At 57.8% G+C, this 57671-nt stretch carries 53 protein-coding genes and 3 pseudogenes (1 of these 56 running past the window's edge); 37 read left to right on the top strand and 19 right to left on the bottom strand.

Annotated features, from left to right (window positions below):
- Positions 1-166, bottom strand: the start of a protein-coding gene (locus BB029_RS13850) for a LysR substrate-binding domain-containing protein (protein ID WP_065939606.1). 752 nt of this gene lie to the left of the window's left edge; 166 of the gene's 918 nt are visible here — the first part of the coding sequence; its start codon is at positions 164-166; the stop codon falls past the left edge of the window.
- 187 nt (positions 167-353) lie between these two features.
- Between BB029_RS13850 and BB029_RS13845 the strand changes: the two genes are divergently transcribed.
- The 7 genes from BB029_RS13845 (at position 354) to BB029_RS13815 (ending at position 8392) form a co-directional block, all read left to right on the top strand.
- Positions 354-1874 carry an ABC transporter substrate-binding protein gene (locus tag BB029_RS13845; protein WP_065939605.1) on the top strand — a complete coding sequence of 507 codons (1521 nt, stop codon included), beginning with the start codon at positions 354-356 and terminating at the stop codon, positions 1872-1874.
- An 81-nt stretch (positions 1875-1955) separates the two neighbouring features.
- A complete protein-coding gene (locus tag BB029_RS13840; RefSeq protein ID WP_065939604.1) occupies positions 1956-2873 on the top strand; it encodes an ABC transporter permease in 918 nt (305 codons plus the stop codon).
- 9 nt (positions 2874-2882) lie between these two features.
- The gene (locus tag BB029_RS13835) at positions 2883-3785 is read left to right on the top strand and encodes an ABC transporter permease (protein ID WP_065926124.1); all 903 of its coding nucleotides are present in this window, start codon (positions 2883-2885) and stop codon (positions 3783-3785) included.
- A 32-nt stretch (positions 3786-3817) separates the two neighbouring features.
- Positions 3818-4834, top strand: a complete 1017-nt coding sequence (locus BB029_RS13830) for an ABC transporter ATP-binding protein (RefSeq protein ID WP_065939603.1) — start codon at positions 3818-3820, stop codon at positions 4832-4834.
- A complete protein-coding gene (locus BB029_RS13825) occupies positions 4831-5820 on the top strand; it encodes an ABC transporter ATP-binding protein (RefSeq protein WP_065939602.1) in 990 nt (329 codons plus the stop codon). Before BB029_RS13830 ends, BB029_RS13825 begins: the two co-directional genes overlap by 4 nt.
- A complete protein-coding gene (locus BB029_RS13820; protein WP_065939601.1) occupies positions 5817-7241 on the top strand; it encodes a M20 family metallopeptidase in 1425 nt (474 codons plus the stop codon). Before BB029_RS13825 ends, BB029_RS13820 begins: the two co-directional genes overlap by 4 nt.
- Positions 7238-8392 carry a M20 family metallopeptidase gene (locus tag BB029_RS13815; RefSeq protein WP_065939600.1) on the top strand — a complete coding sequence of 385 codons (1155 nt, stop codon included), beginning with the start codon at positions 7238-7240 and terminating at the stop codon, positions 8390-8392. The genes BB029_RS13820 and BB029_RS13815 overlap by 4 nt, the downstream gene beginning before the upstream one ends.
- Positions 8393-8426: 34 nt before the next feature.
- On the opposite strand, the gene BB029_RS32190 is transcribed toward BB029_RS13815, so the two are convergent.
- The 3 genes from BB029_RS32190 to BB029_RS13800 form a co-directional block, all read right to left on the bottom strand.
- Positions 8427-8849, bottom strand: a complete 423-nt coding sequence (locus BB029_RS32190; protein WP_083236414.1) for a hypothetical protein — start codon at positions 8847-8849, stop codon at positions 8427-8429.
- A gap of 47 nt (positions 8850-8896) precedes the next feature.
- Entirely contained in the window at positions 8897-9361 is a 465-nt protein-coding gene (locus tag BB029_RS13805) for a transketolase (RefSeq protein ID WP_065939598.1), read from the bottom strand.
- Between the two features lie 127 nt (positions 9362-9488).
- Positions 9489-10505: a 1-aminocyclopropane-1-carboxylate deaminase gene (locus tag BB029_RS13800; protein ID WP_065939597.1), complete on the bottom strand. Its 1017-nt coding sequence runs from the start codon at positions 10503-10505 to the stop codon at positions 9489-9491.
- Between the two features lie 198 nt (positions 10506-10703).
- Between BB029_RS13800 and BB029_RS13795 the strand changes: the two genes are divergently transcribed.
- The gene (locus tag BB029_RS13795; RefSeq protein ID WP_065939596.1) at positions 10704-11213 is read left to right on the top strand and encodes an Lrp/AsnC family transcriptional regulator; all 510 of its coding nucleotides are present in this window, start codon (positions 10704-10706) and stop codon (positions 11211-11213) included.
- 7 nt (positions 11214-11220) lie between these two features.
- Here BB029_RS13795 and BB029_RS13790 read toward each other — a convergent pair whose 3' ends face one another.
- Positions 11221-12201: an AraC family transcriptional regulator gene (locus BB029_RS13790; RefSeq protein ID WP_065939595.1), complete on the bottom strand. Its 981-nt coding sequence runs from the start codon at positions 12199-12201 to the stop codon at positions 11221-11223.
- Positions 12202-12389: 188 nt separating this feature from the next.
- Here BB029_RS13790 and BB029_RS13785 point away from each other — a divergent pair, with 188 nt between their 5' ends.
- Together BB029_RS13785 and BB029_RS13780 are read left to right on the top strand one after the other, a co-directional pair.
- The gene (locus BB029_RS13785) at positions 12390-13568 is read left to right on the top strand and encodes an aldo/keto reductase (protein WP_065939594.1); all 1179 of its coding nucleotides are present in this window, start codon (positions 12390-12392) and stop codon (positions 13566-13568) included.
- 178 nt (positions 13569-13746) lie between these two features.
- On the top strand, positions 13747-14457 hold the full coding sequence (locus tag BB029_RS13780; RefSeq protein WP_169899619.1) for a hypothetical protein: 711 nt from the start codon (positions 13747-13749) through the stop codon (positions 14455-14457).
- Between the two features lie 42 nt (positions 14458-14499).
- Here the strand turns inward: BB029_RS13780 and BB029_RS13775 are convergent, their stop codons facing one another.
- The gene (locus BB029_RS13775) at positions 14500-15393 is read right to left on the bottom strand and encodes a LysR family transcriptional regulator (protein WP_065939593.1); all 894 of its coding nucleotides are present in this window, start codon (positions 15391-15393) and stop codon (positions 14500-14502) included.
- A gap of 100 nt (positions 15394-15493) precedes the next feature.
- Between BB029_RS13775 and BB029_RS13770 the strand changes: the two genes are divergently transcribed.
- The 3 genes from BB029_RS13770 to BB029_RS13760 all read left to right on the top strand — a co-directional run bounded on the left by BB029_RS13770 (position 15494) and on the right by BB029_RS13760 (position 19076).
- Entirely contained in the window at positions 15494-16663 is a 1170-nt protein-coding gene (locus BB029_RS13770; RefSeq protein ID WP_065939592.1) for a mandelate racemase/muconate lactonizing enzyme family protein, read from the top strand.
- Positions 16664-16765: 102 nt separating this feature from the next.
- Entirely contained in the window at positions 16766-18073 is a 1308-nt protein-coding gene (gene dctA, locus BB029_RS13765; RefSeq protein WP_027603415.1) for a C4-dicarboxylate transporter DctA, read from the top strand.
- Positions 18074-18197: 124 nt separating this feature from the next.
- Positions 18198-19076: an oxaloacetate decarboxylase gene (locus tag BB029_RS13760; protein ID WP_027603414.1), complete on the top strand. Its 879-nt coding sequence runs from the start codon at positions 18198-18200 to the stop codon at positions 19074-19076.
- 53 nt (positions 19077-19129) lie between these two features.
- On the opposite strand, the gene BB029_RS13755 is transcribed toward BB029_RS13760, so the two are convergent.
- A complete protein-coding gene (locus tag BB029_RS13755; RefSeq protein ID WP_027603413.1) occupies positions 19130-19717 on the bottom strand; it encodes a TetR/AcrR family transcriptional regulator in 588 nt (195 codons plus the stop codon).
- Between the two features lie 100 nt (positions 19718-19817).
- On the opposite strand from BB029_RS13755, the gene BB029_RS13750 reads away from it, so the two are divergent.
- Together BB029_RS13750 and BB029_RS13745 are read left to right on the top strand one after the other, a co-directional pair.
- Positions 19818-20576 (top strand): SDR family oxidoreductase, encoded by a 759-nt coding sequence (locus tag BB029_RS13750; RefSeq protein WP_065939591.1) that lies wholly within the window; start codon positions 19818-19820, stop codon positions 20574-20576.
- A gap of 211 nt (positions 20577-20787) precedes the next feature.
- The gene (locus BB029_RS13745) at positions 20788-21528 is read left to right on the top strand and encodes an NADPH-dependent F420 reductase (protein ID WP_256558287.1); all 741 of its coding nucleotides are present in this window, start codon (positions 20788-20790) and stop codon (positions 21526-21528) included.
- 66 nt (positions 21529-21594) lie between these two features.
- Here the strand turns inward: BB029_RS13745 and BB029_RS32185 are convergent, their stop codons facing one another.
- Complete coding sequence (locus BB029_RS32185) at positions 21595-22005, bottom strand: helix-turn-helix domain-containing protein (RefSeq protein ID WP_083236413.1); 411 nt, start codon at positions 22003-22005, stop codon at positions 21595-21597.
- A gap of 88 nt (positions 22006-22093) precedes the next feature.
- Here BB029_RS32185 and BB029_RS13735 point away from each other — a divergent pair, with 88 nt between their 5' ends.
- Positions 22094-22942, top strand: a complete 849-nt coding sequence (locus BB029_RS13735; RefSeq protein ID WP_065939588.1) for an SDR family oxidoreductase — start codon at positions 22094-22096, stop codon at positions 22940-22942.
- Between the two features lie 134 nt (positions 22943-23076).
- On the opposite strand, the gene BB029_RS13730 is transcribed toward BB029_RS13735, so the two are convergent.
- From BB029_RS13730 to BB029_RS13720, 3 genes are all read right to left on the bottom strand, one after another.
- Positions 23077-23697, bottom strand: coding sequence for an NADPH-dependent F420 reductase (locus tag BB029_RS13730; protein WP_065939587.1), 621 nt, complete (start codon positions 23695-23697; stop codon positions 23077-23079).
- Positions 23698-23762: 65 nt separating this feature from the next.
- Positions 23763-24704, bottom strand: coding sequence for an SDR family oxidoreductase (locus BB029_RS13725; RefSeq protein ID WP_065939586.1), 942 nt, complete (start codon positions 24702-24704; stop codon positions 23763-23765).
- A gap of 83 nt (positions 24705-24787) precedes the next feature.
- A complete protein-coding gene (locus tag BB029_RS13720) occupies positions 24788-25756 on the bottom strand; it encodes an SDR family oxidoreductase (RefSeq protein ID WP_065939585.1) in 969 nt (322 codons plus the stop codon).
- A 154-nt stretch (positions 25757-25910) separates the two neighbouring features.
- Between BB029_RS13720 and BB029_RS13715 the strand changes: the two genes are divergently transcribed.
- Positions 25911-26363, top strand: coding sequence for a helix-turn-helix domain-containing protein (locus BB029_RS13715; protein WP_065939584.1), 453 nt, complete (start codon positions 25911-25913; stop codon positions 26361-26363).
- Positions 26364-26425: 62 nt separating this feature from the next.
- On the opposite strand, the gene BB029_RS13710 is transcribed toward BB029_RS13715, so the two are convergent.
- Positions 26426-27025 carry an NADPH-dependent F420 reductase gene (locus BB029_RS13710; RefSeq protein WP_065939583.1) on the bottom strand — a complete coding sequence of 200 codons (600 nt, stop codon included), beginning with the start codon at positions 27023-27025 and terminating at the stop codon, positions 26426-26428.
- A gap of 73 nt (positions 27026-27098) precedes the next feature.
- A complete protein-coding gene (locus tag BB029_RS13705; RefSeq protein ID WP_065939582.1) occupies positions 27099-27833 on the bottom strand; it encodes an SDR family NAD(P)-dependent oxidoreductase in 735 nt (244 codons plus the stop codon).
- A 112-nt stretch (positions 27834-27945) separates the two neighbouring features.
- Between BB029_RS13705 and BB029_RS13700 the strand changes: the two genes are divergently transcribed.
- Positions 27946-28308 carry a helix-turn-helix domain-containing protein gene (locus tag BB029_RS13700; RefSeq protein WP_065939581.1) on the top strand — a complete coding sequence of 121 codons (363 nt, stop codon included), beginning with the start codon at positions 27946-27948 and terminating at the stop codon, positions 28306-28308.
- Positions 28309-28380: 72 nt separating this feature from the next.
- Here the strand turns inward: BB029_RS13700 and BB029_RS13695 are convergent, their stop codons facing one another.
- The 3 genes from BB029_RS13695 to BB029_RS13685 form a co-directional block, all read right to left on the bottom strand.
- Complete coding sequence (locus BB029_RS13695; protein WP_065939580.1) at positions 28381-30579, bottom strand: TonB-dependent siderophore receptor; 2199 nt, start codon at positions 30577-30579, stop codon at positions 28381-28383.
- Positions 30580-30678: 99 nt separating this feature from the next.
- Positions 30679-31104, bottom strand: coding sequence for a ParB N-terminal domain-containing protein (locus BB029_RS13690; RefSeq protein ID WP_065939579.1), 426 nt, complete (start codon positions 31102-31104; stop codon positions 30679-30681).
- A gap of 2 nt (positions 31105-31106) precedes the next feature.
- Positions 31107-31997, bottom strand: coding sequence for a CoA ester lyase (locus BB029_RS13685; protein ID WP_065939578.1), 891 nt, complete (start codon positions 31995-31997; stop codon positions 31107-31109).
- A gap of 611 nt (positions 31998-32608) precedes the next feature.
- Here BB029_RS13685 and BB029_RS13680 point away from each other — a divergent pair.
- The 12 genes from BB029_RS13680 to BB029_RS13625 all read left to right on the top strand — a co-directional run bounded on the left by BB029_RS13680 (position 32609) and on the right by BB029_RS13625 (position 47695).
- On the top strand, positions 32609-34003 hold the full coding sequence (locus tag BB029_RS13680; protein ID WP_065939577.1) for a Y4yA family PLP-dependent enzyme: 1395 nt from the start codon (positions 32609-32611) through the stop codon (positions 34001-34003).
- 14 nt (positions 34004-34017) lie between these two features.
- Complete coding sequence (locus tag BB029_RS13675; protein ID WP_065939576.1) at positions 34018-35061, top strand: PLP-dependent cysteine synthase family protein; 1044 nt, start codon at positions 34018-34020, stop codon at positions 35059-35061.
- A 28-nt stretch (positions 35062-35089) separates the two neighbouring features.
- On the top strand, positions 35090-36238 hold the full coding sequence (locus BB029_RS13670) for an NAD/NADP-dependent octopine/nopaline dehydrogenase family protein (RefSeq protein ID WP_065939575.1): 1149 nt from the start codon (positions 35090-35092) through the stop codon (positions 36236-36238).
- Between the two features lie 37 nt (positions 36239-36275).
- Complete coding sequence (locus tag BB029_RS13665; RefSeq protein WP_065939574.1) at positions 36276-38126, top strand: IucA/IucC family siderophore biosynthesis protein; 1851 nt, start codon at positions 36276-36278, stop codon at positions 38124-38126.
- Positions 38127-38142: 16 nt separating this feature from the next.
- Complete coding sequence (locus BB029_RS13660) at positions 38143-39387, top strand: MFS transporter (RefSeq protein ID WP_065939573.1); 1245 nt, start codon at positions 38143-38145, stop codon at positions 39385-39387.
- Between the two features lie 15 nt (positions 39388-39402).
- On the top strand, positions 39403-40587 hold the full coding sequence (locus BB029_RS13655) for an aminotransferase class V-fold PLP-dependent enzyme (protein WP_065939572.1): 1185 nt from the start codon (positions 39403-39405) through the stop codon (positions 40585-40587).
- An 85-nt stretch (positions 40588-40672) separates the two neighbouring features.
- Entirely contained in the window at positions 40673-41188 is a 516-nt protein-coding gene (locus tag BB029_RS13650) for a sigma-70 family RNA polymerase sigma factor (RefSeq protein ID WP_027603406.1), read from the top strand.
- The gene (locus tag BB029_RS13645) at positions 41189-42166 is read left to right on the top strand and encodes a FecR domain-containing protein (protein WP_065939571.1); all 978 of its coding nucleotides are present in this window, start codon (positions 41189-41191) and stop codon (positions 42164-42166) included. It begins immediately after the preceding gene.
- A gap of 100 nt (positions 42167-42266) precedes the next feature.
- Entirely contained in the window at positions 42267-44681 is a 2415-nt protein-coding gene (locus BB029_RS13640) for a TonB-dependent receptor (protein WP_065939570.1), read from the top strand.
- Positions 44682-44745: 64 nt separating this feature from the next.
- Positions 44746-45900, top strand: coding sequence for an ABC transporter substrate-binding protein (locus BB029_RS13635; protein WP_065939569.1), 1155 nt, complete (start codon positions 44746-44748; stop codon positions 45898-45900).
- Positions 45897-46943, top strand: a complete 1047-nt coding sequence (locus BB029_RS13630; protein ID WP_065939568.1) for an iron ABC transporter permease — start codon at positions 45897-45899, stop codon at positions 46941-46943. Before BB029_RS13635 ends, BB029_RS13630 begins: the two co-directional genes overlap by 4 nt.
- Positions 46937-47695, top strand: coding sequence for an ABC transporter ATP-binding protein (locus BB029_RS13625; RefSeq protein ID WP_065939567.1), 759 nt, complete (start codon positions 46937-46939; stop codon positions 47693-47695). The genes BB029_RS13630 and BB029_RS13625 overlap by 7 nt, the downstream gene beginning before the upstream one ends.
- Before the next feature lie 118 nt (positions 47696-47813).
- On the opposite strand, the pseudogene BB029_RS32180 reads toward BB029_RS13625, so the two are convergent.
- Positions 47814-48154 (bottom strand): annotated as a pseudogene (locus BB029_RS32180) (IS3 family transposase); the annotation flags it as partial.
- Between BB029_RS32180 and BB029_RS13620 the strand changes: the two are divergent.
- The 7 genes and pseudogenes from BB029_RS13620 to BB029_RS13590 form a co-directional block, all read left to right on the top strand.
- Positions 48152-48433: pseudogene (locus BB029_RS13620) on the top strand (integrase core domain-containing protein); the annotation flags it as partial. The pseudogenes BB029_RS32180 and BB029_RS13620 sit on opposite strands and share 3 nt — an antisense overlap.
- A gap of 945 nt (positions 48434-49378) precedes the next feature.
- Positions 49379-49774: a ParB N-terminal domain-containing protein gene (locus BB029_RS13615; RefSeq protein ID WP_065939566.1), complete on the top strand. Its 396-nt coding sequence runs from the start codon at positions 49379-49381 to the stop codon at positions 49772-49774.
- Positions 49775-49933: 159 nt separating this feature from the next.
- Positions 49934-51052: a cysteine synthase family protein gene (locus BB029_RS13610; protein WP_065939751.1), complete on the top strand. Its 1119-nt coding sequence runs from the start codon at positions 49934-49936 to the stop codon at positions 51050-51052.
- A 4-nt stretch (positions 51053-51056) separates the two neighbouring features.
- On the top strand, positions 51057-52232 hold the full coding sequence (locus BB029_RS13605) for an MFS transporter (protein WP_065939565.1): 1176 nt from the start codon (positions 51057-51059) through the stop codon (positions 52230-52232).
- Entirely contained in the window at positions 52229-53131 is a 903-nt protein-coding gene (locus tag BB029_RS13600) for a RimK family alpha-L-glutamate ligase (protein WP_065939564.1), read from the top strand. The genes BB029_RS13605 and BB029_RS13600 overlap by 4 nt, the downstream gene beginning before the upstream one ends.
- Positions 53121-53855: a GNAT family N-acetyltransferase gene (locus tag BB029_RS32875; RefSeq protein ID WP_141696543.1), complete on the top strand. Its 735-nt coding sequence runs from the start codon at positions 53121-53123 to the stop codon at positions 53853-53855. The genes BB029_RS13600 and BB029_RS32875 overlap by 11 nt, the downstream gene beginning before the upstream one ends.
- Before the next feature lie 15 nt (positions 53856-53870).
- Positions 53871-55085: an ATP-grasp domain-containing protein gene (locus tag BB029_RS13590; RefSeq protein ID WP_065939562.1), complete on the top strand. Its 1215-nt coding sequence runs from the start codon at positions 53871-53873 to the stop codon at positions 55083-55085.
- Between the two features lie 160 nt (positions 55086-55245).
- Here BB029_RS13590 and BB029_RS32870 read toward each other — a convergent pair.
- Both BB029_RS32870 and BB029_RS13585 read right to left on the bottom strand, forming a co-directional pair.
- Positions 55246-55356: pseudogene (locus BB029_RS32870) on the bottom strand (sugar phosphate isomerase/epimerase); the annotation flags it as partial.
- Positions 55357-55571: 215 nt separating this feature from the next.
- The coding region (locus tag BB029_RS13585; protein ID WP_141696542.1) for an amino acid adenylation domain-containing protein at positions 55572-57671 on the bottom strand (2100 nt) is incomplete at its 5' end.

Genomic DNA, 57671 nt, shown 5'->3' with positions numbered 1-57671 from the left:
GACGCTCAAACAGGCTGGCATCCAGGGCCAACTCAAGCTTGGAAATTTGCCGGCTCACCGCTGATGCCGCCACATTCAGCCGCATTGAGGCCTCGCTGATCGATCCGCATCGGGCGACTTCAAGAAAATAGCGCAGTGCCGTGGACTGCACGCCATACAGCTGCATCGGAGCCCCCAAGGATTGCCTTTTCGGCAAAGGAAGTATCGAAATATTGTGCTTGCGGCATTGATAGCCCTTCCCTACATTCGTGTCCAGACCAAAAAAAACAGCGCCCGACCTTTTCCTCCTCCTTCTACGCATTTGCGATTCGCTGCCCTTTGATTCAACCACTCTCGCCAACGGAGACGACGGCATGGGCATCAAAGGTTTCGCCTGCAGTATCGCGCTGATGGGCCTTATCAGCAGCTTTCCGGCACATGCCGGCAAAGCCAACGACACCCTGGTTTACGCTTCCGACAGCGAGCCTGAAAACATCAGCCCCTATCACAACGATTTACGCGAAGGCGTGATTCTCGGCCGGCTGATCTGGGACAACCTGATCTACCGCGATCCCAAAAGCGGCGAATACAAACCCATGCTGGCCACCAGCTGGACGCAGGTCGACGACACCACCCTCGACTTTGAGCTGCGCAAGGGCGTCAAATTTCACAACGGCGACGCCTTCACCGCCGACGACGTGGTGTTCACCCTCAACTACGTGGTGTCGCCCGAAGCGAAAGTCGTTACCGTGCAAAACGTAGACTGGATCAAGGGCGCCGAAAAAACCGGTGACTACAGCGTCCGCCTGTATTTGAAGAAGCCTTTCCCGCCGGCATTGGAATACCTGTCCAACGCCGTTCCGATATTTCCCAAGCAGTACTTCGAGAAGGTCGGCCTGGCCGAATTCAGTCGCAAGCCCATTGGCACCGGGCCGTATAAAGCCGTGTCGGTGGTGGCCGGCGAAGGCGTGACCATGGAGATCAACAAGGACTACTTCCCGGACAGCCCACAAGGCAAGCCCCACATCAGCCACCTCAAGTTCCGCGTGATCCCGGATGCAGAAACCCGCCTGGCCGAGTTGATGACCGACGGTGTCGACTGGACCTGGCGTGTGACCTCGGATCAGGCGGTCGACCTCAAAGGTATGCCAAACCTGACCGTCACCAGTGGCGAAACCATGCGCATCGGTTTCCTGATTCTTGATGCACGGGGCACCTCCACTGAAAACTCACCGATGAAGAACCTCAAGGTGCGCCAGGCCATCAACCATGCGATCAACCGCAATGCGCTGGCCACGCAATTGGTGGGGGGCGAAGCCAAGCCCTTGCAGGTTGCCTGTTATCCCGGCCAGTTCGGTTGCGATACCTCCGCAGCCACGGTCTACGACTATGACCCCGCCAAGGCCAAGGCGCTGCTCGCCGAAGCCGGTTACCCAAATGGCTTCGAGACAGAAATCTTCGCTTATCGCGACCGTGATTACGTCGAAGCCATCATCGGCAACCTGCGCGCGGTGGGCATCAACGCCAAGCTGCGCTACTTGAAGTACGCCGCCCTGCGCGATCAGCAACGTGGCGGCAAGGTGCCCATGTCGTTTCAGGCCTGGGGCTCGTTCTCGATCCTCGACACCTCGGCGTCGGCCGGTACCTGGTTCAAGGGCAATCCGGACGACAATATCAAGGACCCACAAGTCCAGGGCTGGTTGCAGACCGCCGACAATGCCCTCGACCCGCAAGTGCGCAAGGACAACTACCGCAAGGCCTTGCAGCGCATCAGCGAGCAGGCCTACTGGGCGCCGCTGTTCAACTACTCGATGAACTACGCCTACACATCGGAACTCGCGTTCACACCGTACCCGGATGAGCTGCCGCGTTTCGTCGAGTCCACGTGGAAGTAATACGTAACCGGGCGCACGGACTCTCGTGCGCCACGGACACGTCCTCACACTTGTCATCCATTGGATATGAGGAAACTTGCCATGCTTGGATTCCTTCTGCGCCGCCTGGGCATCGCTGTTTGCGTTGCCATTACCGTGTCGGTGATCAGCTTTTCTCTTTTGCACCTGTCCGGCGACCTCGCCACTGCCATTGGCGGACCGGAAGCCACCAGCGAACAGATCGAACAGATTCGCGTGCAGTACGGCTTGAACAAACCGCTGCCGACCCAGTACTTCAACTGGCTGGGCGATTTGCTGCGGCTGGACCTGGGCAACTCGTTTTTCTTTCAGGAATCGGTCTACAACCTCGTCGCCAGCCGCTTGCCGATTACCCTGGGGCTAGGTGCCATGGCGCTGGGGATCGCCTTGCTGGTGGCCATTCCACTGGGCGTGCTGGCCGCAGTCAAACGCGACACCTGGGTTGACCGGCTGGCCTTGAGCATCGCGGTGCTGGGTCAGGCAATGCCAAGTTTCTGGTTTGCGCTGATGCTGATCGTGGTGTTCGCGGTGACGCTCAAGTGGCTGCCGGTGTCCGGCAACGCGACCCTGCTGCACTTCGTCATGCCGGCCATTGCCCTGGGCTACTACGCGACGCCGGCAATCATGCGCCTGACCCGCGCCGGCATGCTTGATGTGCTCAGTTCCGATTACATCCGCACCGCTCGCGCCAAGGGCCTGCGCCCTGCCCGCGTGCTGTTCAAGCATGCACTGCGCAACGCGCTGATTCCGGTCGTCGCGCTGGCGGCGGTGGAATTCGGCTTCATGCTCGGCGGCTCGGTGGTGATCGAAACCGTGTTCTCCCTGCAGGGCATCGGGCAACTTGCCTGGGACGCCATCGCCCGTGATGACTTTCCGGTGGTACAGGCCGTGGTCCTGTTGATTGCAGTGATCTACATCATCCTCACGTTGCTGGCCGATGTGCTCAACGCACTGCTCGACCCGCGTATTCGCGTGCGCTAGGAGGCCTACATGAGCACCCCCACTACTCTTGCGATCAATGACTACCTGCCACCACCGAGCAGCCTGAGCCGAGTGCTTGGCAAGAGCTTGCGGCATCGGGGTTTCGCCATCGGCGCGGTGTTGTTGCTGATCATCTTCGCGGGTGCACTGTTCGCGCCGTGGCTGGCACCTTACGACCCTTATGCGCAAGACGTGATGCTGCGCATGAAACCACCGGTATGGATGGCCAACGGCACCTGGGAATACGTGCTCGGCACCGACAAGCTGGGCCGTGACTACCTGTCGAGGCTGCTCTACGGCGCACGTATTTCGCTGTTCATCGGCATTGCAGCGGCGCTGATTTCCGGCTTTATCGGCACGCTCATGGGGCTGTTGGCGGGCTACTACGGCGGCAAGGTCGATGGGTTTATCAGCTACCTGATCACCACCCGGCTGGCGATGCCGGTGGTGATGGTCGCGCTGGCCTCGGCCTCGCTGATGGGCGGCTCACTGAAAGTGGTGATCGTGCTGCTCGGCTGCCTGTTATGGGATCGCTTCGCGGTGGTGGTCAGGGCCTCGGTGCAACAGATTCGCGATGCTGAATATGTGGCGTCGGCCCAGGCGCTCGGCTGCTCGACCCTGCGCATTCTGGTCAGTGAAATCCTGCCCAATCTGGTAGGCGCACTGATCGTCGTCGCGACGCTGGAAATGGCCCACGCGATCCTGCTGGAGTCGGCCCTCTCGTTCCTCGGGGTTGGCGTGCAGCCACCGACGCCGTCCTGGGGCCTGATGATCGCGGAAGGCAAGCCCTACATGTTCTTTTCCCCGTGGGTCATCGCCATTCCCGGCGTCGCCCTGATGATTCTGGTGCTGGGCATCAACCTCGTCGGCGATGGCCTGCGCGATCTGATCCTGCCCGACGGCCGTAACTGATAGACCGCCGTAACTGATAGAGGGAACCGAACATGGCACTACTCCATGTAGAAAACCTGCGCGTGGACATCCCCATGGGCAACAGCCCGACGCCGGATGACATGCTGCATGCCGTACGCGGCCTGAGTTTTGAAGTCGAGCGCGGTGAAATGCTGTGCATCGTCGGGGAATCCGGCTGCGGCAAATCCCTGACCTCGCTGGCGTTGATGGACCTATTGCCACGCAAGGCCAAACGCACCGCGTCCCGGCTGACGCTGGACGGCATCGACATGCTCGGCCAGAGCGAGCGGCGCATGTGCGACCTGCGCGGCAACCGCCTGGCGATGATCTTCCAGGAGCCGATGACCTCGCTGAACCCGGCCTACAGCATTGGCGATCAACTCAGCGAGGTACTGACCCAGCATCGCAAGGTCTCACGCAAGGAGGCCCTGGCGCGCGCCGCGCAGATGCTGGAGAAGGTCGGGATCAGCAATGCCACCGAGCGCTTGCGCCAGTATCCGCATCAACTTTCCGGCGGGCTGCGCCAGCGAGTGATCATCGCCATGGCGTTGATGTGCGAACCGGACCTGATCATCGCTGATGAGCCCACCACGGCCCTGGACGTGACCATTCAAGCGCAGATCCTGCGCTTGATCCGCGACATCCAGAAAGAACTCGGCCTGGCGGTGATCTTCATCACCCACGACCTTGGGCTGGTGGCACGGATCGCCGACCGGGTCGCCGTGATGTATGCCGGGGAAATCGTCGAAACCGCCCCTGCCCTGCAACTGTTCGAGAATCCGCAGCATCCGTACACCCGGGGTCTGCTGGCGAGTATTCCAATCCCTGGCCGGACCAAACCGGGTGAGGCGCTGGGTTCGATTCCAGGCCTGGTGCCGAGCCTGGTCGGCGAACAGCAAGGGTGTGCGTTCCGCAATCGTTGCGGTCAGGCGATCCCGGCCTGCGCGCAACACATCCCCGAAGTCGAACAGGACGGGCACATGGCGCGCTGCCTGTTCGCTGCCCCGGCACCGGCACCGATTCGCCTTCAGGAGCGTGCAAGGTCATGAAAAAAAACATCGCTTTGGAGCTGTGTGACATCCGCCGTGAGTTTCGGATCAACCAGGGCTTTTTCAAACCCGCCGCCACCCTGAAGGCCGTGGATGGCGTTTCCCTGCGCCTGATGCGTGGCGAGACCCTCGGTCTGGTGGGCGAGTCCGGTTGCGGCAAAAGTACCCTGGCCAAGATGTTGCTCGGTCTATTGCCGCCCACCAGCGGCGACGTGTTGGTCAATGGCAAACACCTGGCGGCGACTGATCGCAAGGAAATGTCCCGGCATATCCAGCCGATTTTCCAGGACCCGTATTCCTCGCTGAATCCACGCAAGACCCTGCGCGAAATCGTTACCCTGCCGCTGATCGTGCATGACATCGGCAGCACCGCAGAACGACGCAGGAAGACCGAAGCGATGCTTGATGTGGTCGGCCTGCCCAAGCGGGTGATCGACAGCTACCCGAGCCAGCTGTCCGGCGGGCAACGCCAGCGGGTGGCGATTGCCCGGGCGCTGATCATGCGCCCTGACGTGTTGATCTGCGACGAGCCCACCTCAGCGCTGGACGTGTCGGTGCAGGCGCAGATTCTCAACCTGCTGCAGGACCTCAAGCGTGAATTCGGCCTGACCTATCTGCTGATCAGCCATAACCTGGCGGTCATCGAACACCTCGCCGACCGGGTCGCCGTGATGTACCTGGGGCGCATCGTCGAAGAACGCACGCGCGAATCGTTGTTCGCTCAACCCGGTCACCCATATACCCGCGCCTTGCTGGATTCGGTGCTCACGCCCGATCCGCGCCTGGGCATTCCCGAGATCGGGCTGCACGGCACCTTCCCCAACCCCATGTCACCGCCGTCCGGCTGCGCCTTCCACCCGCGCTGCCCGAGCTGCTTCGCCCCCTGCAAAACGGCCTACCCGGCCAATGGTCCGCTTATCGGCGGCAACGTGCGTTGCCACCTTCACGACACTTCTGCCCAAACACTGGAGCTTGTCCACTCATGAGTCGTTCACTGGCTATCAGCAACACCACAGCGCAATTCGACAACGGCGAATTCTTCAATCTGCTCCAACGCAGCGTCGCCCTGCACACCGAAAGCCAGGCAGCGGACAGCCAGCCCGAGCTGTATCGCTACCTCAATGAGTTCATCACCCCACATGTCGAGGCAATGGGTTTCAGCGTCAAGATCTATGACAACCCGGTGGCCGAGCGCGGCCCCTTCATGATCGCCACGCGCATTGAACACCCGGACCTGCCGACCGTGCTCAGCTACGGCCACGGTGATGTGGTGCGCGGCTATGAGGCGCAATGGCGCGAAGGCCTGTCGCCGTGGCACGTCATTGCCGAAGGCGATCGCTGGTACGGCCGCGGCACGGCGGATAACAAAGGCCAGCACCTGATCAACCTGACCGCCCTGGAACAAACGCTCAAGGCGCGCGATGGCCAGCTGGGTTTCAACGTCAAGCTGCTGCTGGAAATGGGCGAAGAAGAAGGCTCGCCGGGCTTGAACGCATTCTGTGCCGCCCACAGTAAAGAGCTTGCGGCGGATATCTTCATCGCCTCGGACGGCCCGCGCCTGGCGGCATCACGCCCGACGATTTTTCTCGGCTCGCGCGGGGTCTTCAACTTCGAGCTGGTGGTCAATTTACGTGAAGGCGCCCACCACTCCGGCAACTGGGGCGGGTTGCTGGCCAATCCCGGCATCATCCTGGCCAATGCCATCGCGAGCATGGTCGATGAACACGGTCGGGTGAAAGTGGCGGGCCTGATGCCCGAGACACTGCCGGAGCCGGTTCGGCAGGCGCTGGCCGATATTGCCGTGGGTGGCGGACCGGGCGATCCGGACATCGACGCCAACTGGGGTAACCCGGCGCTTTCGCTGAGCGAAAAGGTGTTCGGCTGGAACACCCTCGACGTCATCGCCTTCAAGACCGGCAACCCAGACGCCCCGGTGCATGCGATTCCCGGCAAGGCTAACGCCCACTGCCATATCCGCTTCGTGGTCGACAGCGACTACACGACCTTTATCCCGGCGGTACGTACCCACCTGGATGCGCATGGCTTCAGCAATGTCGAGGTCAAGCAAAGCCGCATCGATGTGATGCATGCCACTCGGCTGGACCCGCAGAGCCCTTGGGTCGATTGGGCGCTCGGCTCCCTGGCACAGACCACCGGCAAAAAACCTGCGCTGCTGCCAAACCTCGGTGGTTCGCTGCCCAACGACGTGTTCGCGGACGTGCTCGGCCTGCCGACATTGTGGGTGCCGCACTCGTACCCGGCCTGTTCACAACATGCGCCGAACGAGCACTTGCTGGCGCCGGTGGTCAAGGAAAGCCTGCAAATCATGGCCGGGCTGTTCTGGGACCTGGGCAACGACGCGGCACGCCTGACCCGGGAACATCAGTTACGGGAGCAGGCGCAATGAGCGCCACGCCACAACAGGCCCTGGACTGGCTTGCCGACCAGCGCCAAGCCATGGAAGCGTTGCTGCGGCGCATCGTCGACACCGACTCCAACAGCTATGACAAGGCGGGTGTCGACGCCGTGGGCGCCCTGCTCGCGGCTGAACTGGAGGCCGACGGCATCCTGCTCAAGCGCATACCGGTCGAGGGTTTTGGTGACGTGCTGCTCGCCGAAGTGCCAGGCGATCCTGGAAAACCGGTGCTGTTGCTGGGCCATCGCGACACGGTCTTCCCCAGGGGCACCACCACGACTCGCGGCTACAGCCGTGACGCCAACCTCGCCTATGGCCCCGGCGTCGCCGACATGAAAGGCGGCCTGGTGCTCAATTGCTTCGCGCTCAAAGCACTCAAGCGCGCCGGCCGGTTGCCCTATCCGGTGCAGGTCCTGTACACCGGCGACGAAGAAATCGGCTCCGGCAGCGCCAGGCCCCATATCGAAAACGCCGCCCGTGCCGCCCGCGCCGTGCTCAATACCGAACCCGGCCGGGCCAGCGGCAACGTGGTCAGCGCACGCAAAGGCGGGGCCACGCTGATCATCGAAGTCAGCGGCCGCGCGGCGCATGCCGGGGTCAACCATGCCGACGGGGCCAGCGCCATCGAGGCCCTGGCACGCAAGATCGTCAAGCTGCATGCCTTGACCGATTACCCGGCCGGCATCACCACTAACGTTGGGCTGATATCCGGTGGTACGTCGAGCAACACCGTCGCGCCCAGCGCCTGCGCGCGGCTGGACGTGCGCTTCATCGAACTCAAGCACTGGGATCGGATCTTCAGCGCAATCCAGGCCATCGTCGCCGAAGAAGAACTGATCGGCACCCACGCCGTCCTCAAGGAAGCGACGACCTTTCTACCGATGGAAGCACGCCACAGCGAACGACTGCTGCGCCTCTACCAACAAAAAGCACTGGCATTGGGTTTCAGCGTCGAAGGCGAATTCACCGGCGGTTGCGCCGACTCCGGCTTCACCGCCAGCCTGGGCGCTCCAACCCTGTGCGGGCTCGGCCCGGTGGGCGGCAAGGTCCACACCGATCGTGAATACCTGGAGCTGGACACCCTGGTGCCTCGCGCCCTGGCCCTGGTGGCGACCATTCTGGCGGTCGGCGACAGCGTTTGAGGTCATGGTTTTCTACGTGAGGTCTCCGACAGGTTCACAGGCAGCGCCTGGCGCTGTCGGGTATCGTTTCAAGGTGACGGGAATGGCTCACTCGGGCGAAGTTTTTGACCTGCTCTACTGCTGCAATCACCGAACATTCGGCCGACACGTCTGGCGCTATGGAGTAGAGGCATCGCTTACCCATGGAAAGGCTATGCAATACACGTTCATCCAGTTCACCGAGCACGACAAAAGAACAGTCACTCCTGGCCACTTGCACATCAACGTGCTTGCCAGGCACGGTATCCACCGCATCGACATGGAGCAGCGCAACATTGTCAAAACAGCTGAACCCTTGATGAATCAAGTCAATATGAGCGCTATCAAGTCCGCACACGATGACCACGATGCGCGTGCAACTTGATGGCTCGCGCATCCACCTCATTGCGTTGGGACGACAATCGACAGTTTGGCTCATAAGCGATGCCTTTATGGTTCCAACAGGCGAATGGACCAGGTCATTGGTTAAATGACGCCGCGTGCCTGCAACACGCTTTTCGCCAGGCTTCGGGTCGCCGCTAACACCGCCTCCACCTGTTGATCCATCTGTGCAGTGGTGGAGGCTGCTTTTCCAAGCTCGACCACGCGCAGCGGATGACCAAAGACGGACCCCAGCCACGTCATGCCGGAATCCGTGCCAGTTTCGACATCCAGTAAAAAGCTGCCGTGGGAGACGCCGCGCAACAGTTGACTGGCATGGCACGCGTAGGCCCCGTCGGACGGCTCCGGGCTGGACCCGACCTGCAACCAATCGAGCCTCAACGCCTCGGATTGTTTGATGGCTAGATAAGCCACCTGGTCCCACTCATCTATCGCCACATGCAGCTTGTCGATCATGTACGGGGGCAACGCGGCGCTGGTAACGATCACCACTCCGGCATCTGCCGAAGGCTCCTTGATCCAGACTGCGGATTGCGTTATCGCATGCATGGCGGTACTCCCGGCGGTTGAATAGGAGCAACGTGCTCCGGGTGGCGATTCGACGATGGGGTCGTGACATTCAATATTGATGCCGACTCACCCATCGCTCGTGAGCTCCCTGGTTTTTTGGTGTTAATCAGCCGTTGCGAAACAGGAAGCTGTAGGCATTCAGCGCAGGCGCCCCACCCAAGTGCGCATACAGCACTTTGGAGCCTTCGGGGAACTCACCACGGCGGACCATTTCAATCATCCCGTGCATGGATTTGCCCTCGTACACCGGATCGGTCAGCACACCTTCCAGGCTCCCGCACAAACGAATGGCTTCCAGCGTGCCTTCGTTGGGCAAACCGTATTCCGGGTAGGCAAAACGTGTATCGAGCACCACATCGTCTTCGGTGATCTCACGGCCCAGTTCCACCAACTCTGCGGTGTGCCGGGCGATACGCAGGATCTGCGCCTTGGTCTGCTCCGGCTTGGCCGAGGCATCAATGCCGATAACGTTCTTCGAACGGCCGTCCGCGGCGAAACCGACGACCATGCCGGCCTGGGTACTGCCGGTCACAGAGCAGACCACGATGTAGTCGAACGTGAACCCCAGTTGTTTTTCCTGCGCTCGCACTTCCTCGGCAAAGCCGACGAACCCAAGGCCGCCGTAGGGGTGTTCGGAACAACCCGCCGGTATCGGGAACGGCTTGCCACCCCGCGCCACCACATCGTCCATGGCCTTCTCCCAGCTGGGCCGAATGCCGATATCGAACCCGGCGGCGTCCAGTCGTACCTCGGCGCCCATGATGCGAGACATTTCGATATTGCCAACGCGGTCATATACCGCATCGGAGTAGTTCACCCAGTTTTCCTGCACCAGCACGCACTTCATGCCCAGGTGAGCGGCAACGGCGGCCACCTGGCGGGTCTGGTTCGACTGGATGCCGCCGATGGAAACCAAGGTATCGCAGCCTTGCTCGAGCGCTTCGGGAATCAAATATTCGAGCTTGCGCGTTTTGTTCCCGCCGAAGGCCAGGCCACTGTTGCAGTCTTCACGCTTGGCATACAGCTCGACCTTGCCACCCAAGTGTTCACTGAGGCGCTTCAAGGGCGTGATGGGAGAAGGACCGAAGGTCAACGGATAACGTTTAAAACGATTCAGGTTCATGACGCGGCTCCTTGATTACTGGACATCAAAGCGCCAGACCGAAAGGCAAAGGTTGCCTTCCAGGTTCTTTCAGACGGGCTTCGATGAGTTCAATATTAAGAAGATTTCCAAAAAGATGTGTTGCAAACTTCTAGCACTTAAAGAACTATAATTTCTCGCTATAAATAGCAAACATACTTTAATTGCGAATAAACAGTCATGAACGCAATAAACACTCGCAAGAAGCCAAGCGTATCAGCCCCGGTGCCGCAACCGCTGGATCGAACCGACCGCGCCATTCTCAAGGCCCTGCAGCGAGATGCCTCCATCTCCAATGTGGCGCTGGCAGAGAAGGTGAAATTGAGTGCACCGGCGTGCCTCAGGCGCGTCGAGCGGCTCAAGCAAGTCGGCCTGATCAAAGGCATAGTCGCGCTGCTCGACAATGTCGTGCTGGATGCGGGGATGGTGGTGTTGATCGGCGTGGTGCTGGACCGCTCCACACCGGAATCCTTCGCCGCATTCGAGGCAGCCGCACAAAAAGTGTCCGGCTGTATGGAGTGCCATGTGGTGACGGGGGAGTTCGACTACTTCATGTTGATACGAACCAAGGACAGCAACAGCTTCAACCGGCTCCACGCGGAACAGTTGCTTTACCTGCCTGGGGTTCGCCAGATTCGATCGTTCATGGGCTTGCGTCAGGTCTTGTCGACCACCCACATTCCCCTTTGAAGCGTCGCTAGTCGAGCAGTCCGCCCTGCTCCCGTACGTGCTTGATGTCTCTCGAGGGTGGGGCTCCGAAACGCCGGGCATATTCACGGCTGAATTGAGCGACACTTTCATAGCCGACGCGCAACGCGGCGGTGTTCACGTCAACACGATCGGTCAACATCAGGCTGCGTGCGGCTTGCAGCCGTAACGCCTTTTGATACTGGACAGGGCTGGTGCCTGTCAGCTTGCGAAAACTGTGATGCAGCGTAGAGCTGGCCATTCCTGATCGTTCGGCGAGATCGGCCACGTGCAGCGGTTTGTCGTAGTGATGTTTCAGCCATTCAATGGCTCTCACGATGCCCTTGTCTCGGTAACCGTCGCGGGTGACGCTGCGCAACCACTGCCCTGCACCACTTAACAACAGCCGAACGCATATTTCCCGCTTGATCAGATCCGACATCAAGCCTGCTTCAAGCGGCCGTTCGATCAGCGTAGCGAGTCGAGCGAATGCATCGAGCATCTCACTCGACGCCGCACCGGATACGAAGCCCCGCGCTTGAGTAGCCATTTCCTGCGTGGGGGGGGCCAAGGTCTGGATCACCTCGTTGAGCATGGAAAGGTTGAGCTTCAACACCACGGATAAATAGGGGGTTGCCTCGCTGGCGGCGGTAACGCGGGCCAGTGTGGGGATGTCGACCGACGTGACGAAGAACGCCCCCTGCCCGAACTCACAGGCCTCCTCGCCGAACGTGATCTCCTTCGCCCCCTGCAGAATGATGGCCACGCAAGGCTCATAAATGCAGTAAGTGGGCGTACCCAGCTCAGCCATTCGATAAAAGGCCAGGCCTGGAATGGATGTTTTGCAGACCTCGTTCAAGCCAATCTGCCGGGTGACTTTTTCGATCAGCCGTCTCAGTGCCTGGAGACGCTCGTTGGGCTGTATAGGATCGCGCAACGTCAGAGAATGCAGGTGGCCGGAACCGAACTGCGAGAAGGAACCGCTCGTCATCACATGCGCCCCTGTTTACGGAATGTTCGAGTCTGCTGAGAGTGCGTGACCAACACAAGCGCATCGGCAGGATTGTGCAAAAAATATGGCGTATTAGGGTCACCCGGCCAACCCTCGTTGTTCTAACTTCCAGTACGAATACCGGCTTCGATGATCCCGTGAAACCTCGGTCGCGAAAGGAACGTTGGATGGACAGACGAGATTTTCTTACTTACTCGGCAGTGGGTACTGTTGCAGCCACTTTGCTGCCAGCCACGAGTGTCGCCAGTCCGGCAGCCCCAGCGCCCTCTTTACTGACAGAGCGCGGGAGCGTGATGCGTACGGAAGGCCGGCCAGTGCGCACAGGCCTGCCCCTTAATTCACCTTCGCCTACCCTGCGATACATGACGCCTCAACGCTTTGGCATGGGCGGGACACAGATTGGCAATATCTTTGCGCCGCTCAGCGACGAGCAGGCGGGCCTGGTTCTACAGGCCGCCTGGGACGCGGGTGTAAGGCTTTACGACACGTCGCCGTTCTACGGGTTTGGTTTGAGTGAATATCGGGTAGGCCGCTTTCTGCACGGCAAAAATCCGAACGACTATGTGGTCTCCACCAAGGTAGGACGGGTTTTGACTGCCGCGGGTGGCCCGCGCGCGGACCATGCCATCTGGAAGTCACCCGCGCCCTTCAACTACCGGTATGACTACACCGCGGCAGGCGCACGGCGTTCCGTGGAAGACAGCCTGCAGCGGCTGGGGCTGCCGCGTATCGATATCGTGTTTATCCATGACATCTCGCCCGATAACAGCGAACTGGAAGGCGGTTGGGAAGCGGCGTATCGCATTGCGCGCACAGGGGCGATGGTCGAACTTGAAAAGATGCGTGACGAGGGGCTCATCAAGGCTTGGGGCTTCGGCGTCAATACGCCGAATGCTGTGGTCCAGGCGATGGCCGGTGATGACCCGACTCCCGATATCGTGTTGCTTGCCTGCCAGTATTCCCTGCTCGAGCACGGCGATGCGTTGCGCAACACCTTTCCGGCGTTGAGCAGGAAGGGCACCAGCGTTGTGGTTGGAACACCACTGAACGATGGATTCCTGGGAGGACGCAGCCGATACAACTTCAGTTTGGATCTGCCTGCCGGAGCGGTGGAAAAGCGCGCGCGAATCATGGCGGTTGCCAAACGACATGGCATCGACATTCATACTGCCGCCCTGCAGTTCGCGGCAGCACATCCGCAAGTGTCAGCGATCATTCCGGGTGCCCGCACGCCGGGGCAGATCGTTTCCAATGTGCAGGCGATGAAGGTCGGTATCCCGGCAGCCTTTTGGGAGGAACTGAAGAGCCGGAGCCTGATCGATGCCCAAGCACCGGTCCCTTCCTGAGCAGGGTCTACGCCGGTGCAACCTGCTGATGTGGCGCTATCGTCGCTGGCCTCATTTAACCCGAAACCTATCTTCCTGGTTGCAGCAACGCTGCTGATAGCAGCCGCTTGATCTGCCTGTTCCGGTAAACAAACTGCGCACGCGTCCAACTAAAAACACTCGCCCAAGGCCGTAATAAATGAAGATACGCACGTCTTTCATGATTTTAGGCGGCCTGCTTGCGCTGTCCGGCAGTGGCTACTTACTCGCCGACACACTCGCGCTGAGCGTTCCATTGCCGGCTCCACTCCCACAGCTAAAGGTGCTGACACTCCTTATAGGTATACACCTGCTCGGCATGTGCTTCGGTCTCGGTGGGGCGACGATGCTGGACCTCTGGATCTTGCGTTGGATGCGCCGGGGCAGCCTCCCGGTTGAAATCGGACGCACCTTTCACTTCATCAGCGACGCAGTCACTATTGGACTCTGCCTCCTGTGGCTTTCAGGCCTTGGTTTCCTTGCCCTTTACGCGATGGAGTCGCCGGAAAAGTTTGAAAACCCCAAACTCTGGGCGAAAGTCATTGTGGTGATCGTCCTGACCATCAATGGAATAATCATCCACGCGCTTGTGCTGCCAGAAGCCCTACGCGACCTGAGTCGCCCCCTGCTCTTTGGCGTGTCCCGCAAAAGAGCGGCCTTGTTTCTCGCATCCGGTGCAGTTTCGGGGGTGTCTTGGTACACGGCTTTTGCCTTCGGCATTTTTCGTGAGTTAAACAACAGTGTCACCTTCACCCTGCTGGTCATCATGTGGCTTACGCTGATAGTCGCCGCCTCTCTCGCCGCAATGCTGCTCTGGTTAAACTCTGCCGCGGGAACCAGAAAACCTCCGTCGCTCAGTCATCCGACGTGAAGATAAAGACCCGCTTGGGCATTGCGTGTAACTGGGCGCTCGTCATGTGGGAGCTTGCGGGTCACTACCCGCCCGGCTCCAAAACTCTTCAGCAGATTGACTGAGGATTGCTTTCGGGCGGGTCAGATGAATTTCCAGAGGTATGTCCCAGCTTTCGTCGAGCGCTCTGACTAAGCGCCCATCAAGAACTTCCTGCTCGGTAAGGCTCTTGGGCAGCCACGCCACACCTTTGCTTTCCAGGGCCATGGACATGAGTACCGCTGCAAGGTGGCTGCTGAAAAGCGGCTTGAGGTGAAGGTAATCTTCCTTGCCACGCAACCTGTGGGCGACGATACGTCCCAATCCAGACTCATGGGTGTATGCGAGGTATGGCAATGCCGCGGGCGAGGTGCCGAAGTGAGTGGAAGCACTCGCAAGCGGAACGAGGACGTCCTCCCCCACCTTCTTGCCGGTGAACTGATCAGGCGCCAGTAAAGGCGGAACGTCGGGATGGCGGTGGCAGAGCAGGAATTGAACCTGACCATGTATCAGCATCTGCTCACAAACGGCCATGCTGTCCGAGTGCAGTTTCACTGCCTCAATGGGGGCACCGTTTTCTGAGCTTCGAAACCACTTGGGAAAAAACGTAAACGACAGCGAATGAGTTGCCGCGAATTGCAACGACTTGGCGGCGATTCCTGCTACCTCTTGAGCCTCGTTGCGCATCCTGTACAAGTGTCGGGCCGCTTCCTGAGCACTGGGCAAAATTTGCCTTCCGGCCTCGGTAAGGGTTGCGCCTTGTGGTGTGCGCACAAACAACTCGACGCCCATCCAATTCTCCAGTGAGCGTACTCTTCGACTGAAGGCTGGCTGAGTAACATGGCGTGCCTCAGCGGCACGGACAAAGCTGCCGTACTCCGCAAGCGCTGAAAGATCTTCAAGCCAAACGAGTTCCAAGGGGCCATGCCTCCTGTGCATAGGGTCCGGCATTAATAGCATTGGGCGGGTGACATCGCAAAGCATAACGTGGGGCCACAAACAACAAGAGGAGCCCGTCATGCGTATCGTAGACATCCGTGAAAAAACAGTTTCCATTGCCTCCCCGATTGCCAATGCCTATATCGATTTTTCCAAGATGACCTGCTCGGTCGTCGCGGTCATCACCGATGTGATTCGCGATGGCAAACCCGTCATCGGCTACGGTTTCAACTCCAATGGCCGCTATGGCCAAGGCGCTCTGATGCGGGATCGTTTCCTGGCGCGTATCACGGAAGCTGATCCTGACACGCTCGTCGACCATGAAAACAACAACCTGGATCCGTTCGCCATCTGGAAAACCCTGATGACCAACGAAAAGCCAGGCGGCCACGGCGAGCGCTCGGTCGCGGTTGGCACCATCGACATGGCTGTATGGGATGCCGTCGCCAAGATTGAGGGCAAACCTCTGTATCGCCTGCTGGCTGACCGCTACCGTAACGGCGTGGCAGATGACAAGGTCTGGGTCTACGCAGCCGGTGGGTATTACTACCCAGGTAAAGACCAGACCAAGCTCAAAGCAGAAATGCAGAGCTATCTGGATCGTGGCTACGACGTCGTCAAAATGAAGATTGGGGCAGTACCGCTGGATGAGGATATTCGTCGCATCGAAGCGGTGCTTGAAGTGGTGGGTGACGGTCGTCGACTGGCGGTCGATGCCAACGGTCGTTTCGATCTACAGACCGGTATTGCTTACGCGGAAGCCATCAAGCAGTACAACCTCTTCTGGTACGAGGAGATCGGCGACCCGCTGGACTACGCACTTCAGGCTGAGCTCGCCAATCACTATGAGCTGCCCATGGCCACCGGGGAAAACCTGTTCTCCCACCAGGATGCCCGTAACCTTCTGCGTCACGGTGGAATGCGCCCTGATCGCGACTTCCTCCAGTTCGACTGCGCCCTGTCCTACGGGCTGGTGGAGTACATGCGCACCCTGAAAGTGATGGAAGACATGGGTTGGTCTTCCCGCCGCGTGGTTCCCCATGGTGGCCACCAGATGTCCCTGAACATCGCAGCCGGCCTGCACCTGGGCGGCAACGAATCCTACCCCGACGTGTTCCAGCCTTTCGGCGGCTTCGCCGACGGAATCAAGGTGGAAAATAGTTATGTCGGCCTGCCGGATATTCCAGGTGTTGGTTTCGAAGCCAAGTCCGCCTTGTACGCAGTCATGCGCGAGCTAGGCGAAGGCTGATCAACCTCGGCCTGCGGTTTCTTTTAAAGGGGCCGCAGACTCAGGCGTCATCCACTGACGCCAAACCACATGCCCATCACAAAAATAAAATGAGGTGCTTCCGTGGAAATGTCCAAGTCCCGCTGGTACAGCCAGCTGTATGTGCAGGTGCTGATCGGTATCGTCATCGGCGCTGCAATCGGTCACTTTGAACCGCAATTCGGAGCCAAGCTTCAACCTTTTGCGGATGGTTTTATCAAACTCATCAAAATGCTGTTGGCGCCGATTATTTTCGGTACTGTCGTGGTGGGTATCGCCAAGATGGGCAGCATCAAGGAGGTTGGGCGGATCGGCGTGAAGGCGCTGCTCTACTTTGAAATCCTTTCAACCATTGCGCTGGTCATCGGCCTTATTGTGGTCAATGTCGTAAAGCCAGGCGCCGGGATGAATATCAACGCTACCACGCTTGATGCCAGCGCTATCGCCAAGTACAGCCAAGCCGCCAGTGAGCAGGGCGGGACTATCGATTTCTTTCTCAACATCATCCCGAGCACCTTCATTGGCGCATTCTCGAATGGCGTCATGCTTCAGGTCATCTTGATTTCGGTATTGATGGGCATCGCCCTCGTTCAAATGGGTGAAACCAGCAAACCGCTGATCAATACCATCGACTTGTTTCTGCAAGGGCTGTTCAAGATCGTAGCAATGGTTATGCGCCTGGCGCCGATTGGCGCCGGCGCCGGGATGGCGTTCACGATAGGCAAGTACGGAATTGGTACCTTGCTGTCACTCGGCCAGTTGCTGGTCGCGCTGTACATCACCACCTTGATTTTCATCGTGGTCGTACTGGGGACGGTCGCTAGATGGTCGGGCATGCCGCTTATGCAATTTCTGCGTTATTTCAAAGATGAAATTCTCATCACACTTGGCACCTGCTCAACCGAGGCCGTGCTTCCGCGAATGATGGTGAAACTTGAAAAGCTGGGCTGCAAGAAGTCAGTGGTGGGCATGGTGCTACCCACTGGATATGCGTTCAATGCAGATGGCACCTGCATTTACCTCACCATGGCGGCGATTTTTATCGCACAGGCAACCAATACGCCCCTGACGTTTATGGATCAGATGATTCTGCTGGGTGTCTTCCTGCTGACCTCAAAAGGCTCCGCTGGCGTCGCGGGTGCCGGGTTCATAACCCTTGCGGCAACGCTCACGACCATCCACTCCATTCCGCTGGTAGGCCTTGTCCTGTTGTTGGGCATCGACCGCTTCCTCAACGAAGCGCGTGCCGTGACCAACCTGATCGGCAACGGTATCGGCACCATCGCCATTGCCAAATGGGACAACTCCTTTGACGTCGAAGCCTGCGAGCATGAAATTGCCGCAATGAAACACCAAAAAGCAGTGCGCAAAGCACTGTTGCCGCAAAAGTAATCAGCACAGCTTACCGGTCATTTGCGCGTCAACCATGGCCATGACCGGTCGTGATTTCCAGGTCTCGTTCAACGCGGGACGATCCCAACGAAGACCGCGAATTGAAGTGGATGGAGCCGAAAAAATGATCGAGCGATCTCATCATGAATTGCGCAAGACGTTTGGTGACTTACTTCACGGAACCGCCTGTAAATTTGCCGCGTCCGTATTCGATCCTATCTCGGTTCGCATGGCATCCGACCTTGGCTTTGAGGTTGCCATCCAAGGTGGTTCCGTCGCCTCGCTTCAAGTGCTCGGGGCACCTGACATTGCACTGCTCACGCTTGATGAGTACGTCGAACAGGTTTCTAGAGTCGGGCGGGCCAGTCAAATCCCAATCATCGGCGATGCTGATCATGGGTTCGGTAACGCACTTAATGTCATGCGAACAGTGACCGAGCTTCAGAAAGCCGGTGTTGCCGCCCTGACGCTGGAAGACACCCACCTACCGGCCAAGTACGACGAGCAGTCGAACGTGCTTATCGAAAGGCAAGAAGCCGCAGCCAAGATCTACGCTGCACGATTTGCCCGTTCAGATGATGCGCTCAGCATCATTGCCAGAACGAATGTGGCCGCTACCACGTTGGAAGACTCCATCGCTCGCACTGCGGCCTATCAGAAGGCCGGAGCAGATGCGATTTGCCTGGTTGGCGTTAAGGATTTCCAGCACCTGGAAGCACTCACGGCACACCTCAGCGTGCCAATCATGCTGATCAACTACGGCAATCCGGCCCTGAGCGATGTCGAGAAACTGAGTGCCGCCAATGTGCGGGTCGTGGTCAATGGGCATGCCCCTTATTTGTCCGCAATCAAAGCGACCTACGAGGCGCTGCGCGAACAAAGCGGCACACACGCAAGCGAGCTTTCCCTTCCTGAGCTGCTTTCAAAATACACGCTCTCGGATAACTATCGTGAGTGGGCCAAGACCTACTTGAAGTCAGGGTACGATTCAAATTGCCCCTGAAACAGGCGGGCAGAGTGACCACAAGGTTGCTGGTAATAGGCCTGCCCTAAAGGCTACACGTTTTTCTTCAGGCTCTCGGGGCTGCCAGCGCACAGACCATCCATCACCAGGTTCATCAATCTGGCGAGACGCGAGCGCCATTCACTCTGGGCATCCATTTGCCATATGCCAGCAATGGCTAGAAAGAAATCGTCGTTGGTAATCCCGCTACGAATAGTTCCGGCCTTTTCATTCGCCCTCAAAAGCAACTCGGCGGCGGCCTGGACTGGAGCGTATCCCGATTTCCCTGGGAACTCGTAAACAGACGCAGCTTGTTGAATCGCAGCAGCGAGTCCTGCCTTTGTCATTGCGTATTCAGCGAGGCTGTCCATCCATTCCCGCAGGGCCTCCTTGGGCGGTTTTGTCGCGAGAAGCTGTTCCGCCAACGATGCCACCTGTTGCATCTCGAATTGATAGACCTCGAATACCAGTTTCTCTCGGGTGGCGAAGTGGCGATAGAACGTGCCCTGCCCCACCCCGGCCTTCTTCGCGATCGTGCTCAACGCAACCGCAGGATCGCTGGTCAGCTCGAGCACAGCGACTTCCAGTATCCGTTCGCGGTTTTTCTTGGCGTCAGAACGCATCACCAATTCGTCGGTCATGGGCAAAGTTTTCCTTCATTGCATTGCTAATCGGACAATTGTCCGGTAATTTTGATCAAGCGGACACCTGTCCGTTTAAGCGTGGTTTCTGGAGTTTACTATGAACAGCACTGGCAACACGATTCTGGTTACTGGCGGCACCTCAGGCATCGGCCTCGGTCTGGCGCTCAGGCTTCACAAGGCGGGCAACACCGTCATCATTGCAGGACGTCGCAAGGCTCTGCTCGACAAGATCGTGTCGGAGCATCCGGGGATTGAATCCGTCGTGCTGGACGTCTGCGATCCACAATCCATCCAGCGCAGCTGCACAGCGCTTGCGACCAGCCATCCGAATCTGAACGTCCTTATAAACAACGCCGGGATCATGCACTGGGAGGATCTGACTGATCCGCAAAGCCTGAGCACGGCCGAAGATATCGTGACCACGAACTTACTTGGCACGATTCGTATGGTTTACGCGTTCACTCCCCAGTTGATCAAGCAGCCCAGTGCAACGATTGTGAATGTCAGTTCGGCCTTGGCATTTGTCCCGCTGCCTGCAACACCTACCTACAGCGCAACCAAAGCTGCAGTTCACTCGTTCACTCAAAGTCTTCGAGTGCAGCTAGAGAGCTCGCCGGTTGAGGTTATAGAGCTTGCGCCGCCGGGGGTGCGTACCACTTTACTGGGGCAGGAAAACGACGAACACGCCATGCCCCTGGAGGAGTTTTTGGATGAAGTCTTCGAACTGCTCGAAATCTCTCCGACCCCACGGGAACTTGTCGTCGAACGCGCCAAGCCCTTACGGTTTGCTGAAGCGAGCGGATCACATGATGAGGTCTTGAAAATGCTTGCGGGCTACAAACCACCGGCAGAATGACGTCAACCGTATGAGTAGCCTCTGCTGCTTACCTGGACACTCAATGGGTGCTCGCTCAGCGTGCTCAGTTTTAAACAGATAAGTTCGCCGTCGCCATGATGGATCTCGAGAGAGGTGCCATGGAAAATCAATTTGAAGCGCTCATTCGCAGCGCTCAAGAATTGATCGGCACCGCTTAATAGCTTGATTATTGTTCGTAGGTGAGGATGCGATTGAAATGAAAATCGGAATTATCGGCGCAGGCAACATTGGCGCAACTCTTGCTCGAAAGCTCGCTGCGTGCGGCCATGAAGTCAAACTGGCAAACTCGAAGAGTCCCCATACCCTTGAGAACCTTGCGAACAAAATCGGTGTACACGCGGTGACCAAAGAAGATGCAGTGTCCGATGTGGAAGCCGTGATCCTCTCGATCCCCTTTGCAAAGTACCCGGATCTGCGGCAAACATTGAGCCGTATTCCCGAGAGGGTCGTCATCATCGACACCTCCAATTACTATCCCGAACGAGACGGGGCGATCAAAGAAGTGGACGACGGCAAGCCCGAAAGCGTTTGGGTAAGCGAGCAGATTGGCCACCCGGTTGTTAAGGCATGGAACGCGGTCCTCGCAGCAACGCTTGCCGATCACGGCCAACCCGTCGGGTCCTCCTCACGCATAGCCTTACCTGTCGCTGGCGGTGACATCAATGCTCAGAGGATCGCGCAAGATCTAGTAGAGGATACCGGCTTCACCGCGCTTGCCGCTGGTGGCCTGGAAGACTCGTGGCGTCAGCAACCAGGTACACCTGCCTATTGCACCGAACTCAAGTTGCCAGCGTTGAAATCGGCCTTGTGCGCGGCAGATAAGTTGAGGGCGCCTCAAAACCGGGATGCCCTGATGGTCACGTTCATGACGCCCGGTGGCCATTTCACACACGAGGACATTGTTGCCATGAATCGGGAACTGACCGCCTGACTATCGGATTGGAGGGACTCTTGCCTAAGGTCCCGCCTGAGTGATCAATCAGAGGTCGCAAGCCCGTTATGAAATCTGGCGAGAGCGTTGTTCATCCAAAATCCTTGGCAGATTGCCTTCGATCCAGTCAACCAGGCCTTCGACATGGCGGGCTACTTCAGTTCCCATAGGGGTGAGGCTGTACTCAACGTGGGGTGGCACGACCGGATAGGATTTGCGCAGGACGAAACCATCGAGTTCCAAAAACTGGAGGGTCTGCGCAAGCATCTTTTCGCTGACGCCTCCAATCTTGCGACGCAGATCGCTGAAGCGATGCGTACCCGCGAGCAAGGCCACCAATACTAATACTCCCCAGCGGCTGCTGACGTGCTGGAGCACGACCCTCGAGGGACAATCCGGGTCGAATAATTCACCGCTGCGCAGTCGGTTGGCCACTGTTGCGGGACGGGTTGCTCCAGAGGGCTCGGAATCCGGCATGCTTACTTACCTTTAGGTACGTACTTACGAAAAGTTAGTTAAGGCCCTACTCTGCCTGCTCTATCACTTTTTGTAAAAGGAACCCCTCATGATCGCCGTCACCGGAGCCACCGGCCAACTTGGCCGCCTCGTTGTCCAGCAACTCAAGCAAAAAGTACCCGCGTCCAACCTGGTCGCGCTGGTGCGCAGCCCTGACAAGGCGAGTGATCTAGGCGTGGAGGCACGTGTTGCCGACTATGACAATCCGCAAACCCTGGTCGCGGCGCTCAGCGGAGTCGACACGCTTCTACTCATTTCCTCAAGCGAAATAGGTAAGCGACTCTCACAGCATCGAAATGTCATCAACGCAGCAAGGCAGGCCGGTGTGGGTCGCGTCGTTTATACCAGTGTACTGCACGCGGATACCTCTTCATTGAGCCTCGCCGAGGAGCATCGGCAAACGGAAGCCGAGCTCACAGCATCGGGGTTGGCATTCACGATATTGCGTCATGGTTGGTATACCGAGAACTACACCGGCTTTATCGCTGGCGCGTTATCGGCCGGTGAATTTATCGGCAGCGCAGGTGACGGAAAGATTTCTGCGGCGACACGGGAAGATTTCGCCCAGGCCGCTGCCGTCGTGCTCACCCGCGACGATCAAGAGGGGAAGGTCTACGAGTTGGCGGGTGACAGCGCCTGGACGTTATCGGAACTCGCAGCCGAGGTTTCTCGGCAAACGGGTAGGAACATTCCCTACAAGAACTTGCCTGAAACTGACTACGCCTCTGCGTTAATCAATTTCGGCCTCCCGGAGCCACTCGCACAGGCCCTGGCGGGCTACGATGTCAACGCATCCCAAGGCGCACTTTTCGATGATAGCCATCAGCTTTCGACGCTGATCGGCAGGGCCACGACTTCACTTTCAGCAGCAGTGGCAATCGCGCTCAAAGGGCAATGATCGCAGGACACCGTGGCGCCGCCTCGAAGGTCACTGCTGATCTCCGAGGCGGCGGTTGGTAACGTCTGCATCCGGCATAACCACACTGTTCAAGAGCGATAGGGTGCTGCAGGTGAGGACGTGGTGTCGGTGATTCAGCCGATATCGACATTCATGGCGATGTCCCAGGTGCCGGCGCCGTTTTTAGCCAGGCCGATCATCATCAAACCGAGCCACTCGAGCGTCTGGGCCATCGGTAGGCCGCCGACATCCAACGGACGCAGCCCGAGACTCTCAAGGAGGGTCGAGACGCTCGCCTTGGCGTGCGCATCGTCCGCCGCGATGAACGCGTCGAGGCGTTTATCCTTAGCAAGTACATGACCGAAGAGGGTATTGAACGCCTTGACGACATGCGCGCTGACCGGGGCGACCTTGGCGATTTCCTGCGCGCCGGAACTGCCGTGAGGGGTAACGAGGCCCGAGAGATCGGGAGCGACCGGGTTGGTGATATCGATGATCACCTTACCGTCTAGCGCTTTCCCAAAGTCGGCCAGTACCGCCAGCGCATGGGTGTACGGTACGGCGAGAATGACGATCTCGCCCGCCGGGGTGGCGCCGTAAGTCCCTGTGATCGCTCCGGATGCGAGCGTGTCGGCAAGCACCTGTGCCTTGGCGGGATCGCGGCTGACCACCTCGACGGTGTGTCCGGCCTTGGCGATACGGCCGCCGACAGCCGCGGCCATGCCTCCCGAACCGATGATGCTGATAGTGCTCATGTGCAGTCTCCGTTTGAAATCGGGTGGTTTTCCGTCGTTTCTGGACGGGTTACGCCGTCACTTCATCAGTCGGCCGGGAAGTAGTGACCGCCATCAAGATCGGCGAAGAGTCCGGGCTGGGTCGGTTCCCAGCCAAGCAACCGGCGCGTGATGGCGTTCGATGTCGGAGTGTCCAGCGTGACCAGATTTGCAAGGAACCCGAAGTAGCCGGGCAGCATCAGCACGTCCGCGGGAATAGACACCGCCGGCAGATTCAACCGGCTGGCAATGGCTTCGGCGATCTGGCGGTACGGGATAGCCACGTCGGCGATTGCATGCCAGCTTCTGCCCGCCGCACCTTTTTCCAGCGCCAGGCGAAACACGGCGGCGAGGTCACGGGCATGCACGGCCCCCCAACGGTTGGTACCTTCTCCGGGGTAGCCGACAACCCCCTTTTCCTTGGCCAGCCCGATCAACAACGGTAGGAAGCCGGTGTTATCGGTGGAGCTGTGCATGATCTCGGGGATCCGCACGATAGAAGACCGTATGCCCTTTTCCGCAAGACCGATCACCGTGGTTTCCACGATGTTCCGAACTCGCAGGGTATTCTTGTACGGATCGCCGCCTGGAAGGGGCGGATCCTCCTCGGTGGCCGGCCGGCCCAAGCCTTCCCACCCTGGCGAGCCAACGCTTCCAGACACGACCAACGGCTTTGCGCTCCCGGACAGTGCTTCGCCATAGGCGAGCATGATCTCAAGCTCCGCGGCCGCAACAGCGTTGATCCCTCCGGTTGGAATCAGGTCCTGCCGATGCGCGAGGTGAATGACGCCGTCCGAGGCTGCGGCCGCTTCCTTTAGCCCGTCGAGATCCTCGAGATTGCCACGACGTACCTTGGCGCCGAGCGCAGCAGCCTGCGCCGCGGCCGTGTCAGACCGAGCCAGGGCAGTGACCTCATGGCCGGCGGCGATAAGCTCAGAGATGATGTACGGACCGGAATGGCCGGTGCCGCCGGTAACAAAAACATGCATATGCGTGTTCCTCTTGGGTGATGGGGTGCGGAAAAGGTGCTGGCGGACTGTGCCAGGTGCATTAACGATCCAGCGCCCCGCCGTCAGCTCAAGTCCGTCGGCGGGAAATAATGGCCGTTGTCGAGGCCTTCGATCAGACCGGGCTGAACGGGATTCCAGCCAAGAGCCTGGCGGGTGATGGCACTCGACGCAGGCAGGTCCAGAGCGGCTACTGCCGCCAGGAACCCAAAGTAGCCCGGCAGCATCAACTCGTCCGCGGGGATGCTCACGGCGGGTATTTCCAGGCGAGCGGCTATGGCCTCGGCGATCTTGCGGAACGGGATGCCCTCGTCGCCGATCGCGTGCCAGGTTTTGCCTGCGGCTCCCTTCTCGAGTGCCAGGCGAAACAGGGAGGCAAGATCGCGGACGTGCACGGCGGGCCACCGGTTCCTGCCGTCTCCCGGATAGCCGACAAACCCCTTTGTTTTCGCGAGCATGATCAGCTGCAGCCGACCGGTTGCACTGTGCAAGAGAGTGGGAATCCGCACGACCGACGACCTGACACCCCGCTCGGCGAGGCCCACGACGGCGGTTTCCACGACATTGCGTGCCAACAGAGTGCCTGAATCGTTCGGGCCGTTAGGCAGAGCGGGATCATCCTCGGTCGCCGGGCGGCCCAGGCTGACCGGTGCGCCGATAGACGCCGCCCTGCCCGCGTTCATGGGCGTGCCGATACTGCCTGCAACGACGAGTGGCTTATCCGTGCCCGCCAGCGCTTCGCCGAACGCGAGGACGGTCGCGAGCTCAGATTCGACTAAGGCGGCGATTCCGCCGGACGGAAGCAGTTCGGCCCTGTATCCGAGGTGGATGACGCCGTCGGACTCGACCGCCGCCGCCTTGAGCCCTTCGAGGTCGGCAAGATCTCCACGACGCACCCTGGCGCCGAGCGCGGACGCCGTTGCTGCGGACGCGTCTGACCTTGCCAGAGCGACGACCTCATGGCCGGCTGCGATGAGGTCGGGGATGACGTACGAACCGACGTGGCCGGTGCCGCCAGTGACAAAAACGAGCATGTTATTGGCCCTTCTGAGCAGAGTGATACGAGACGCGCTGGTGCGATCCGGTGAACTCACTCAACGTAGGATCCATGCTGGTCTTTTCACTTGCAAAAAGCAAGTGATCAGGCGAATTTTACTTGCGACATGCAAGTGATGCTAATATCCAGCCATGAAAACGACTCTTAAAGAAGACTTTCGGTCCCATTGCGCGGTGAACTACGGCGTGGAGATTTTCGGCGACCGGTGGTCGCTCCTGATCATTCGCGACATCGTTTTTGTCGGGAAGAAGACGTATGGGGATTTCCTGAAATCGGAAGAAGGAATTGCGACCAATGTGCTTGCTTCCCGACTTGCCTTTCTGGAGGAGCAAGGCGTTCTCTCGAAGGCGCCCAGCCCCGACGACAGGCGCAAGGACTTTTACACGTTGACCGAGAAGGGCCTGGACCTCATTCCAATAGTGATCAACATCGTGCTCTGGAGCGCAAAGCATGATTCGAAGTCATACGTGCGGCGCCGCGAGGAGTTTGTTGCTCGATTAACTCAAAACCCGATGCAGGTGAGCGAGGAAGTGAAAGCACTGGTCCGCAACGGCGGGTGCATCTTTCCTGAGAGCGGGAGATAAATCAGGCGACAAACGCGCCTTGTGAGGGCGCAGTTGGCACTTGTCCAAACGTATAAGCGCCATCAATCGAACTTGACCAAGTCCTTGAAGATCAGCTGACCCCAGCTATTTCCGCGCGCCTGCACAAGCATTCCACCTTCCGAAAGCCCGCCCAGTTTGATCGGCGAGAAACCGAGATTTTCCGCGAGCGCACCAATCTCCGCTGCGGCGCCGTCATCGTCGCTCGCCAGGAACACCACTCTCCTGCCACCCTGTACGGCCGGGTCCTGGTCTAAAACGGCAGCGACCAAATGGTTGAAGCCTTTGACCAGTCTTGCACCCGTAAAGGCCTGCGCGACAACCCTGGAGGATGGCTGTCCGCCGAGTTCCTCAGGGGGCACGCCGTAGGCATTGGTCACATCGATGACGGTCTTGCCTTCCCAGTTCTGCAGCGCCTTCGCGACTTCCCGGTGCGACTCATAACGGACAGCCAAAAAGACAATGTCCGCCTCGAGGGCTTGCGCCAGTGTTTTTGCAATAATCCCGGGGCCAATCGCGGCCGCATCGGCTGCAAAACGTTGCGGATCGCGCGTGGTTGCAACGGATACTTCGATGCCTTTGCGGGCAAACGCCTTGGCAAGCGCCTGGCCCAGTTTGCCGAAGCCGATAATTGCGTAGCTCATAAAAATCTCCTTTGGTTTGCCACGCCGTGCGGGCTCCGAAGAGGGAATGGAGTGACCGCTCGGGCGTAGCGAATCAGATTTGTGCCAGACCGCCGTCGACGGCGACCTCACTGGCGGTCATGAAGCTGCTGTCCTGGGAGGCGAGAAACGCGGCTGCCGCTCCGATCTCCGCCGGATCGGCCATGCGCTGGAGCGGATTCATCGAGGCGAAGACCTTCATGCCCTCCTCGCCTAGCGCCGCCTTCGCGAGTTCGGTCGCCGTCGGCCCGGGCGACAACACGTTGACCCGGATACCGCTGCCCTTCAGGTCCTGTGCCCAAGTCCGCGCGAGGTTGCGCACGGCCGCCTTGCTTGCGCTGTAGACGCTGAATGCCGGGGCGCCCGTGGTGCCGGCGCTCGAGCCGGTCAGGATGATCGAACCGCCCTGCCCCATCAGCGGCAGCGCCTTCTGGACCGTGAAGATCAAGCCCTTCACGTTGGTCTCGAAGGTTTCGTCAATGTGCTCGACGGTGATCTTTCCGAGCGCAAGCGGGCTTCCCGCGCCGGCATTGGCGAAGACGATGTCGAGGGTTCCGCGCTCGGCCTTCACCGCCGCGTAGAGCCGGTCCAGGTCGGACTGATCAGAGACCGAGCCCTTCACCGCACGGGCATTGGGCCCAAGCTCGGCGATGGCCGCGTCGAGCGCTTCCTGGCGGCGGCCGAAGATGAAGACGAAAGCGCCTTCCTCGATGAAGCGCTTCGCTGCGGCGAGGCCGATACCGGTAGCGCCGCCGGTGATCACGGCGGTCTTTCCATTCAATCTGGTCATGACGTGCATCCTTGGTTGGCGTTGTACCCAAGCAGGAAATTGCTTGCTTGAGACAAGGATGCAGCGCTGATAACCTAAGGACAAGTATGCACCTTTTGGTAAGTATCAAAAAATGAAGACGACATCTGAAATCTGCGACACCGGTTGCGGGCTCAACGCCACGCTACGCATCATCTCGGGCAAGTGGAAACCGCTGGTCCTGTTTTTCCTGCGCGGCGGGCCGAAACGCTATGGCGAACTCAAGCGTTTGATCCCTGGCGTCAGCGATAAGGTGCTGATCCAGCAGCTGAAGGATCTGGAAGCCGATCAGGTGCTTGCACGCAACGACTACAAGGAAGTCCCCCCGCGCGTGGACTACACGCTGACCCCGCTCGGCCGTAGTCTGGCTGATGCGATCATCCCGCTGTGCACCTGGGGAACCGAGAACGCGGCGCAAATGGCAAGCATCTTCGCCGAGCGCGACGCGTTGGCCTAACGGGATGACGATCAGGCGACCAGCAAGGCTGAAGGTTATTGCTGGTGCATGATTGCTCCATACCGGCGCCCGTCAAAAATCGACGGTCGCCGATAGTTGCAAGGTACGCGGATACCCCGGGGAAAACGCACCATAGGAGGCCACGCCGGACCAGTACTCACGGTCGAACACGTTCTGCACCGTGGCGCGGAATGTCGTCGGCCGCCCTTCTATCTTGGTGGCGTAACGCGCACCGGCGTCAATGCGGGTCCAGGCGTCGAGTTCCTGGGTGTTGGCCTGGTTGACGTATTGGCTGTCGGTGTAGATCGCACCACCCGTGAGGGTGAAACCTTCCAGCCAGGGGGTGTCGTATTCCGCCCACAGGTTGGCCTGGATATCGGGCACGCCGACCGGCTTGTTGCCCTGGTTAGCGGCTGTCGCCGACTGGGTCAGCTCGCCATCGAGGAAGGTCACGCCCCCCATCAAACGGGTGCCGGTGGCCACTTCGCCGAACACGCTGAGTTCCAGGCCACGGTTGCGCTGTTCGGCCTGCACCGAATACACGCCATTGGCGCCCAGTTCGCCGGCAGGTTTCTCGATCTGGAACAGCGCCAGTGTGGTCATGAAGGTGCCGTGTTCATACTTCACCCCCAGTTCGTGCTGCTTGGACTCATACGGCGCAAAGGTTTCCCCGGCGTTGCTCGCCGTGCCCGGTGCCGCATCGCCTTTGCTCAGCCCTTCGACGTAGTTGTAGTAGAGGGAGACGTCCTCCCAGGGCTTGACCACCACCCCCAGCAACGGCGTGGTGGCGTTGGCGCTGTAACGCGAGCTGACGGAGCCGGCGGCATTGTAGTTACGCGACTCGATAAACTGCCGGCGTACGCCCAGGCTCAGTTGGAGACGGTCATCCAGCATCCCCAAGGTGTCGGTCAACGCCACGCCGGACAGCTCCGACTCGGAGATTCGCAGCACCTTGGGCGTGTTGATGTATTGCTTGGGCGTGTCCACCGGGTGGTAGATATTGGAGAGGATTGTGGTGCCGTTGTTGATGCCCCGCGACAGCTCATCCTGGTAACGGGTCGCCATCAGCGTGGTGGTATGGGTTACCGGCCCGGTGGCGAAGAGCCCGCGCATCCCCACATCGGCGGTAGAACGGTCGACGTTGAACTTGTAATAGCCCGGGACGTTGCTGGTGTCACCCGCGTCATTGAGGATGCGCGGCACCTGGTCGGACATGCGTTTCACATCCGACCTGCCGCCCCCTGCATGGGCGAACACGGTGAGATTGTCGCTCAGATCATATTCACCGCCGAGCAACGCGGACTGTTCCTTGGTATCCGACCAACCCCACTTTTGCGGCAGGCTGGTGCGGCCATTGGGGGCGGATGGCACGTCAACGCCCGGCGCGATGGTGAACGGGCGTGAGGCACCGTCGAAGCTTTCTTTCTGGCTGATGTAGTCCAGGTTCAGGCGCAGCCGCTCGCCACGATAATCCAGGGCAATCGCACCGATCCCTACGTCGCGATGCTGGTCGTTCACCGCCGTGTCGCCGCCCTGCAGGCTGCCGTTAAAGCGCACGCCGAACTGGTTTTCCTCACCAAAACGCCGACTGATATCCAGGTGCCCGCCCGCCTGGGAGTCTGACGCGTAGCTGCCGGTAAACCGGGTCAGGTCTTCCTCCAGCGGCCGTTTGGGAACAATGTTGATGACCCCACCCACGCCACTGTTGGGCGAGATGCCATACATCAAGGCACCCGGCCCCTTGAGCACTTCGACACGCTCGGCGTACTCGGTAAACGCCCGGTAATTGGGGGCCACGCCATACACGCCGTCGTAGGCCAGCTCACCCAGGTTGCCTTCGCCGATGGCAAAACCGCGAATGAAAAACGAATCGACGATACCGCCGGTCTGGCCGGTCGAGCGCACCGACGGGTCGCGTTCCAAGGCATCGGCAACGGTGACGGTTTGCAGGTCGGCGAGGGTTTTGGCGGTGTAGCTGGTGACGCTGAACGGCGTGTCCATCACGTCTTTGTTGCCCATCATGCCCAGCCGCGCGCCGCGCGCCACCTGCCCACCGGCAAGCACCTCGGGCAACGCCGTCGGGCCGTTGTAGCGGCCGTCGATCGTGGTGGTGTCGAGGGTCAGGCTGGGCGTGCTGTCATCCGTGGCGGCAGGCGTTGGTGTCTCAGCCCAGGCGTTGGCGCCCGCTGCGACCATGACGAAATTCAACAGGGCGGTTCGAATAGCGAGGGTTAACGCGCGTTCACCGCAAGGCCGACTGGCAACAGGCATGACGAGAGGATCCTTTCAACGAGAGAAAATGGGAATCACTCCTAATGCCAGTCGACGTGCGAAAAAGTATCACCCACTCACTTGATTTTTTTACACGACTCATTCGTACAGGCGGTCCAGCGGGATCGCGATGACCGGTAGCGCCGGATCAAACACATGCCGTGTGGTCTTGTACGGAAAGATCTCGCCGCGAGCGATGGTGTTGAAAATCCGCGCGACCTCGAACGCGTGCCCCGTGTGCCAGTGCCGTACGCACACCCGTGGGTCCGCGTAGTCGAGCTGGATGCACGGCACCCGACACAGACCCAACTGCAACGCTGCATTCAGGCGATGGTTACCGTCCATCACGATGCCTTGCGAGCGCTCGACAATGATCGGTTCCAGCCAATGCCCTGCGCGGATAATCGAGTCGCATAGCCACTGCACATTCGCCGGGTCCACCTGTTCCGATTGCAGCACTTCGCACACCGGTCGCAGCGCAATCTGATAGGTCTGCTCAATAGCCCCTTCCTGTCCTGGCAGCATGCTCAGCAAGCTCCGGTCTTGGCGACCGCTGCGTGTCGGCGGGCCATGTCCAACAGGCGTTGCGCCTGTTCGATCAGCGGCAGGTCGACCATTTCGCCGTCAACTTGCACCGCATGGCTGCCCCCGGCCACGGCACTCATCACCCGACCGGCCCAGGCCAATTGCTGCGCATCGGGTAGAAATGCGCGCTGCACCGTCGCCAGCTGCGCGGGATGGATGCACAGCTTGGCCCCGAACCCGAGGGAGCGAGCGTAGAGCGAGTCCTGGGCGACCACCGCCAGGTCGTTGATCGCCGGCGTGACTCCGTCGATCGGTGCCGGCAAACCCGCAGTGCGAGAGGCCAGCACGATGCGGTTGCGTGCGTACACAAACGCCTCAGGCACCTGGCCGCAATTGATATCCAGGGAAAAATCCAGCGAGCCAAAGGCCAGGCGTGCCAGGCCGGGAACCGCAGCAATCGCCTCCACCTGCTGCAAGCCTCTGGCCGTCTCGATGATCGCGACAATGTGCAATTGGGGTTGCCACGCCAGCAACTGCTCGACCACCCGCGCCAACGCTTGCGGCGCCTCGGCCTTGGGCAGGAATACCCCGGTGCAACGCTCGGGGTAACGCATGTCGCCCAACCACGTCAGGTCCTGGCGGAACAACGCGCTGCCGACGCTGTTGAGCCGGATAAACCGCTGGCACGCCACACTTGGCGCACTCTCCTGCCACGCCCAGATGGCAGCTCGAGCAGCGGCTTTGCTATCGGGATGAACCGCATCCTCAAGGTCCAGGATGATTGCATCCGCTCCGGCCTCAGCCGCTTTGGCAAAGCGCTCCGGACGGTTCCCCGGAACGAACAGGTAGCTGATGGGAAGCAGGGCAGTCGTGATCGGACGATCAGTGTTCATAGCAGTTCTCCTTGGCGTGCATCAGTCGTGGTTTTTGCAAAATTTTCAGGGGCCTCGGTGCGGCTGAATTGCGCCTCTGTCAGCGCCCTCGCCGATCAACGTTTAACCCCTTATTGATCAATGAATTAACAACGCTTTCAAACTTGGGACGAACGCCCGCAAGAGCGTGCAAATACACGTTCGCGCAACGCTGTTCGGCCGGGATCAATTAGAAATATTTGAAAACCTTACTTGATAATCGTTCTCGGTAGCAATATTGTTCACGCCGCCAAGAGAAACTTTTCATGACCCTAGGCAAGTCTTAACGCTCACCGAAAGTATGGCCTCGCGACATCATTTAACCATCACTCAGCGGTGAGTCAGATTAAGAAAAACGGCAGTTAGTGGCCGATCGCTACACTCGTATAAACCTTATGGAATGGGGTTCTTATGCAATTGTTTTATGAACCGATTATTACCATCAAAGCCACAGTTTCGCCTGCAGGATTCGTGTGGCATCCACCGCCAAACGCATAAGCGTTAAAAACACGACGAACGACAAGACCACATTCATCGATCTCTTCCAGAGATTTAAATATGAATGACGACGCTATAAGCGCCAGGGGATAGTTATGTCTATTGCAATAACGCGCCTCAATGAAGCGTGTACAGAAGTTCATCTTTCGAAAATGCTTAATCCATTATTGGACGCATGCATCGCACAGCTGTTACATAACCAACCCGACAAACTGCTTGAACTCGTTGCGCAACATGGCTCCCCCCTGAATCTTGTATGGCCACACGCCTTTGCACTGAACACCGGCGCATTGCAATCCGTGCTGGAACAGCATGAAGTCCGACATGCGATCTTCTATGGCGCCAAAGCCAACAAGTCACAATGTTTACTCGGCGCAGCGAAGGCGTCCGGTATCGGCGTCGACGTTTCCAGTATTTACGAGATGCAAGCAGCACTGCGCGCCGGTGTGCCGGCCGCTCAGTTGTGTGCCACCGGCCCGGCGAAAACCGAGGATTTTCATCGGGCGCTGGTCCATGCCGGTGCACTGATCTGCGTGGATTCGCTGGAAGAGTTCGACCATTTGAAAACACTGGTCGAAGCCAGCAGCGAGGCCATAAAAGCCAGGGTTTTACTGCGTTACAGGCCTAAAGCCTGTGGGACCAGCCGCTTCGGAATGGGGGCCGCAGACCTGCTGGTGTGCTTGCACTTACTGACCGGACTCAGGGCATTTTTTGACTTCGAGGGTTTCCATTTCCACCTCGGTGGCTATGGGTTCGAATCTCGAGCACAGGCCTTTCGTGAAGTGACCGATTTCGTCGATGTTGCTCGGACGATGGGGTTGGCGCCGACCATGATCGATATCGGCGGAGGTTTGCCCATCCGCTATGTCGAGCCACACGCCTACGAGCGCTTTCTAAAAAACGACAATACACCCAATCACTATTACAACCAGTCAGTGCCCAAGTCTTATTACCCTTACGGCAGCAACTTGACGGCGAGCCAATGGTTGACGTTGTTTCTGGAAAGTGCCTTCTCGCCGCGGCAAAACATTGCCCAGTACTTGAAGGCCAACAGCATCACCCTGGCATTGGAGCCGGGCCGAAGTCTGGTGGACCAAGCCGCAATTTCGGTATTTCGCATTACACGCAGCAAAAAACTGGCCAATAACAAAACGGTGTTATTTGTTGAAGGCAGCAGCTTCAGTGCCTGCGAAACATGGTTCGCGTCGGAATATCTGGTCGACCCGATTTTAATCAGCGCAGCGCCAACATCCGCCACACCGATGCAAGCCTATATTGCCGGACATAGTTGCCTGGATGATGACGTCATCACCCACCGCCTGATCAACTTTACGACTTCCCCCAAGGCCGGCGACTTATTAATTTATGCCAACACCGCCGGCTATCAAATGGACTTATTGGAGAACGAGTTCCATCGTCACCCCCTGCCCCGGCGAATGGTGGCGACCTGTTGCACGTACGGTAACTACGCGTTTTCACCTGACGACTAAAGGAAGTACTTCATATGATACTGACTAAAGTTTCCGAGCTGATCGGCAATACGCCTATGTTGGGTATTTATATTCCGGGCACTGATGCCCGGCTGTTATTAAAGATAGAGAAAAACAATCCCGGCGGCAGTATCAAAGACCGCATGGCGCGCAACATGGTACTCGCCGCGCTCAAGTCCGGACGCTTGAAACCAGGAGGCGTGGTGGTTGAGTCGTCGTCGGGCAATACCGGCATCGGCCTGGCCATGGCCGCCGTCGAATTCGGCCTGCAATTTATCGCCGTGGTCGACCATCACGCGGCGCAGGACAAGATCGCGGTGATGAAGGCACTGGGCGCCGATATTCGGTTTGTCGCGGGAACTTATCGTGAAGATGAAGTCGCGGTGGTAGAGCGCCAGCGCCTGGCGGCCGAACTCGCCGAGCAGATCCCGGGGGCCGTGTTCATGAACCAGTCCGACAACGCGGCCAACGCCGGCGGCTACAGCGACTTTGTGCGGGAAACCATCGTTCAGGCCGAAGGTGTGATCGGCGCGTATGTCGGTTGCGTCGGTACCGGCGGGTCGATGACCGGGATTGCCCGAGGCCTTAAACAGCACAACCCCGACATTGTGACCGTGGCGGTGGAGCCCGCGGGTTCCATCGTTTTCGGGCATCCCGGCTATCCATACTATCAGTCCGGTACCGGCACGCCTGCCGGGGACACAGTGGGGCTGGTGCTCGATTACAGCTGCATCGACCTGGGCGTGCAGGTCACCGACTCACAAGCCTTCGAGACCTCGCGCTATATCGCCCGCCACCTCGCCCTGCTGGTAGGCGGCTCGACCGGTGGCGCAATTTTCAAGGCCCTGGAGCTGATTCACAAAGGTGTACTGAGCGGCAATGTAGTGGTGCCGATTGCCGATGGCGGCGAAAAATACCTGCACACGGTCTTCGATGATAAGTGGCTGGAGGAACGCGACTTGCTCGACCCCGGCGTCGCGTCGCAGCTGGATGCCTGGCTGGGCAAGAACCACTGGCAGGAGTCCAGCTCCGCCCCGCTGCAACTGAGCGTCGCATGACCCTCTTTCGACCAAGGAGCGCCTCTGAATGAAACCGCTGAAAGTCGCCATTTGCGGCGGTGGCCGAACAGGTCATCTCAACGCCATCCTGTTCAAGCAACTGCCTGACGTCCAGGTTTCGCTGCTGACCAGCAACCTGGAAGTCGTCGACCACCACACGCGGCAAGTGCCGCTCCAGGCCCTGCTGCCGGACGGCTCCACATTGAACGCCCGGCTGGATCGGGTGACCGCCGAGGCCAGGCCCGCCGTCGAAGACGCCGACATCGTCATCATCACGGTGCCAGCCCATGCCCGCGCCAAAACCTTGCAGGCCATCGCGCCGCATTTGAGCACGAGCAAACCGGTGTACATCGGTGCGATTCCGGGCTTCTGCGGATTCGACTGGCTGGCCGAGGCCACACTGGCAAACCACCCGAACCTGGTGATCTGGGGCATGAAGGACGTACCTCATACCGCCTTCGACCTCACCCCCGGTCGGTCGATAAAAATGGGCGGCGGCAAAAGCCAGTTATATGTCGCGACCCATGCCCGAGAATCCCAGGCGTCGCGCCAGCAGTTGCACGACATCCTCACACGCCTCTACGGCCCTTGCGTCACGCTGCTCGATCACTACCTGGAGATCACCCTGACGCCCGGTAACCCGATCATGCACAGCTCGGTGATCTACGGGTTGATCGGCCCCTACGGGCAATGGCACCGCAAGATCTTTCCCCAGCGCCTGTGCTGGTGGACGGAGTGCCCCGAACTGGGCGCCTACTTCCTGGAACGCATGGATCAGGAGAGCCAGGAACTGTGCGCGGTCATCAGTGCGCGCATGGGCGTCGACCTGTCGTCCGTCAAATCCTTGAAACAGGAAATCGTCGAGGCGTACGGCGATCAGATTCGCGACCAGAGCAGCATGTTGTCCATTCTGCGCACCAACCAGGCCTACAACGACATCCTCGCGCCCATGGTGCCAGCCGGTGATAACCGCGCCGGATATGTGATCGAGCGTGAGAGCCGTGCGTTTAACGAAGACGTCGCCTATGGCCTGGTGCTGCTGGTGGAAATGGCCAGGCGTTTTGAACTGAAAGTGCCCTATATCGAAGAAGTCCTGCACTGGAGCGTTGCCTACATGCAAGGCCTGCGCGACTCGGCGCTGGATTACTTCCCGAGCCAATGGCCTCGCACGGCATAACCCTTTTAATGAATGATTCAACGAGCAGAGAGCTGATATGGATGACCTCAACACCTTGATCGCCTACTCCCGCAAGAACGCCCTGCGCCGGCTGATTCGTTGCTTGTTTGCGGAAAATATCCTGGATCGTTCGGCGCTGGCGTTTACCCACGACGGCCAGCAGGCCACCTACCCGCTCAAGCAGAAAGGCGCGCAGCTGTTTTTCTCCGAGATTGCGCTGGGCCCGGCCGACACGCTGGTCAATGACGGCGACGTGGTGCTGCTGACGGCCGAAGGCGTGCGCCAGGTGATCACCCGCCATCAGGACCTGCTGGATGTACTGCGCGACAGTTTCGACTTCGAGCCCAGCGACGAAGGTGTGGCCGGTCTCAAGTCGGATATGGAAAACAGCCTGCTGAACGACGCCCACGCCCGTCAGTTTCGCCAACACTGGAACGCGCGCCTGGCGCAGGCCGCTCAACGCCAGGGCCTCAGCAGCCTCACCGATTACCTGCGTCGGCATGCGAGCACCAAGGACGCCGCGATCTTGCTGGATCAGTGGGGCTCGCTGGAAGGCCACCCCTACTACCCGACCTGGAAAGCCCGCCCCGGGCTGAATGACGCTGAGGTCGAGCAACTGTCTCCGGAATTCAACGCCCAGGTGCCCCTGCGGATAGCCGCCTTGCGTGCTGACATGGCCAAAAGCGAAAGCATGCCTCACGTGACCAACTACCCCGCCTGGTTCGCCAGCAATTTCCCGGCACACTGGGAGCAATGGAAAGCGGCGCTCAACGCCAAAGGCCTGGATGAAACGCAATGGCTGCCTCTGCCGATTCATGCCTGGCACTTGCAGGCCTATGTGCTCAAGACGTTTGCTGCGGAAATCGAAGAAGGCCTGCTGATCACTGAGGGGCCGGATATTCAGACGCTGCCGACCATGTCATACCGCACGATGATGCCGGTCCTGGACCACGCTGCACCGCTGATCAAATTGCCCATCGCGTTGTGGATGACCAGCGAGTTGCGCAGCCTGCAAGCCAAGTCGATCCATATGGGGCCGCGCATCAGCACGGTGATTACGCAAATCCTGGAAGCCGAAAACGGTTTCGACCAGCAACTGGAAATTTTCCCGGAAGAAATCGGCGTGCGCTATCGCCACGCAATCACCCAGGACGACGTACCGGGAAAACACCTGTCCGTGGTGTTTCGTGCCAGCCGGCAAGCGTTCGAACGCAGCGATGAGCGTCTGCCGATCACGGTGGCTTCGTTGTTCACCCGTTTACCGGGCAGCGGTCGGCCGCTGTTTACCGACCTGATCGAACGCGACGGGGTGCGTGCCGACGCCGCCAGCGTAGAACAGTGGTTTCGCCACTATGCCAAGGTCGTCACCCACCCCGTGGTGGCAATCTATCTGCTGTACGGGATCGGGCTCGAAGCGCACCAGCAGAACACCATGGTGCTGTTCTCACCCGATGGCGTGCCGCGCAGCCTGCTGATCCGCGATTTTGGCGATGGCAGAACCTACGCCCCCCTGCTGGAAGAACGCGGTTATACGTTACAGCCGCATGTGCAGCCTGGCATTCTGCCTACGGTATTTAGCGGCGATATCGAGCCGGTGCGCATGTTTGTACTGGACGCCGCGTTCCTCACCCACTTGCATGAAATGGCCCTGTGGCTGACCAAGGAGTACGGCATGGACAACACACGCTTGTGGGCAATATTGCGCGAGGAAACCGAAAACGCCTTTGCTGCCGTACGCGAGCGGGTCTCGCCGCAGGTGTGGGAGGTCGAGCGCCAGGCCTTTGTCGAGGATCCATGGCCTACCCGTTCGTTACTGCGTATGCATTTGATGCAGTATTCCAACTACCGTTTGCAGCACACCCTGACCAACCCGCTAGCTGCCGTTTAATCACCGAGGCCGTCTCATGTCCCAAGCAGGTGCCATCCAGGGTTCGCGTGTAAGAATCCTCATTTATCTTCTGTTCGCGATCCAGCTGGTCTCCATGGGCGCGATGGAAATGAGCGGGCCGTTCTGGCCCGTGCACCTGCGCGGGCTGGCGTCCTCGGAGTCGGTATTCAGCTTCGCCAGTATCGCCGTGTACGTCGGGCCGATGCTGGGCATCATGCTGACCAGTGCATTCTGGGGCCGTATCGGCGATCGCTACGGCCACAAACTGATGATGATCCGCGCACTCGCGGGGTTGTCCCTGACCCAGCTCGGGCTGGCCTTTTTCAGTGACATCTGGGTCATCCTGGTCCTGCGTTTTCTGCAGGGCGCCTTTGCCGGCTATATAGCCCCGGCGCAGGCTTACGGGGTCAGTATCGAAGCGCCGTCGCGGCGGGCGCGGTTATTCGCGATCCTGCAGATATCGACCAATGTCGGCTCACTGCTCGGTGCGGTCGTAGGCGGCTTGATCCTCGATTACGCGACGTTTTTCTGGATCAACATCGTCGCCTCGGTGCTCTGTGCACTCTGTACCGTCATCGCCGCCGTGACCTTGCCGGATGTGCCTCCCGTACCAAAAAAACCGACGGCAACCACCCGCACGCCGGTCGCCGGCACCGACAGCGTATGGCGCAGCTCTCCCCTGCTGTCGCTGCTGTGCGTCATGGGCATCCTGCTGCTCGCGCGCATGCTGCCGCAGACCTCGTTCTCGCTGTACGTGAGCTCGACGTTCGAGGTCAACAACTCCGTCGTCGGCTTGTGCTACGGGTTGCTGGCGCTGGGCTTCATCCTGTCGGCAACGGCATGGTCGCGCTACTTCGAGCATCGTTCCCAGGCAGAAACCCTGCAACGCATCACATATGTCGTCATGGGCTGCATCGCCCTGACCGCCGTGGCGGGCGTAACGCGCAGCCCCGTGGTATTTATCGTCGCCTACTTCATTTGGGGGGTGCTGCTGGGGGCGACCACCCCCGTGCTGATGGCGCTGGTCTCGAAAACCGCCGACAGCTCGCGACAAGGCTACGTACTGGGTATTGCCCAAAGCACTGCGCAGTTCGCCTCGATTGCCGGCATCTCCATCGGTGGCTTGCTGAGCCAGGTCTACGGCCTGCAATACACCTATCTTTTCGTGTGCCTGGCCTATGCAGTGGCGCTGATTCCCATGGTCGCGCTGCGGTACTGGTCGGTGTCCGCGCCTTCCAATGGCGTTGCAGGCAGCGACTGAACAAGGAGTAAGGGTTTGAACATTGAACAACTGCGTGCCGATACACCGGGTGTCGAGCATCTGATCCATTTCAATAATGCCGGTGCGGCGCTGATGCCTGAGCCGGTGGTCCAGGTCATGACCGGGCACCTGCAACAGGAGGCCCGCCTCGGCGGGTATGAAGCGGCCGCCCGATGCGCGCCTGAACTGGACAATGTCTACACCGCCATCGGGCGCCTGATCAATGCGCACCCCACTGAAATCGCAGTGGTCGAAAACGCCACCCGAGCCTGGGACATGGCCTTCTATTCACTGGCGCTCAAGCCCGGCGACGCCGTGCTGACCTCCATGACCGAATACGCCGGCAACTACATCCCATACCTGCAATTGAGGCAGCAGCGCGGGATCGAGATCCGGATCATCCCCAACGATGGACACGGCCAGGTGTGCCTTGCAGCCTTGGCGGCCATGCTGGAAGACGAGCGCGTCGCCCTGGTATCGCTGCCAATGATCGCCACCAACGGCGGGCCTGTGCAACCCGTCGAGCAGATCGGTGCCCTCGCCCGGGCGGCGGGTGTGTTGTTCCTGCTGGACGCTTGCCAGGGAGTGGGCCAGGTGCCGATCGATGTGCAAAAGATCGGCTGCCATATGCTCGCCGCCACCAGTCGAAAATACCTGCGCGGGCCGAGGGGCGTGGGGTTCCTGTACGTAGAACAATCCCTGTGCCAACGCCTGGAGCCGGTTTTCCTGGACCTGCATGCGGCGTCCTTGCTCACGGCAGACAGCTTTGAAATTCGTGCGGATGCGCGACGTTTTGAAAATTGGGAATGCAATGTTGCGGCCAAGCTGGGCCTGGGGGCCGCAGCGGAGTATGCGTTGGCGCAGGGTATCGAACCGATATGGCAGCGCATCCAGCACCTGGCGGGTTACTTACGCCATCGACTGACCGACGTGGCGGGTATCACCTCGCAGGACCTGGGCCCTGTAAAGTCCGGTATCGTCACCTTCAGTCATCGCCACCACAACGCCCCACAGGTGCAGCAGTGGCTCGCAGCGCAACCCAAACGCATCAACGTGAGCACTTCGACAGCAGGCTCGACCCTGCTCGACATGCAGCATAGGGGCTTGCTTGAGGTCAGCCGTGCATCGGTTCACGCTTACAACACCGAAGCTGAAATCGATTCGCTGATTGACGCCTTGATACGCCTGTCACACGCCTGATCAAGGGACACGATGGCGCTTGCGCTCAAGCTGGTTTGTCAACTAGCATTGGGAATACTTCTCAATTACAAACAAATCGGCCGCCATGAGCGAAACCTCTTCCGCGAATCACCTCAATCACCTGCGCGCCATCGAGGCCCTGTACAGCGGGCATCACGGCTGGCTGTATGCCACGCTGAAGAGAAAACTGGGTAACGCCATGGATGCGGCGGATCTGGCCCAGGACACCTTCACTCGGATCCTGGCCTCACAGGTCACGGTGATTGACCAGCCACGGGCGTACCTGAGCTGCGTGGCCAAGGGCATCCTGGTCAATTGGTATCAGCGCAAGGCACTGGAACGCGCCTACCTGGATGCACTGGCGAACGTGCCCACCCACGAAGCACCGTCGCCCGAGGCGCACTTCATGGTGCTGGAAACCCTGCACGAAATCGACGCCATGCTCGATACCCTGGCGCCCCTGGTCAAGCGCGCCTTCCTGCTGTCGCAGATCAACGGCCTCAAGTACGACGACATCGCCGAGCAGCTGGGTGTATCGCTGATCACCGTCAAGCGCTACATGAAACAGGCCTTCGTACAGTGCCTGATGCTGGTGGAGTGAATGCTCGGTCTGCGCAAGGAGCCGCCGCTGGACCCGCAGGTACTCGAAGAAGCCGCCGAGTGGCTGATGCGCTTGAGCGAACGCGAACTGAGCGAGCACGAGCGCGCCGAATGGGAGCGCTGGAAGGTCAGCAGCCCGGAGCGGGATCGCGCCTGGTCCCGTGCGCAATTGCTGCAGAGCAAGTTCGGCGGCCTGCCGCCCGCCCTGGCGATGTCGGCGCTGGACCGGCCAGACAGCCCTGAACGTCGTGCAGCACTGGGCAAGCTGGCGATCCTGCTGGCGCTGGCGCCCGCGGGTTGGGGGAGCTGGAAGCTGGCGCAATCGCAGCAATGGTCAGCGGACTACCGCACCGACGTTGGCCAGCGCCGCGAACTGACCCTGGCCGATGGCTCGCGCATCACCCTGAACACCGCTACCGCCATCGACGTCGTATTCGACGACCGCCAACGGCTTATTCACCTGCGCGAAGGCGAAATCCTGGTGCAGACCGCCGTGGACACCGCCCCCCTGCCCCGGCCGTTCCTGATCAGCACCCGCCAGGGAAGCATGCAGGCGCTGGGCACACGGTTTACCGTGCGTGAAGTCAGCCCTCGCACCCATCTTGCGGTCATCGACGGCGCGGTGAGGGTGATATTGGCCGATAACCGCCAGACCCCGCCGCTGATCGTCAACGCCGGACAGCGCACCGACTTCTCCTCACAGACCTTTGGTGACCTGGCGCCGACCGATCGCTACATCGGCTCATGGACCCAAGGCATGTTGATGGCCGACAAGATGCGCCTGGCGGATTTCGTCGCGGAACTGACGCGCTACCGCCGAGGCTTCCTGCGCTGTGATCCGGCCATCGCCGATTTGCGCATTTCCGGAGCCTTTCCGATCAGTGATACCGATCGCACCTTGAGCATGCTGGTGCACACTTATCCCGTGCTGGCGAACAGTCATTTGCGCGGTTACTGGGTCACCCTGTCGCCCGCCTGATCCCACGCAAAAATAAACGGCGGCCGGGGTGATACTTTTTTCGATCTCGACTGGCAAAGACAGGAACAGCCTTTTCCTCTCGTCCATGGGTCATCCTTTCATGCTCGTAGCACGGCCCCTGCGTCCGGCTCGTCCGCTCAAACCGATGGTGCACGGCGTCGTGCTCAGCCTGCTGCTGGCCGGTGCCATGTGCCCGTTGGCATTGGCGGAGGCACCGGCCCAATTGGATTCGGTCGCTGTGCAGGCCTACCACATCGCCCCCGGCCCGCTCGGCGCGACGCTCTCGAGCTTTGCCGTGGACGCCGGTATTGCCCTGTCGTTCCAGCCTTCGATCACGGAGGGCCTGATCAGCCCCGAACTGAACGGCACCTACTCCACGCAGGAAGCCGTCACGCGTTTGCTCGAAGGCAGCGGCCTGGAGATGGTGTTGCGCAGCGATGGCAGCTACACCCTGGTACTGCGCCGGCTGACGCTGTCGGCGACCACGGTGGAGGCGGCGCAAAAACACACCGATAGCCTGCCCCCGGTGTACCCGGGCGGCCAGGTGGCCGAGGGCGGGCGTCTCGGCCTGCTCGGCAATACGGATGTGATGGACGCGCCGTTCAGCATCAGCACCTATACCGCGTCATTGATCAAAGACCAGCAGGCGACCACCGTGGGCGACGTGCTGGAGCGCGACTCTTCGGTCCGCTCCACCGGCCAGACGGGGGGTATTGTCGATTCATTCTTTATCCGTGGTTTTCCAGTGGGCGAAGGCAACCTCGGGGAACTGGCGTTCGACGGTGTGTACGGCGTGGCCTCCAATTACCGGGTATTCACCGACTACGCCGAACGCATCGAAGTGGTCAAAGGCCCTGGCGCCCTCCTCTACGGCATGTCACCCAACAGCGCCGTCGGTGGCGTGATCAACGTGGTCCCCAAGCGCGCCCTGGACGAGGACCTGACCCGCGTCACGGCCTCCTATGCCCAGGACCTGCAACTGGGCACCCATATCGATCTGAGTCGGCGGTTTGGCGAGGACCGGCGATTCGGCATGCGCGTCAACGGCCGCGTGCAGCAGGGTGACACTGTCATCGACAAGCAATCGCGGGATGTCGGGGTCAGTGCCATCGCCCTGGATTACCAGGGCGATCGCCTGCGCACCAGCCTGGACCTGATCAACCAGCAAGAGCAATTCGACGCGGCGTCACGGCCCTTCCTGATCGCGCCCGGCGTGCCGATTCCCCACGCCGCCAACGGGCGTACCAACGTCAGCCAGGCGTGGGGCTGGTCCAAGACCCGCGACGAGTCGGCATTGCTGGGTGGCGAGTATGACGTGAGCGACGCACTGACCCTGTTTGCCCATGCCGGCGGTGGGAAGTCGAACGTGGCACGCCTTTCCGACCAGACCCCGACCATCATCAACACCGCCGGCGACACCTCGTCGATCCCCGGCTATTACAAATTTAAAGTACGGCGCTACACGGTCGACAGCGGTGCCCGACTGCGTTTCGACACCGGGCCGATCAGCCACAGCACCACGCTGCAAGTCACGCGCTATCGCGATGAGTTGTCGCGCGGCATTATTTCCGGCCCGCCGATCCTGTCGAACATTTACCACCCTGTCTCACGACCCGAGGCCGACATTGCCACGCCGGCCACGCCGAAAGTCTCGGCGACCGAATTGTCCGGCGTCGCGGTTGCCGACACCTTGTCGATGCTCGATCAACGCCTGCAGGTGACGGTCGGCCTGCGCAAACAGACCATCCGCTCCAACAACTACAACGCGGCAGGCGCGGTGACCACGGCTTACGACGACGGCAAGACCACGCCGCTGTTCGGCGCAGTTGTCCGGCCCTGGGAGCATGTGTCGTTTTACTACAACTACCTGGAAGGCTTGAGCAAAGGCGATATCGCCCCCGCCACGGCCTCGAACGCGGGCCAGATCTTTGCCCCCTACGTTTCACGCCAGCATGAGGTCGGGGTCAAGCTCGACTACGGCACGGTCATGTCCACACTCGCGCTGTTCCAGATCACCAAACCCAGTGGCGAGCTGTCAGGCACCACCTTTGCGGTACAAGGCGAACAGCGCAACCGGGGTCTCGAACTCAACGTATCCGGTGAGGCCGGCCAAGGCATACGCCTGCTCGGCGGGGTGACGCTGCTGGATGCGCAACTGACCAAAAGCGCGGTTGCGGCCAACCGGGGCAATACCCCGGTGGGGGTGCCGAAGGTGCAAGCCAACCTCTGGGCCGAGTGGGACGTACCCTGGGTCGAGGGGCTGACGCTAACCAGCGGGGCGTTGTACACCGGCAGCCAATATGTGAACCAGGCCAACACCCAGCAGTTGGACCCCTGGACCCGCTTCGACATGGGCGTGCGCTACAGCACGCGCATCGCCCAGCGGCCGACGACCTTCCGCGCCACGGTACAGAACGTGTTCGACCGTGAATATTGGTCGGGCGTCGCCTCCTACGGTGCGTTCTCTCAAGGCTCGCCACGCACCCTTCTACTGTCGACCACGGTCGATTTCTGAAACCTTCGGCCCGGCACGGCAAGCTGCACCGCCACCCGGCCCGACCATTGCAAAGGCTTTAACCATGGTTACCATTGTTCGACGCAGCCACGCCTTAGCCGGGCTGCTGCTTGCGGGTTTGTTGGGATGGGCGCTGCCGTCAACGGCCGCCGAGCCGCAGGCACCACGCAGCACCGTCACCGATTTGCTCGGGCGCCAGGTCAAGGTGCACCTGCCGGTCCGGCGCGTGATTCTCGGGGAAGGCCGTCAGTTGTACCTGGTTGCCGCGCTGGATACGCAAAACCCCATCGAGCGAATCGTCGGCTGGCGCAAGGACCTGATCCAGTCCGACCCGGACACCTATGGCGCTTACCTGCGTAAGTTTCCTGCCATCGCCAACATCCCCACCTTTGGCGGCTTTGAAGACGGCACTTTCGATATCGAGCAGGCCATCTCCCAGCGCCCGGACGTGATCATCCTCAATATCGAGGCCCAGCACGCGACCGAGGACGCCCGCTATATCGAAAAGCTCGATGCCCTGGGGATTCCAGTGGTGTACGTCGACTTTCGCAACCACCCGATGCAGAACACCGAACCGACCATGCGCCTGTTCGGCCAGTTGTTCGGCAAAGAGGCGCGTGCCGAAGCGTTTATCGACTTTCGCAACCAGCAGATCCGCCGCGTCACCGACGTGATCAACGCGCAGCCCCCTTCGCGCCCCAGCGTGTTCATCGAGCGTATCGGTGGCTACACCGACGATTGCTGCTTGAGTTTCGGCAATGAAAACTTTGGTCTGTTCGTCGATATGGCGGGTGGCAATAACATCGCCAGAGGCGTTATTCCCACCACCTTTGGCCAGCTGAATCCCGAGCAAGTGATCGTCGCCAACCCGGAACAGGTGGTGGTCACCAGTGCCAACTGGGAAGCCTTTGCCCCCGGTGGCCACTGGGTCGGGGTAGGTCCCGGTGCCGACATGGCCCAAGCCCGGCGCAAACTGGCCTGGTATACCCAACGCCCGGCCTATGCCGGGATCAAGGCGCAGGATGACCAGGCGTTCCATGCCATCTGGCACCAGTTCTACAACAGCCCTTATCAGTTCGTGGCCATCCAGCAGTTGGCCAAGTGGTTTCATCCGACACTGTTTACCGACCTGGACCCTGAAGCCTCGTTTCGCGAATTGCACGAGCGATTCCTGCCGGTGCCCTATGAGCCGGGTTACTTCGTGAGCCTCAAGCCATGAGTGCCGTGATCCAACGCGACACCTACCGGGCCCTGGTGCTGCGCAAACGCCTGATCCTCGGTGGCCTGCTCTTGCTGCTGTTGTGCAGTGTGCTGCTTGACCTGGCCCTGGGGCCGGCGCGCTACAGCTTCCATGAAGTGCTCGGTGCACTGTTTGCGCCGGACAGTGCGCCGGCACAGGTTCGCGTGGTGATGTGGGACATCCGCCTGCCGATCGCGCTGATGGCGGTTGCCGTGGGTGCGGCGTTGTCACTGGCCGGCGCGCAGATGCAGACCATCCTCAATAACCCGCTGGCCAGCCCCTTCACCCTGGGCATTTCCGCCGCCGCCAGTTTTGGTGCAGCCATGGGGCTGGCGTTTGGTGTGGCGCTGTTTCCGTTGGCGGCGCAGTACATGGTGCCGGTCAACGCGTTCATCATGGCCATGCTGTCGGCGCTGCTGATTCACTTCCTGAGCATGCGTCGCGGGGTCACTGCGGAAACCATCGTGCTGCTGGGTATCGCCCTGGTCTTCACGTTTAACGCGTTATTGGCCCTGGTGCAGTTTTTCGCCACCGAGCAAGCCGTGGCGGCCGTGGTGTTCTGGACCATGGGCAGCCTGACCAAAGCCACCTGGCCCAAACTCGGGGTGATCTGCCTGGTGATCGTGATCACCCTGCCGATCTTTGCCAAGCGCGCCTGGGCCCTGACCGCACTGCGACTGGGTGACGACAAGGCCGCCAGCTTCGGGATCAACGTACGCAGCCTGCGTTTTCAGACGCTGATCATGGTCAGCCTGCTCGCCTCGTTCCCCGTGGCCTTTGTGGGCACCATCGGCTTTATCGGGCTGGTCGGCCCGCATATTGCGCGGATGTTGATCGGCGAGGACCAACGCTTCTTCCTGCCGGCCTCGCTGCTGACCGGCGCACTGATTCTGTCCGCCAGTTCAGTGGTGAGCAAAACCCTGATCCCCGGCGCCATCTTCCCGATCGGCGTGGTCACTTCGCTGATCGGCGTGCCGTTCTTCATATCACTGATCCTCAGCGGGAAGAAAAACACATGGTGAAGATTCAGCTGCAAGACCTGGGTGCCCGCTATGGCCAGCGCACGATCATCCGTGGCGTTACCACCGCCGCGTTCACCGGCGGCCAAGTGGTCGCGGTGGTGGGGCCCAATGCGGCGGGCAAGTCCACCCTGTTCAAACGCATGGCCGGGCTGATCGACGGGCCTGGACAGGTGATCCTGCAGGACTCGAAAAAGGGCCGGCAGGGCATCTGCTACATGCCCCAGGGCTTGAATGCCAGTGCGCGGTTGACGGTCTACGAATCGGTACTCCTGGCCCGCAAGCAACTGTCGCCGCAATGGACCGTCCACGATGACGAGTTGAACCTGGTGGACGAAATGCTCGAGGCCCTTGGCATCAGCGACTTGTCCTTTCGCAACTTGGGCGAACTCAGCGGCGGCCAGCAGCAACTGGTGTCCATCGCCCAGACCTTGGTGCGCGAACCGGAAATCCTGCTGATGGACGAACCCACCAGCGCCCTCGACATGCATCGCCAGGTGCAAGTGTTGAACTTCATGGGCGCACTGGCCCGCCAACAGCAGGTCATCGTGTTTATTGCCCTGCATGACCTGAACCAGGCGTTGCGCTTTGCCGACCAGGTATTGGTGATTGCCGACGGCACCGCCCAGGGCAGCGGCGCGAGTCATGAGGTGATCACCGAACGCATGCTGCGCGAGGTATACCAGGTTGAGGCGCGGATCGAGCAGTGCAGTCGGGGACAACGGCATATCTTGATCGACGGGATAACCGGATAGCTCATAGCCGCTGATCAGTCACGCAGCCTGTCGCCAGACACTTGGTGCCGCCCGTCCTCCAATGGGTTTGCGCAGAAACGAAAAAAGACGCCGAAGCGTCTATCACGTAAATCACTGTCTAGTCCTGAAATAGGTTTGTAACCGTCCGGCCAATTGCGTAACGCTTTTCAAACTCTACCGGTGACAGTTGACAGTTGATTGTTGATTGTTGATTGTTGATTGTTGATTGTTGAAACCATGCCGGCGTTTTGCGTTGTAGAACATCTCGATGTAATCGAACACATCACTACGAGCATCTTCGCGCGTGGAATAGATTTTCCGCTTGATCCGTTCCCGCCTTAGAAGCTGGAAAAAGCTCTCGGCCACGGCGTTGTCATGACAGTTGCCTCGGCGACTCATGCTGGCAACCAAATTGTTCGCTTTCAAAAAACTGCGCCAATCGGAGCTGCTGTACTGGGCAGCCGCAACTTTCGATAGCGGCTGTGGCGTTATCGCATGCGTCAGAGTATGAGCCGCCGAGGAGACTGCTGGGATAATGCGCCGATGGAGCGGGTTTTTCGCAGCTTGAAAACAGAGTGGATGCCAACCACTGGCTACATGACCGGCCACCAGGCTCAGAGAGACATTAGCCAGTACCTGATGCATCACTACAACTGGATCCGACCTCATCAATTTAACGATGGATTGGCCCCCACGAAAACGGAAGAAAAACTCAAAACCGTGTCCGGGATGAGTTGACCACTACAGGCGGCTCTGGTGTGTATTTACTGGAGAGCTTATCCCCGAGAAAATATTTTCTTGACAAAATAATTATCGATGATTAGCCTCCTACCTAACGTAATAATTTTTTACTTACATATAGTTATAAATATAAACTATTAGGATATGTGCAAAGCCAAAAACGATAAGACCTCGCAGCTTATGGAGTGTAATTAGCTGTGCCGTACGCGTGTAACCCGGAGAGTCGGGCTGAAAAGCCCGCCACTGCTCTGTGCATGCGACGCTTTGCGGTAAATCGCCATGGTCTTGGCGAGATTCTCGCCTTGCCACGCGATAGCAGCTACTTGATCCGGGTTTCCTTAATTGGCCCCGTCCTTGAAGCGCTCAGCCAATAATCTCGCGAAAGCATGGCAGCCATATTTAATTTTTAAATAGCATTGATTTTTTGTAGACATGGAATGTCAACTTAAAGACCTTTTATCTCTGATATAGGTACCTGAAATGGACGTCGGAAAATGACCGCATCAACTATAAATCCTCTCTCCAAGCTTCATACCCCTTACGAGGAAACAGATCTTGTTTGCCTCCCCTCCTTTGCAGCAAAAAGGCTTCGTTGTCTTATTTCGGCGCCATAAATTCTTAGCAGCGGTTTGTGTCGCTTTTCCTTTGTAATATCTTAGAGGATCAGAAACACTCAACTTTTTCGGCGACGGCGATTTATTGCCCACACATATTAAAACCCTTAAATCTGTTGCAGTCATGGTTATTTCATGGCGTAAAATCCAATTAATAGATTGGCAGCATAGGAAGCTAAGAGAGAAGCGTCTGTCCATACCCAGTATCACTCTCTGCTCCAAGCCAAAGCCAGTTGAAGTGGATCTGAGAATATCAATCGCGCTTACACGTGCGCGAAATGCTAATAAAAAATACTTGCACTAGATGCTTGCGAAAGGAAATCATGGAATGATTGTTACAGATGTAAAACTCGTGGATATAAATTTTTTACGCCCGCATGAAGACATTGACGAAGCCAACCTCACATCTCTTACAGAGAAGATCCATAAAAATGGCGCCTGGGATACTCCCATAATCATTGATAAGGAAAGTGGGATAATTATGGATGGGCACCATCGCTATAATTTCGCTCTTACGTCGGGTTTATCCCGGGTTCCATGTTATGAAATGTCATACTCGTCAGAAAAGGTAAGGGTGTATGACTGGAAAACCGGCCTCCCTTTTGCGTACCAACAAATCTTTAAATCTGTCGAGTCTGGAAAGATTTTTCCTCCTAAAACCACTCGCCACGATTTTTCTGAACAATTTGCCACAGTGAACATCGAACTAACACGGCTGTATTAGGCATCTGGTAACGCAGAAAGGCGTAATGACGACTGCCCGAGCGCAACAACTTAGTAACTATAAACACTTACCATGAATAATCAGGTCATTTGACACTATGATTATTGAACCGTCTAGACTTTAAAGACCCCGAAGCATATGGAAATCACGAGGTTATCTATGTCGTTTGCTAAAAAGAACATTATTGATGGACTAACTGTCACTCCGCTCGTCACACTTTCAAAAATCAACAAAGCAATGGGTACAAACGTCATTGTCAAACTGGAAAAAAATAACCCTGGTGGAAGCATCAAGGATAGAGCCGCTGCTTATATTATCGAGGAGGCCGAGAAAAAGGGCCAACTCAAGCCTGGAGGCACGATCATTGAGTCGTCTTCAGGTAACTTTGCAATCAGCCTGGCTATGATCGGTGCAGTGAGTGGATATCGGGTTATTGCGCTTGTAGACCCTAAGGCCACCGAAACCAATAAAGCGCTCATGAAAGCTTACGGAGCTGAGGTCATTACTGTAACGGAAAAAGACGATACAGGCTCTTATCATAAAACCAGAATCAAATTAGCCAATGATTTATCAAGGGAAATTCCTGGTAGCTATCGACCTGATCAGTGTTTTAATGTCCTCAGTTCGTTAGCGCATTACCACTCAACTGCAAAAGAGATCCATGAACAAACATATGGGCAAATCGGAGGCGTCGTTTGCGCCGTCAGTACAGGAGGCCAGATTGGAGGCATTTCGGAATACTTCAACGAGTGCCTTCCTGACGTCAAGGTTACCTGCGTGGACGCATATGGTTCCTCCGTATTCGGAGGGCCATGCCATGCTTATAAAATCCCTGGAGTTGGACTTGGCTGGACACCAAGGAACATAAACGACGTTTCAAAGATCGATTACTTTTATCGTGCAAGAGATGAATCCTCCTACATAGCTGCCCGCCTACTGTGTCGCCATGAAGGGATTTTGGTCGGAGTCTCCTCGGGAGCCGTTCTTCTGGCGGCACTTAATTTATCTTTACGCATCGGGAGCCATAAACCTGTTGTGGCCATTTTGGGCGATAGCGGGGAAAGATATTTGGATACTCTTTACAATGACGCCTGGCTTAAAGACAATAATATTGATACAGGGCTTGAACTCCATAAATTACAGGCGCTCGTTGAAACCATGGACAGACCTATAGAATCACCTGATATAGAGAGTAATTACAGGGATGATTTGATCAGCATCCTGGAAGTCCCTGACACGACTATAACTCATTTTAGCATGCTGGAAGGCCGAAATTGAGCACATGAATAATCATATTGTCTTCGCCGTGAGCTTTATCCTGTCATTTGTTAACTTTATGATTTTCTACAGCTACCCTTTCAAGCTAGAGGAATTAGGCATAGAAAATGGGGTGGTCGGGTTAATTGTGGGAGGTGCGACTGTCCTTACCCTGATAATGAGGCTCGTGTCAGGTGTACTCATAGATCGCATTAGGCCGAGATGGGCATTATTTATTACTGCGTTTCTGTACTGTGGCTCTTTGCTCCTCATAAATTTTAACTGGGTTTCATCGGTTATCATGGGGCGGCTGGCACAAGGGGCTCTCTTGGGAGGGATGTCTACACTACTCATGTATTATTCAATTGCATTCAGTAATAATGCAGTTGAGAAATCAAAAAATGTTTCGATGATCACATTTTTCAATGTTCTACCTACGTGCCTTGCACCATTTGTAGCGCTTAAAATCACCCAGACTTGGGGAGGGGGGAGCGTTTCACTGGCTGGATTAGTGCTATTTTTGACCTGCCTGTTGTTTACATTTGTCTTGGATATTCAACAGAACTCTGTTGACGTGCCTTCAGCCGCTGACAGAACCTTACCACCAAAAGGAATAACACATGTCATTGCAGACCAAAACATAAGAACAGCAGTTATTATATTGGCACTGGTATACGTCATAAGTGGAACCACGGTTACTTTCTTGCCATTTTTTCTTATTAAAAAAGGCATGAAAGATCCCTCTTGGTATTTTCTAGCGTTCACCATCTGTATGATGTTGCCTAGACTTTTTTTGAATAAATATCTACCAAAGGACAGCCGATTCCCAACGCAAATTCTAACGGTTTGCGTGGCTTCTGCCATATTCGGAACGTTTTCGAATTACCTGTTGGCGGGCAGCAGTCTTGTGTACATCGGGGCAGTTTTTTGTGGAGCGGCTCTTGGGCTTATCTACCCTGCGGTCATGTCATACGTTGTCTGTAGCGTAGATCAGCCGTTGGTTGGAACCTCATCCTCCGTCGTTGCTGCCTCTGCAGATATTGGTGTTATTGCTTCTAATGTTGGCTTGGGCATTGCCAGTGTTGCGTTCGGTGAAGACACTGCGATGATATTGCCAATTAGTACATCCTGTATAGCCTTAGCATTTATTATCTCCAGGGTTTGGGCGCAGAACTCCATTCAAAAGGAAGCTTCATTATGAAAACTGTTGTATTTTTGTCCGACTACGAAGACGAAATTGAATATCAAGCGGTATTTGAAGTCCTCTCGAAATGGGGCATCAGAGGCATTACAGCTAAGCCACGTGAAATCTGTATAACAAATGGAGCCGAAGGGTCTTCTTTTCTTTTTCGCGGCGCCCCCCTGCAACCAAACCTCGTGGTCGGGTACGCGTATGAAGATGATTTGATTACAGCAATGAAGTTAATGAAGTTATGGCAGATGATGGGCGTTACAGTCCTAAACGATGCCGAAACACTATTTTGCGGCCAAAACAAGGATTTATCTTCGGCAATGCTTAACAGCAACGCAGAAGTACGGCACTTGCCATATTATAAATTCCTCGAGTTACCTTCAGAAAAAGCACTTCATTCTATTGGCTTTCCATTGGTTGCTAAACCTGTGAACGGCGCCTGTGGACGCGGATTATTTAAGCTTGATTCATATTTAGAATTTTGCGATTGGTTCAAGGAGCATGAACATCTTATAAAGGACTACTATGTTCAGCCCTACATTAAAAAGAAAAACAACGAAGACTTTAGAGTGGTAGTTGTTAACCATGTCGCTAAATATGCATACTCGCGACGTGGTGCGAACGGTAGCTGGATTACTAATCTCATGAAGGACGGTACTGGCAAGACGTTCACTATTGACACATTGCCTCAGGAGCTTGTTCTCATGGCGGAGAAAAGCTCTATCGCAGCAAAGTCACTCTTTTGTGGTGTTGATATAGCTATGGACTCGTCAGGAGCCCCTTTTATCATTGAAATAAATACCTGCCCCGCGATTAAAATTAGTCGATATATTCCAGGAGCCGATACGCTTGTTGAACAAGCATACGCCGAGTTCATTCGCCAAGTGTTGATTGATCATGACATTTGAGCCTTTTCAAAGTAACCCGGAACGTGATGCAATCATGCAAGCCCTTATAACAGGGTGGGCTAAATCTCGGGGAGGATCGCATGTTTCGGTCACGCACGGGAGTGGAATATCTCATTGCATTTTTGAATACCCTATAGGCAAAAGAGCCCGTGACAGGGAAACATTTTGTTGGGGAGGGCTTGAACTTGTCGACTCTGTTACTGAGTTTCATCAGAGCAAACATCATTTCCTTAGTGTTTTCGGTATTGACGTGAAAACCCATGAGCGCCTTCTGATGAAGGGATATGATATCGTTGCGCGGGAAACGCATATGTATAAGTCGATCTCGAAGAATGCGCCCTCCCCTTGCTGTGCTGTCAATCGAGTCCTCAGTCAGGAGGAGGCTGACTGGTATAACGCTCAAAAAGGATCGATATTTATCCAGCCTGAGCATATTGCTGATCCGGACGTGTACGACTTTTATACCCGTGAACGGGGCATTATGACGTCTCATGCGAGAGCGATTCGTGTCGGAACCTTCTTGGTTGTTGATGACGTTCAAACACACCCGGACTTTCGCAGAAAAGGACTTGCCTCCTATTTACTGGCGACCATCACTTCTGTCGCTCAACAGAACCAAATGTACGCGCTAACCCTTATTTCAAGCGATGAGGGGCTACCGTTATATTCCCGTGACAATTATGAAAAAGGTCTTTCTCTCACCGTTTACAGCTCATCGCATTAACAGAAGGAGATAATGATGAATATCATAGCACTTGAAGCATTAACTTTTGGCCTCGGCCGTTTGGCTGCGGCCTCACGAAAACATGGCTGTTCGCTAATGCTTTTCACACGTGACAAAACAGTATATGACTATGAGTTATCCTTGCTCGACGAGCAGAATATCAAGGTTGTAGAAATCGACACATTCGATGATCATGCCGTCGTTGAGATGATCAGAAATGAGAAGGACGTCGTAGCATTACTCAGTTCAACGGATACTTGGAGTTTGCATTGCCTTGACGTGAGTAAAAGTCTAGGATTACCCGCTCAGAACGCAGATGCAGTCCGAATAGCCCGAGACAAATACCAGCTGCGTAATCGCCTCTATGAGGCTGGCCTGTCTTCTGCCAAAAGTCAATTGGTGGATCCTAGAAAATTTGATAATGAGTCAGTAATTAAAGACATCAGCTATCCGTGCATAGTTAAAGATACTGCTGGAACTGGCAGCCAGAACGTATGGATCGCTTATGACAAGGAGGACTTGCTACAAACTCTTGATAAGGCTGCTCAAGAAGTCCTTCGCGGCCAGATCGCCATTGAACCCTTCTTTTCGGGTACGCTCTATAGTCTTGAAACGCTTAGTTGGAAGGGTGAGACACGTGTAATTGCGTTGACGAGCCGGATTACCTCTCAGGAACCTTATTTCCGCGAGGAGGCTTTCTCATCACCGGTAACTATCAACCATTCAATAAGCGCAGCGCTGGAGGTATGGATTGATAATGTCTTGAAAAGTATCGGATACGGTAATGGCTTTGCGCATACGGAGTTCATGATAACCGATACGGGTTTTGAGGTGATCGAAATCAATCCTCGTCTGGGCGGCGTGCAAATCGGTGAGGCGCTGTGTCAATCTCTTGACATTAATATTTATGAAGCTTGGATTGAGATGGCGTTAAATAAAAGGCCAGCTCTTATGGATGTACCACTTAATATTCACAAGGGGATTGGCCAGTTAATTATTTATGCCACGGAAACGGGCGAGTTTTCCCATATCGAAGGACTCGACAGGTTGAGTGCTCATCCCGGAAGCCCACGCTTTTATCCAACGGCTTACAGTGGAAAGTCAATAAGCACCATTGTCGACCAACGAGCTAGTATCGGAATACTTTTGGCTGAAGGTGAAACTTCAGAAGTTGCGCTGCTTAATGTGTTCGCAGCAAGGAACAAAATACGTGTAGTTATGAAGGGTTAAATTCTAATTGCATACCATGTAGAAACTCAGACTTAATCTGACAGTTATTGAATTTGCGGTCGTGACTGTCAGGTCAAATTCAGTTGATCATTTTGACCTGCCAGTTTTTTTCATCCGTAAACGTCTCAACCGGTGTGCGATCGCAACTGCTCGGCCAGTTCAGGCCTTGCGGCTTGGCAGCGACATGCAGACGTTCGGCCTGTGGCGCGATCCAGAAATGGTCGGTGATCCCATCGAAGCCAGCGGCGGCAATCCTCTCCAGCTGCGCCTCGGTGGACGCGGTTCGACGATTTCCGATCGAGGCCGACGACGATGGTGTCAGGTCGCGGGTATCACATCCATCCGTCCCTCTTTGGCGAATGCAAAACCCACGCCTGGTACAGTGAAACGCCCAATCAAGGGCCAGAAGGAGGCCTATTGATTTTACAAACCACAAGAAACTATTTTTCTTGAAAGCCCACCCCCTTGGTGGGCTCATTCAAAAAGCTACAAGGGTTTGTTTTTTTTGCCGATGGCATTGTTGATAATTCCACTGATTAAACTTATCGACGGCTCCTTGAGAAGATCGTCATGCATGCTGTCGACTGTAATGTTGTCAAGAACACCATCAATGTAAGGACGCCATTGTTCGCATTGGGGGGCCTGCGGATCAACTTCCTGGCTGGCCGTAAAGTAAGTGACATTACCGTTATATCGACTCAGCATCGGTTCCTGACCCAGGTGGGTATTATTAATGGAGACTTCCACTATCCTTTCGAAGTTTTCAATATCAATCGACCCCAGCGGGTTATGCAATGCGCGCAGGGCAGTGTGGCACGCAAACAAACTTCTCGACGCTGTTGCAAAATCTTCTGGGGCGATACCGGCTTCTGAAAGTATCGCGCCGAAGACCACCTTCTCTGTGATATTTTCGTTTTTGAGCCATTCAAAAGGCACACGCGGATCAAGAAGAATAACTTCTCCCACTTCATGTCCCCCTCGCTCCAGTGCGCAAGCCAGCTCAAACGCAACGCGGCCTCCAAAAGACCATCCCAGCAGATGGTAAGGACCTTGCGGCTGCCGCTCCAGAATCTGCGTTTTATAGTCCTCGACCATAACAGCTAAGGACTCGGCGAAAGGTTCTTCGCCCTCGATACCACGGGCCTGAATCCCCATCAAGGAAATGTCAGGCAGGCGTCTGATAAACGCTGAATAGGACCATGACAATCCTCTTCCCGGATGAATGCAGTACAAGGTTGGGGCATTCTCGACTGATCGTAGCGGCAAAATTACGCTGAAAGAAGAACCTTGATCTTGAGCAAGACCGCTTTGCAGTTGCGCCACTGTAGGCGCTTCAAACAAACTGCGGATCGTGACGTCGACGTGCAGGGTTCCCCGGATCCGGTTGATCAGGCGCATGGCCAACAGCGAGTGGCCCCCCAGTTCGAAGAAGCTGTCGTCCAGTCCCACCTCTTCCAGGCCCAGCACTTCGCCGAACAGTTGGCACAGCACCACTTCCTGCGGCGTGCTCGCTCGCCGGCCGCTGGCAAGCCGCTGCGGTGTCGGCAAGGCCCGTGTATCGAGCTTGCCATTGACCGTGCGTGGCAGGTCATCCAGCAGCATCATCGCCGCCGGCACCATGTAACCGGGCAACCGCTCCGCCAGGTAGTTCTTGAGCGCCTCGGGAGTGACCGCCTCAGCCTCGTGCAGCACCGCATACCCGACCAGTTGCCGAGGCTCGTCACGCAGGATCACAGTCGCCTGCGACACCGCTTCGTGCTGCAACAACACCGCTTCGATCTCTCCCGGCTCGATTCGCACGCCGTTGAGTTTCATCTGCTGATCGGCACGGCCGCGGTAGACGAGAGTGCCGTCGTCGCGCCAACTGCCGAGGTCGCCGGTGCGGTACATGCGGCTACCGGCTTCGCCGTACGGGTTGGCGATGAAGCGTTGCGCCGTCAGACCCGGTTGGTGCAGGTAACCTCGCGCCAGTCCAACACCTGCAAGGTACACCTCCCCCACCACGCCGACGGGCACCGGCTCCAGGTAGTCGTCCAGGATAAACACCTGGTAGTTCGGCAACGGCCGGCCAATCGGCAGCGTGCCATCGTCCATGTCCTCCAGCGTCACCCGGTAGGCAGTGGCATCACAGGTGGTTTCCGTGGGGCCATACAGGTTGGTGATGCGTTGCGCGCTCAGGGTATGGTAGATGGCTTGGCACACACTGGCCGATAACGCTTCGCCCCCTAAAAGCACCTGCCGCACCACCAGCCCCTGGGGCGCTGCCGACAGGGCATGGGCCAGATAAGAGGGCACGCAGCTCAGCACGCTGATGCCCTGGGTGTGCACGTATTCCCAGAAACGTGCGAGGTCGTCGCGCGTCGCGTCGTCGATCACCACGGTGCAACCACCGCAAATCAGCGGTACTGCCAGTTGCACGATCAGCGCATCAAACGACACGCCGCTGAGCAGCGACACGCGGTCGTCAGCACCGATCTCCAGGAAACCGGCAAGGCTTGCGATCTTGTTGGCGATCGCTGCGTGGCTCACCATCACGCCCTTGGGCTGACCGGTCGAGCCCGAGGTATAGACCACGTAGGCCAACTG

Source organism: Pseudomonas sp. S3E12 (genome assembly GCF_001702295.1).
Lineage (GTDB): Bacteria > Pseudomonadota > Gammaproteobacteria > Pseudomonadales > Pseudomonadaceae > Aquipseudomonas > Aquipseudomonas marginalis.
This window is presented reverse-complemented; position numbering and strand designations above follow the sequence as displayed.

What these genes read in the sequence shown, in the direction of transcription:
- BB029_RS13845 (WP_065939605.1), top strand. Translation starts at nt 354, where the DNA reads ATGGGCATCAAAGGTTTCGCCTGCAGTATCGCGCTGATGGGCCTTATC.
- BB029_RS13840 (WP_065939604.1), top strand. Translation starts at nt 1,956, where the DNA reads ATGCTTGGATTCCTTCTGCGCCGCCTGGGCATCGCTGTTTGCGTTGCC.
- BB029_RS13835 (WP_065926124.1), top strand. Translation starts at nt 2,883, where the DNA reads ATGAGCACCCCCACTACTCTTGCGATCAATGACTACCTGCCACCACCG.
- BB029_RS13830 (WP_065939603.1), top strand. Translation starts at nt 3,818, where the DNA reads ATGGCACTACTCCATGTAGAAAACCTGCGCGTGGACATCCCCATGGGC.
- BB029_RS13825 (WP_065939602.1), top strand. Translation starts at nt 4,831, where the DNA reads ATGAAAAAAAACATCGCTTTGGAGCTGTGTGACATCCGCCGTGAGTTT.
- BB029_RS13820 (WP_065939601.1), top strand. Translation starts at nt 5,817, where the DNA reads ATGAGTCGTTCACTGGCTATCAGCAACACCACAGCGCAATTCGACAAC.
- BB029_RS13815 (WP_065939600.1), top strand. Translation starts at nt 7,238, where the DNA reads ATGAGCGCCACGCCACAACAGGCCCTGGACTGGCTTGCCGACCAGCGC.
- BB029_RS32190 (WP_083236414.1), bottom strand. Translation starts at nt 8,849, where the DNA reads ATGAGCCAAACTGTCGATTGTCGTCCCAACGCAATGAGGTGGATGCGC.
- BB029_RS13805 (WP_065939598.1), bottom strand. Translation starts at nt 9,361, where the DNA reads ATGCATGCGATAACGCAATCCGCAGTCTGGATCAAGGAGCCTTCGGCA.
- BB029_RS13800 (WP_065939597.1), bottom strand. Translation starts at nt 10,505, where the DNA reads ATGAACCTGAATCGTTTTAAACGTTATCCGTTGACCTTCGGTCCTTCT.
- BB029_RS13795 (WP_065939596.1), top strand. Translation starts at nt 10,704, where the DNA reads ATGAACGCAATAAACACTCGCAAGAAGCCAAGCGTATCAGCCCCGGTG.
- BB029_RS13790 (WP_065939595.1), bottom strand. Translation starts at nt 12,201, where the DNA reads ATGACGAGCGGTTCCTTCTCGCAGTTCGGTTCCGGCCACCTGCATTCT.
- BB029_RS13785 (WP_065939594.1), top strand. Translation starts at nt 12,390, where the DNA reads ATGGACAGACGAGATTTTCTTACTTACTCGGCAGTGGGTACTGTTGCA.
- BB029_RS13780 (WP_169899619.1), top strand. Translation starts at nt 13,747, where the DNA reads ATGAAGATACGCACGTCTTTCATGATTTTAGGCGGCCTGCTTGCGCTG.
- BB029_RS13770 (WP_065939592.1), top strand. Translation starts at nt 15,494, where the DNA reads ATGCGTATCGTAGACATCCGTGAAAAAACAGTTTCCATTGCCTCCCCG.
- BB029_RS13760 (WP_027603414.1), top strand. Translation starts at nt 18,198, where the DNA reads ATGATCGAGCGATCTCATCATGAATTGCGCAAGACGTTTGGTGACTTA.
- BB029_RS13755 (WP_027603413.1), bottom strand. Translation starts at nt 19,717, where the DNA reads ATGACCGACGAATTGGTGATGCGTTCTGACGCCAAGAAAAACCGCGAA.
- BB029_RS13750 (WP_065939591.1), top strand. Translation starts at nt 19,818, where the DNA reads ATGAACAGCACTGGCAACACGATTCTGGTTACTGGCGGCACCTCAGGC.
- BB029_RS32185 (WP_083236413.1), bottom strand. Translation starts at nt 22,005, where the DNA reads ATGCCGGATTCCGAGCCCTCTGGAGCAACCCGTCCCGCAACAGTGGCC.
- BB029_RS13735 (WP_065939588.1), top strand. Translation starts at nt 22,094, where the DNA reads ATGATCGCCGTCACCGGAGCCACCGGCCAACTTGGCCGCCTCGTTGTC.
- BB029_RS13730 (WP_065939587.1), bottom strand. Translation starts at nt 23,697, where the DNA reads ATGAGCACTATCAGCATCATCGGTTCGGGAGGCATGGCCGCGGCTGTC.
- BB029_RS13725 (WP_065939586.1), bottom strand. Translation starts at nt 24,704, where the DNA reads ATGCATGTTTTTGTTACCGGCGGCACCGGCCATTCCGGTCCGTACATC.
- BB029_RS13720 (WP_065939585.1), bottom strand. Translation starts at nt 25,756, where the DNA reads ATGCTCGTTTTTGTCACTGGCGGCACCGGCCACGTCGGTTCGTACGTC.
- BB029_RS13715 (WP_065939584.1), top strand. Translation starts at nt 25,911, where the DNA reads ATGAAAACGACTCTTAAAGAAGACTTTCGGTCCCATTGCGCGGTGAAC.
- BB029_RS13710 (WP_065939583.1), bottom strand. Translation starts at nt 27,025, where the DNA reads ATGAGCTACGCAATTATCGGCTTCGGCAAACTGGGCCAGGCGCTTGCC.
- BB029_RS13705 (WP_065939582.1), bottom strand. Translation starts at nt 27,833, where the DNA reads ATGACCAGATTGAATGGAAAGACCGCCGTGATCACCGGCGGCGCTACC.
- BB029_RS13700 (WP_065939581.1), top strand. Translation starts at nt 27,946, where the DNA reads ATGAAGACGACATCTGAAATCTGCGACACCGGTTGCGGGCTCAACGCC.
- BB029_RS13695 (WP_065939580.1), bottom strand. Translation starts at nt 30,579, where the DNA reads ATGCCTGTTGCCAGTCGGCCTTGCGGTGAACGCGCGTTAACCCTCGCT.
- BB029_RS13690 (WP_065939579.1), bottom strand. Translation starts at nt 31,104, where the DNA reads ATGCTGCCAGGACAGGAAGGGGCTATTGAGCAGACCTATCAGATTGCG.
- BB029_RS13685 (WP_065939578.1), bottom strand. Translation starts at nt 31,997, where the DNA reads ATGAACACTGATCGTCCGATCACGACTGCCCTGCTTCCCATCAGCTAC.
- BB029_RS13680 (WP_065939577.1), top strand. Translation starts at nt 32,609, where the DNA reads ATGTCTATTGCAATAACGCGCCTCAATGAAGCGTGTACAGAAGTTCAT.
- BB029_RS13675 (WP_065939576.1), top strand. Translation starts at nt 34,018, where the DNA reads ATGATACTGACTAAAGTTTCCGAGCTGATCGGCAATACGCCTATGTTG.
- BB029_RS13670 (WP_065939575.1), top strand. Translation starts at nt 35,090, where the DNA reads ATGAAACCGCTGAAAGTCGCCATTTGCGGCGGTGGCCGAACAGGTCAT.
- BB029_RS13665 (WP_065939574.1), top strand. Translation starts at nt 36,276, where the DNA reads ATGGATGACCTCAACACCTTGATCGCCTACTCCCGCAAGAACGCCCTG.
- BB029_RS13660 (WP_065939573.1), top strand. Translation starts at nt 38,143, where the DNA reads ATGTCCCAAGCAGGTGCCATCCAGGGTTCGCGTGTAAGAATCCTCATT.
- BB029_RS13650 (WP_027603406.1), top strand. Translation starts at nt 40,673, where the DNA reads ATGAGCGAAACCTCTTCCGCGAATCACCTCAATCACCTGCGCGCCATC.
- BB029_RS13645 (WP_065939571.1), top strand. Translation starts at nt 41,189, where the DNA reads ATGCTCGGTCTGCGCAAGGAGCCGCCGCTGGACCCGCAGGTACTCGAA.
- BB029_RS13640 (WP_065939570.1), top strand. Translation starts at nt 42,267, where the DNA reads ATGCTCGTAGCACGGCCCCTGCGTCCGGCTCGTCCGCTCAAACCGATG.
- BB029_RS13635 (WP_065939569.1), top strand. Translation starts at nt 44,746, where the DNA reads ATGGTTACCATTGTTCGACGCAGCCACGCCTTAGCCGGGCTGCTGCTT.
- BB029_RS13630 (WP_065939568.1), top strand. Translation starts at nt 45,897, where the DNA reads ATGAGTGCCGTGATCCAACGCGACACCTACCGGGCCCTGGTGCTGCGC.
- BB029_RS13625 (WP_065939567.1), top strand. Translation starts at nt 46,937, where the DNA reads ATGGTGAAGATTCAGCTGCAAGACCTGGGTGCCCGCTATGGCCAGCGC.
- BB029_RS13615 (WP_065939566.1), top strand. Translation starts at nt 49,379, where the DNA reads ATGATTGTTACAGATGTAAAACTCGTGGATATAAATTTTTTACGCCCG.
- BB029_RS13610 (WP_065939751.1), top strand. Translation starts at nt 49,934, where the DNA reads ATGTCGTTTGCTAAAAAGAACATTATTGATGGACTAACTGTCACTCCG.
- BB029_RS13605 (WP_065939565.1), top strand. Translation starts at nt 51,057, where the DNA reads ATGAATAATCATATTGTCTTCGCCGTGAGCTTTATCCTGTCATTTGTT.
- BB029_RS13600 (WP_065939564.1), top strand. Translation starts at nt 52,229, where the DNA reads ATGAAAACTGTTGTATTTTTGTCCGACTACGAAGACGAAATTGAATAT.
- BB029_RS32875 (WP_141696543.1), top strand. Translation starts at nt 53,121, where the DNA reads ATGACATTTGAGCCTTTTCAAAGTAACCCGGAACGTGATGCAATCATG.
- BB029_RS13590 (WP_065939562.1), top strand. Translation starts at nt 53,871, where the DNA reads ATGAATATCATAGCACTTGAAGCATTAACTTTTGGCCTCGGCCGTTTG.